Raw genomic sequence first — 57,671 nt, 5'->3', positions numbered from 1 at the left:
AATAAATTGCATCCCCATTACGAGAAGAGTGAAGCTGCTAGTTCAAACAGCTTGTTGGTATTATTTTCGATTTCTTAAAAAATATACAGAGAAAGCAGATAAGTGAAGAACCTACCTGCTTCTGCTGTAACAAAAGAAAGAAGTATTAGCCGTGGACACGGCGGCTTGAAAATAGTATGTATTTTTATTTGAAAAATATTCAAGGGGTGAAGAAACATGGAACGTTTGATAAATGATGTCTGTGAAATTAATCAGCTAATTAATAAAACAAAAGAGAAAAACAAAGAGCAAATATAACAATAAAAAGGTTGAGCTAGATGGTTGTATCTTTAATTCAGAAGCCGAGTCTAAATATTATGAGCTGTTAAAAGAAAAGCAAGGTGCAGGTGAAATACAGGCAATCGAATTGCAACCATCGTTTGTTCTACAACCTGGTTATAAAAAGAATGGCAAACGGTTTGATGCAATTACATATAAAGCAGAATTCATGATCTATTTGCCAAACGGTGATGTAAAAGGTGTAGTAACTGACATCTTTAGTATTAAAAAGAAAATGTTCGAATATTATTTCCCACATTTGTCGCTTGTTGCATCTTGATTATATAACGTTATCAGAACAAATAGTGCGAATGACAGCAATCTTAACAAGTGTTTTACGTTGGATTTATATATTTTAATTTTTTTATAAATGTCTGAATTAATGTATAGGAGGAGTTACGTTATGTTCTGCTTAGAAATCATTATAGGATCCGTATTAGGTTCGTTTGCTACTTGTGGCTTACTCTATTTTGGTTTTAGAGCAGAGGAAAATAAAATAGCGGTTATGCAAAAAATAATGATGGAAATAAAGTTTAATACAATTTGTTTATGATGTATATTAATTTTCAGATATCGGATTTGCTTAGTAACAAAAAAGTCTCTCCAATCAGATTTGAAGAGACTTTTCTTTCACATATCATAGCAATTTAGCTCGTGTTAAATTAGGATTTAAGTTCATTCTAAGATGTTTATGGCGTACCGATAGTTACTGCCAGCAATGCAGCAATTCCATCTAAAGCTTCCTGTACTGTAGTAGGAGGAAGAGGAGCCTAGTTTGCTGGATTATTAGGTGTATAAGCTAAATCGAAAGCATCATCAACTCTAATTAAAGATGTATTTGTTCCTATAAGATTTATTCGGGAACGAATAGGTAATGAATCAACTGTCGCTCTGACTCTTGTAATATCGTTATTAGCGCCGTTGACAAATGAATTTCCAGAATTAGGGCTGGGATTGAAGATGTTTTCTGTAATAGCAAAGCTGGTTAAATTTAAGGGGGCAATTGGAATATGAAATTTCTTTTTAAATTCACTCATTTTTACACCATCCTTATCATTCATTCACCCACTTACACACTACAACTTATGAATTGGTTAACACACAAGTATAAGAAAAAGGCCCTTGAAAATTAAAATAAATAAAAAAATAAGCCCTTATGTCACAAATATAAACCCATTCCATAATATATAAGGAACATGGGTTCACTCCAAAAAGCTTTTAATATATATAAGGGAGTCCGCTTCCTAAATCAATACCGTTGAACCTGTTGCTTCTGTCGGTAAAGTGAATGACGAAAAATAGATAGGAGTGTTGAATCGATTAAACTTGATTTAACCGCAGTTCCATGTAAAACAATATTTTCTTCATTCATACCTTCATCTCCTATGATTGCTCGTCATAGGAGGTGAAGGTAGCAAAAAGCAAATCATGAAGTTGGAAAGCAATTATATAAAAGGGCAAGGATTGTTAAGGGGAATTAAAGAATGTATCGTAGTGAATGGAAAATACAAGAAGAATTATACGATTATAATGGTTGGATAATATACGATTATAATGGTTGGATAATATACGATGGTGAATGGGGTGAAGTGGACAAGCGTTTTTATTTTATAAATTAAACAAAAATTTCATTTAATAAGTATTCAAAAATCAAAAAAGAGCACTCAATAAAGTGCTCTCGTGACGAGATTCATTTTGTAATGACTATTTCAAATTATAAAGAAAGGAACACAGAATATTATATGTGCGTGTAGTCAATTGAGTTCGTTTTTTACAAACAAAGAGCAGCTAGAAAAAGCTAACTGCTCAATACTAGGAGATACAGAGAAGACTACTTTAAATGAATCTTGGCATATAGCCTAAATACAGTATTGACCGAATATTTATTTTAAATCCAATTTATTTAAAGTAAACATCCCAATAGATATAATGACTGCGCCTGCTGCAGAACCTAGCAAGTCTCTCCAGCCTAATGTATTTAGAGGTGTATCTGTTAAATCCATAATTAAGAAGAGAGCAAACATTAATACACCAAATGCTAAGCATCCCAAAAATGTTTGCAAATATTTAATCATCTTCTTTCGGAACTTGCTCATATACATCACCCTTGTTAACGCTTTATATTCTTATAAATAAATTGCGGAAATTTATGATTATTACCTTTATGCTCAATGCACAGAAGCTGATTGAGAGTGGCGATAAAAACCCAGCAGAAGCGTTAAAAGAAACATTGAATCCACGGAATGAAGAAGCTGTTAAAATGGTTAGCTGTACTTGGATTTTAAAGACAAAAACTCCTATTGAATATAGGAGTTTTTTCTTTGTTTGAAAGTTCAAAAAGATATATAATAATTTTCTGACTATTAAATTTGGAGGGGTATAAATGAAAAATGAAACGTTGCATACTCAAGAAGATATTAATAAAATGCTCGATTCGTTATTAAGACCGGCAGAACCATTTTGGAATGAATTTTATGAGAATAGAGAAAAAGATGTTCCGTTTTTTGAAAATGTTCCAGATGAGAATCTAGTTTCGTATATCCAAAAAAAGCGGGTTTCAAAAGGAAAAGTACTAGAACTTGGATGTGGTCCGGGTAGAAACGCAATTTATCTAGCAAATAAAGGATTTGAAGTAACAGCAGTGGATTTATCTATAGAGGGCATTAATTGGGCGAAAGAGAGGGCGTTAGCAAAAGGAATAGAAATCGATTTTATTTGTGATTCGATTTTTAATTTAGAGTGTCAAAATGATTTTGATTTTGTGTACGATTCGGGCTGTTTACATCATATTCCACCGCATAGAAGAATAAATTATGTGAATTTAATTAAAAACTCCTTGAAATCGGGTGGTTATTTTGGATTAACATGTTTTTCGGCAGGTGATTTAGATGAGCGAAATGGATCAGAAATAACAGATTGGGATGTATATAGAGGATGGAGTCTACAAGGTGGCCTTGCATATTCAGAAGAAAAATTAAGAGATATATTTGACGAGTTTGAAGTGATCGAAATTAGAAAGATGAAGCAAATTGACCAACCAAATACTATGTTTGGAGAATCATTTCTTTGGACAGCATTATTTAAGAAGAAATAAGAAAGTAGATAATTGACAAACTCATCGTTTTTATAGACAATATATTTATAAGAATATACGTTCGGTTTTTGCTTGCCGGTGTATGTTTTGCATAAATACATAACAAGGGGTTGTCTCTATATGAGTAACACAAATCAAAAAATTACTACGTTTTTAATGTTTGAAGGTAAAGCTGAGGAGGCGATGAATTTTTACACGTCGCTATTCGATCAATCAGAAATTGTAAATATCTCTCGCTACGATGAAAATGGACCTGGTAAAGAGGGAACTGTAATTCATGCAACTTTTACGCTAAATGGACAAGAGTTCATGTGTATTGATAGTTATGTAAAGCATGGTTTTACATTTACACCATCTATGTCTCTTTATGTAACTTGTGAGACGGAAGAAGAAATTGAAACGGTCTTTCATAAACTAGCACAGGATGGATCTGTACTAATGCCTTTAGGTTCTTATCCATTTAGCAAAAAGTTTGGCTGGTTAAATGATAAATATGGTGTGTCTTGGCAGTTAACGCTTGCGGAATAAAAATTTAAAAAGAAAAAGCGTAGCCTATTTATAGTTACGCTTTTTCTTTTTAAGAATTTTGCTTGCCGAATCTTTCACCGAGTTTAGCTAACAATTCAGGCTGATCCTCTTGGCTCATTACAACTTCAACAAAGATAAGTCGATTCATATTAAAATTTATTTTAGTTAAGACTTCTGCTAACTCTATTTCATTTTTCACTTTAAATGTTTGGCATTTTTCTTCTGATCCGAATACGTTTGCTAGTTTCGTGTAATCCCATATTTGTATGTCATTATACGGTTGATTTTGGCCGTGAATTGCACGTTCAACAGTATATCCATTGTTATTGATTAAAAATATAATCGGTTTTAAATTTTGCCGAAGTATAGTCGATAACTCTTGAACAGTTAATTGGAAAGAACCATCACCAATAATTAAAATGTTACGCCGTGATAAATCAGCGAGCTGTGTACCGAGTAGAGCAGGTAATGTATAACCAATTGATCCCCATAATGGTTGTGCTACATATGTAGTGCTATTTGGTAAAGGGATAGCGGCACTACCGAAGAAAGGCGTTCCTTGCTCTGCAATTAAAACATCGTTTTCTTGTAAGAAATGGTATATTTGTTGCCAAAAACGTTTTTGTGTAACCATTTGTGCTTTTGGATTGAACTCTTCTGTCATAGATAGTGATTCTGAAATAAAGGGCTTCATTTCAAGTGTTTCCTCAATACGATGTTTGATTAAATCACTTAATTGTTCTAAAACATCTTTCATTACAACTGGTCCGTATTTTTTATCAATAATTTTCACAGTATAGGGATGGATTTCTATAACTTGCTCTTTCGTAAAACCTTGTGTAAAGCCGCCAGTAATAGTATCAGTTAATTTCACACCAATACTAATAATACAGTCAGATTCATCAATTCTTTTTCGTATGTATGGAGAACTAACATCCCCAGTATAAATTCCTATAAATTGAAGGTGTTTTTCAGGGAATATTCCTTTTCCCATACTTAACGTTGCGATAGGAAACCCAGTTTTTTCTACGAATTGATGCAAATATTCTTCCGCATGAAAACGAGCCACTTCAAAATCAGCTAAAATAACAGGTTTTTTGGCACTGTTTATTTTTGAAGTCGCATGTAGAAGCATTTTATCCAGCGCATCTTTATTACTTAAAACTGGTTTATGTAAAATTGGTTCCGTAGGTTTATTAATTGGCTTATTATATACATCAATCGGTAATTGAATATGAACAGGGCGTTTCTCACTCCAACATGCACGTAACACACGGTCAATTTCCTCAGCGGCATGCTCAGGTGTTAATTTTGATTGTGCTACCGTGATTTCTCTATACATATTGGAGAAATGATCGAACTTTCCATCACCTAACGTATGATGAACGAGTGCTCCATTTTCCATTACTGTTGTTGGTGGTGTCCCTGTGATTTTTATAATAGGTACGTTCTCTGCGTATGAGCCAGCAACGCCGTTAATGGCGCTTAACTCTCCAACACCGAAAGTGGTAATAAGAGCCGCGATTCCTTTTATACGAGCATATCCATCAGCAGCATATGCTGCATTTAGTTCATTACAATTGCCAACCCACTCTAACTTTTCATGTGCTACTACGTCATCTAAAAAAGCCAAATTATAGTCACCAGGGACACCAAAAATATGCTCGATTCCTAATTCGCTTAGTCGGTCTAGTAAATATGTACTTACTGTATATTGCGTTTTCAATTGAATCATCTCCTAATTGTGCAGTGAATATTTCAATAGACTAAAGAAGTTCCAATGCGTTCATTAAAATATTGATTACTGGATTGTGGTATAATTTACATACAGGGGGAAAGTAGATGACACAACATAAAGAAGAACAGATGAATGAAGCATTAGCATTATTTTACTTTGCATATAAAACATTTACTGAAAAGCCAGATGAAATTATAAAAGAGTATGGCATACAACGAGTACATCACCGAATTTTATTTTTTATCGCACGCTTTCCAGGTATAAGCGTAAATGAGTTATTATCACTGTTAGAAATTAGTAAACAAGCTCTTCACGGACCACTACGACAACTTGTGGAAAAGGGCTTAATTGAGAGTAATGAAGCTACACATGATCGCCGTGTGAAACAGTTATCTTTAACAGAAATAGGTGTAGATTTAGAGAAAAAATTGAGCGATGTTCAAAGACAACAAATGGGTGCTATTTTTTCAAAATTTGGTGAATCGTGTGAAGAAAATTGGCATCAAGTTATGAATGAAATGGCAAATAGCCGATCAGGTTTTGATGCTTGGATGTCGAAGCGAGAAGTTGTAATCGATCAAACATAATAAGAAATATATCTGTTTTATAGTTTGAAAAAGAACAAATTTTATCCATACATTTGGCAACTATGGATTGGTCATAGAGTGAATGGATAAAAAGATACATTACTAGATACTTTATACGTGTACGCAATGGAACAATACAATTCACATTTCCGAGAGGGGAATTATTATGATAAAACTTGTACTTATTCGTCACGGACAAAGTTTATGGAATCTTGAAAATCGCTTTACAGGATGGACAGATGTAGATTTATCAGAGAATGGATTAAGTGAAGCGAGAGAAGCAGGAGCAATATTAAAGAAAAACGGATATACTTTTGATGTAGCTTATACATCTGTATTAAAACGAGCAATCCGGACGTTATGGATTGTACTTCATGAGATGGATCTTGCTTGGGTGCCAGTACATAAATGTTGGAAGCTAAATGAAAGACATTACGGTGCATTGCAAGGGTTGAATAAAGATGAAACCGCGAAAAAATATGGTGAGGAGCAAGTTCATATTTGGAGAAGAAGTATTGATGTAAGACCACCTGCTCTTACTGAGGATGATCCTAGATATGAAATGAATGATCCAAAATATAAAGCACTTAAAAAAGGTGAGTTTCCATTGACTGAATGTTTAGTGGATACGGAGAAAAGAGTACTTGATTATTGGCATTCAGAAATTGCGCCATCATTAAAAAGTGGTGAAAAGGTAATTATTTCATCACACGGTAATACGATTCGTTCGCTAGTGAAACACTTAGATAACCTTTCAAGCGATGGTGTTGTTTCATTAAATATTCCAACGAGCATTCCACTCGTGTATGAATTAGACGATGATTTACGTCCGATTCGCCATTATTACTTAAGTATGGACGGAGAAGTACCAGAAGGGGAAATTCCGAAACATATTTCTTTTTAACATGAAAATTTGAAACGCATGCTTGTCTACATATACAATGTAGATTCATGATAAAGTGAAACTTTAATCAGTGGGGGGTTCATCCCCATTGATTATTAGTTGAACCAATCGGGCTTTTAAGGGCAGTTGATCCCCTACCTAACTTCTATGCTTTCGCTAAATTTTCAGGTGGAGGTCTTACTGCCCGTTAATGCGTGGTAAAAGACGTGGCACCTTCTAATGTATATGCGATATTGCTAAATTTAGAAGCTTGTCCACGTCTTTTGTCATAAAGAGAGCTACTTGTGCATGTAATGATATCGTGAGTAGTTTTTGAATGGAGGGTGATGTCATTGGTGATCTCTAACATTCGAATCGGCTTATTTATTTTAGCAATCGTTTTTCTAGTTCTTGTTTTCTTTTACTGGAGAAATGAAGAGCTCTACGAGGAGAAGAAGCAACGAATTAGAAAGACTTGGTATGGGTTGTTTATAATATTAGTCACCGTGTATTTCATGATAAAAGGAATTGATTTAACCCTCTGGAAAAATCTTTTAATGTTCACTGCAATGGTTATTTTCGTTGATATCGCATTTATTTTAACACCAAATATTTCAGAAATATGGGGAGCGAAATTTAGCGATATCGGTAAGACTGTTCAATCGATAAAACGGTCATTAATTGCTTCTAAAGCAAGAGGAGAAATATACACAACAATTATTCAAAATGTTAATCCAGCAGTATTCGGTACAATGGAATGGCATACGGAAGAGGAATATACAAAGAGCTTAAACGCATTTTTAGATTCGTATGGAGAAAAGATTGGTGCGAAAATTGTTGTATTTGAAGCGGCAAAAGAATTAAATACAAACTTTCGTGGTATCCGTTCTCAATTTAGTATTATCATTCCGTTAGAACACATTGAGCAATTGAATGAACAGAAAGCGGTGCAAGTAGAAAATGTCGGAATAATACCAGCAAAAATGGTGAGTGATGTTTTCATTGTTATTGATGGGAAGAAAAATAACCTGCAAGATCGAGATTTTGAAAATGTATATAATTTAACAATACATCATAGTTATTTTAGTAAATAAGGACAGGATTTTCTTCTGTCCTTTTCACTTATACATAAAGGGAAAGCAAATTTAGACAAACTTGTATAAAATCGGACAATCATTCCTACACTAGCACGTAGAGGTGATTGTAGTGATAAAAGATTATGACAATGATTTTTTTAAAGAAGAAAATGAAGATACAACTGATTTCTCGTTAATAAAAGGAGATACTTTGCAGCAAGTAGAAGAGTTAGAAGAAGAATTAAAAAGAAAATGATACGTGTACACGCTGTCTACATTTGCGATATAATATAAATAGAAGATTGTATCTTTTTGAAGAGGGGGAGAAGAGATGGCTGAAGTAAACGTACAAAAATCTTCATTTTTTAAAGAAAAAAAAGAAGAACCAAATACAGATTTCTCTCTTGTGAAAGGTGCATTGACTCAAAATATAGATCGATTAGAAAAATTTGTAGAGGCAATTCCATATAAGTATATAAAAAAGGGTAATTTAAAAGAGAATGCGTAAAAACATTCTCTTTTAAATTATCTCTTTATGATTTGTTTATGCGTTATTTCTTTTTTTGTTTAAAAATGATTTTATACATAAAATACCCAAGGGCTGCAAAAATGAATCCAATAGCAGCACCAACTATTTGTTTCATAAACAATAAGTATAACGAAGCAATAATTAGGGTAAATAAGATTAAAATTAATACATACTTTGAAATAAATTCTAACCCTTTGTACACTAGTAGAATGACACCTGAAAGAACAGTGATGATAGGTAATATCCTATTTTCGAAAAAGCCTTCCTTTTTTTTGCTAGAATGCTGTTGTTTATTCAATATAAATATACTCCCGTCTTAAAGGATTAATCTTTTATTAGTTTTGTTATTTCATTTACGAAAAGATTTTTGGTTAAATAGGTTATATCAAAGGAATCATTTATTATATTTCGAGTTAATAGCCATTGGGTGTTGGGTGATTCAATAACAAAGAATCCATTGTCAGAAATAACCTCATTCTTTTCGGTTGTATCTAGACGCATAATAGTGTAAATAGACTGTGTTGTTTTTAAATCTATTATCAAATTTTCAGCATATAAGGAATTAAATCCATTCTCTATTAACATTGTTTTCCCTTCTTGAATAGACAAAGGGAAAAACTTTTCAATATTTTGTACGATATGGTTTGGAAGAGTTCCTACAATGTCACTGCCTTTTTCTTCTTGCTGAAATACTAGCTGTAATAAATTTTTAGATTCTAAAAATAATCTATCGTCTGAAATTTCTTCGATTTTATGTGCAATACCATCTAAACTCTGATATGTAACGTTTGAAGTGTTATCAATATAAATGTTAGCAGTAATCGTTGTTTCGTTTATAAAATCGATTTTTTGAAGTAATAATGAAAGTTGCGGGTTACACATAGTGTTGAATAATTTCTCTATACTCGGTTGTAATTGCATTTCTTTAGTTTGTTGATTAAAGTTTAACAATCCTCTAGCATAAAGGGAATGCGCTGCAGTCAATAATATTTTTTCGACATCTGCTTTCTCTAGTTCATCATAAATAAGACTTAGTAATTCTTTTGCATAAGTTTGATTTTCTTTGGAATTCATTAGAAATGCTAATTCTTCTATAGAAACAATTTGTTTTTTATTCATAGCTCTGAAAAAGTCTAATTAGAGACTTTTTTTACCTCATTTCTTCAATTGATTTTTAATTTATTTTAAAAAATTAGTGAAGCTATCTGTAAAACTTGAAATACTCTCTTTAAACTTTTGACGAGGTACAAATTTATCTGCTAATTCATTGAATGCGGTTCCACCTACAGTAGAACCAATAATGCCACCTGCAATTGCACCAACAGCTGTACCAACTGGAGGGAAAATTAATGAGCCAGCTAATGCACCCGCTTCAGCACCCGCTACTCCACCTGCATAAGTTGAAGCTAAATTTCCAACTACCTTTCCTGTAGAATAAACTGTATCCATAGCAATATTAACACCAGCTTGAGAGCCATCATATTTTTTAAAATCACCTTGTATGGCGGATGTTAATGAACTTACTTCTCCTAATGCAGTAAGGGAAATGGAAGCTATACCAAAGGGTTTCATATTTTTTATAATATGCTTAGAAATATTAGATTCTTTAATACTATTTTTAGGAAGAGATTTATCTAATTTCCCTAATGATGCAGCGGTTTTTTCTAATGTTGAAAAGTCTTTTAAGGGAATTAATTTATTCCATATTTCTCCTGCCTTACCATTAACCCATTTACGAGTGACGATATCTACTAAATCATTTCTTTTTTTGTTAGGAATAACATTTAATACACCTGCCATTATACCTAATTTAACGGTGGGAGATAAGGAGGTCATCAATCCCTTTTTGAGAGATTCAAGCAAACTTCCCTCATTTGTAGATAACTCAGCTCCTGTTTCACTATCTACTTTTCTGAATTTTTCGGCCGATCTTTTTAGTTGAATTTCAATCTGTTGAAGGCAATGAATATATTTATTCATTACTTGGCTAGATTGTTGAAAATCATAATAAAACTTTTCTTTGGTAGAACCATACCAAATTGATTCAAGATATGAGATATCTTGTCGAAGGTTAGTGAATTGTACTTGTGCTTGCTCTTGAGCACTTTTAAACTTGTTAGCAGAAGCTTCTAATAATTCTGGAGTCACGATAATATTCAATATGGTTAACCTCCTTGTGTGAAAAATTATTTTAACCAAAAATATATTAGATTATAATTCCATTAAAATCTACTTTTTTATAATATCAAATATTATTATTAAATAGTAGATTAATATTGGTAATTTTATGATAATTAACAAAAATAAAAAAGAGAGAATGCCGGGTAGGAGTTAAAGATACAACTGATTTCTCGTTAATAAAAGGAGATACTTTGCAGCAAGTAGAAGAGTTAGAAGAAGAATTAAAAAGAAAATGATACGTGTACACGCTGTCTACATTTGCGATATAATATAAATAGAAGATTGTATCTTTTTGAAGAGGGGGGAAGAGATGGCTGAAGTAAACGTACAAAAGTCTTCATTTTTTAAAGAAAAAAAAGAAGAACCAAATACAGATTTCTCTCTTGTGAAAGGTGCATTAACGGAAAATATAAATCGTTTAGAGAAATTAATGAATAATGGTACTTCAAAATATATGAGAGCAAAAAAAACGAAAGAAAATGCATAGTGCATTTTCTTTCGTTTTTTTATACGATTAAATATTTAAAGGGTGGATTTTAAAGGATGAAATAGAAAGGGAAAGTAACGAATCATGGTATAATGATAGCAGACTTACATATTATTTTGTCATTTTGAGAGGAGCTTAAAAATGTATTCTACTTTAGAACAATTAACAAAGCACCCTGTATTTTATCATTTTGCAGAAATTTCAAAGATTCCTAGAGGATCTGGTAATGAAAAGGAAATTAGTGATTATTTAGTTGGTTTTGCAAAAGAGCGTAACTTAGAAGTGATTCAAGATGAAGAAATGAATGTCATTATTAAAAAAGACGCAACTACTGGCTATGAAAATGTACCAGCTATTATCATTCAAGGCCATATGGATATGGTATGTGAAAAAAATCAAGCAACCGTACATGATTTTGAAAAAGATCCAATTGAATTACGAATCATTGGGGACATGTTATATGCAAATCAAACGACTTTAGGTGCTGATAATGGTATTGCAGTTGCGTATGCAATGGCTTTATTAGATGCATCAGACATTTCGCATCCAGCACTTGAAGTAGTTATTACTACTGAAGAAGAAACAACAATGGGCGGGGCTTTCGCTGTTGATGCAAATCACTTTGAAGGAAAGATTTTTATAAATATTGATTCTGAAGAAGATCATAAATTACTTGTAAGTAGCGCAGGTGGTGCGAAAGCTGTAGAAACAATTCCAGTAATATGGGATGAAGTGCCAGCGAATACGGATGCATACCGTCTATATGTTGGTGGTTTAAAAGGCGGACATTCTGGTATGGAAATTGATAAACAACGCGGTAATGCGAACAAAGTATTAGGACGAGTATTACGAGATTTATCAGCAAATATCCAATTTGATATAAATGAAGTTCACGGCGGATTAAAAACAAATGCAATTCCGCGTGAAAGTGTAGCTACAATTGTATTAGCTACAGAAGATGTAGAGAAAGTAGAAGAAAAACTAGAATCATGGACAAGAGTATTACAAGAAGAAATGCGTGCTGTTGATCCAGATGTTCATGTAACTCTTACAAAATTGGATGAGAAAGTAGAAAAAGTATTTGCTAAAGAGACGCAAAAGCAACTTATTTCATCATTATTCTTAATTCCAAATGGCATTCAAAGTATGAGCATGGATATTAAAGGCCTAGTAGAAAGTTCAACAAATTTAGGCGTTATTGAAACGTTGCAAGATGAAATTAAATTACGTAACGAAGTGAGAAGTTCTGTCAGTAGTTTAAAACAACATGTTGCAAATGAAATTAAATGTATTGCCGAATTAGTTGGTGCAACATTTGAAATAGAGTCGGAGTATCCAGAATGGCCATACAATCCGAATTCGCAAATTCGTAATTTGTTTGAAAAAGTGCATCAAGAAAAATACAACAAAGATGCTGAAATCTTCGCTGTACATGCGGGTATTGAATGTAGTGCATTCGTTCAAAAGATGCCTGACTTAGATGCAATTTCATTCGGTCCAGATATATTCAATGTTCACACTCCAGATGAACATATTAGTATTTCTTCTGTTGTGAATAACTGGGGCTTCTTCGTTGATGTAATGAAGGGTACGAAAGAATTAGCTAAATAATATGAATGAAATGAAAAGTAGCCTATAAAACTTTATAGGCTACTTTTTTGTATATAGTTTTATTAGAAATTCATTTTTACGATATCATTTAATTTTTGCTTTTATTTCTAGGGGAGATTATACCAAAGACTGCTCCGGATATTGCACCGATTAAAGTCATAAAAATTGTACTCCATGCTGCAAATGACATTATTACACCTCCACATAATAAATTATTGTTTCTTAGCCTTTTGAATAGAAATGATAATTGCAACAACTATTAAGAAAATAAGAGGAGACCAAGAATAGAAAGACATGTAACATTCTCCTTTCAATACTAATTTTATACCTTTATATAAATGAATTATCGCATGTTTTAAAATTGAACATATAGAATATGCAATATTGCATATCGAATTGTAGGACATAAAGAAGTAAAAATGGTTCGTGAATAAAAATGCTAATTGATAAAGAAGGTAAGGATTTCTTCTAGCCTTAAAAAGGGGAAACGATCAAAAAAGCTCCCTATATATAAGGAGAGCTTTTAAAATGATTTTTGTCTAATAAAAATGTATCCAATATTTTTTTACTGATGAGATAAATGTAAATTATTTTGAGATTTTAAAGCTGCCCCCATAATAATAATTTTCTCCAAGTTTCATAACAGCTACATATGTTCCTGGATTATAAACATTAGTAATAGGTGTAACAAATCTACCATAATTATGTTTTAGACCTGAGTCATAAATGGTTTTATATCTATGCAAGTTTATTTCATCATTTTCATTTCCACCCAATTGATATATTTTTACAATACCAGTATCTTTACCACCAGTATATAGAGTAACATCAAATGTATCTCCATGTTTTAAGTCACCAACTGCTAACTCTTCTAAAAAATCTGCATTATGATGTAATAAAAAATAGCTTTGCCACCGCCAATTATCTGTAAATCGCGATTCTTTTTGTATAAGTTGCGATTCAGCAGACACAGGTGGGAGTGTACCAATTGTATTCGAAAATAAAAATCCTCCAACAGTCAATGCGCCAATAATTGTTGATTGCCTTAATAGTTTCATGTTCTAAACCTCCTATTTACTTAAGGATTCAGAAATCGTTTTTGTGAAAAACTAGCTGTGAAATCTAATGGATGATAATATCTTCTATAATCATATTAACATTTATTGATTTATCAGACAAATGAATAAATAATAAAACTATATCGAGGGAGTTAAGGCTAATATAAGAAAGAGGTTAGATGTATAGCTAAAAAATCTTTATTATATGTAATTGGGATTTGTTATTTGAAAACTCGATTGTTTTAATGCTGAAATTTCAATTCATACTTCAAGTTTCAGTACATAATTTTACAATTTGACTTATATAATTTATCACGATATGATTCCTTTATAATAAAAGAAAGGCTTGAAGACAATGATTCGTCGTTTGAGAAAGCTAAAAAATGTAGCAGTCGTAGTAAGCTTCTAAGTAAATAGCAAAATATATAATACTTAGAAGCGAGGAATAAAGTTATGAAGCATCCATTATTTAATCATTGGTCAGAAACAAAGTATTTAAAAGATATAGTAACAAATTCACTCATTGAGGTAGGAGAGTACTCCTATTATTCAGGTTATTATGGTCATCAAAATTTTGAAGATGGCTGTGTAAGGTATTTGTGGGGGGATGCTAAGTCCCGAGCGCTGTTCAATCCAATTGAACAGATGGGATGGCATCTTGATAAACTCATTATTGGGAACTATGTTTGTATTGCGAGTGGAGTAGTCATTTTAATGGGTGGTAATCATAATCATCACTCAGAATGGATTACAGTATATCCATTCGCTGAGCAAATTGAACATTCATATGAACCGAAGGGCGATACAGTCATTAAAAGTGATGCTTGGATTGGAATGAATGCTATTATTATGCCTGGCGTTATAATCGGTGAAGGTGCAATCGTTGCAGCTGGATCTGTCGTAAGTAAAGATGTTCCGCCGTATACAATAGTTGGTGGAAATCCTGCTAAGGAAATAAAGAAACGATTCACTGATACAGAAATGAAAATGCTAATGGAAATGCGTTGGTTTGATTGGGATAGAGAATTAGTTGAGAAGGCAATGCCGCTTTTATCTAGTTCATCTATTGAATTATTATATGATTTTTATAACAAGGAAGTAAAAAATAGATAGATCTGTGAGGGAAACTACATTCTATATAGGATGTAGTTTTTTTATTATAAAAAATTAATAATATAGACTAAGGAAAATTCATCTCTGGTATGAGTATAGTAAATAGCTGAATTAAATAATTAAAATCCTTGATAGCTAATAAAACCAGTGTGTCTCGATATTTAATCGGGATACACTGGTTTTATTTTTTGTAAATATGGAACAAACGTATTATTTAGATTGTCTATTCATTGTAATCCTAAAAAATATATTGGAGGTAACAGAAGTGAAAGGTATGTTTTGCAAGAGATTTATTGCAATAGTAACAGTGCTTACACTATTTTGTAGCATAATTGTTACATCTGGAAGAGCAACAGCGGAAACAGTCCCTGTTTTAGATGTAGAAGCAGGATCAGCAATTTTAGTAGAAGCGAATTCCGGAAAAATTTTATATGAAAAAAATGCGGATGAATCACTAGCAATTGCTAGTATGACAAAAATGATGAGTGAATATTTAGTTCATGAAGCGGTGGATAAAGGAAAACTTAAATGGGATCAAAAAGTTAAAATCTCTGAATATGCACATAAGATTTCACAAGATCGCTCATTATCAAACGTTCCATTAGAAAATGGTGGCTCTTATACAGTAAAAGAGTTATATGAGGCAATGGCAATTTACTCTGCAAATGGTGCAACAATTGCTTTAGTTGAAGAAATTGCTGGAAAAGAAGCCGATTTCGTGAAAATGATGAATGATAAGTCAAAAGAGTTTGGAATGAAAAATTATAAATTTGTAAATTCTACAGGCTTAACAAACTATGATTTAAAAGGATATCACCCAGAAGGGACAACTCCAGACGAGAAAAATAAAATGTCCGCAAGAGATTGTGCGATTTTAGCACAACGTCTTATTCAAGATTTTCCGAAAATGTTAGATACTGCAAAAATCCCTAAAAAAACATTCCAACAGGGTGGTAAGTATCCAATTGATATGACGAACTTTAACTGGATGTTAAAAGGTTTAATTAAGCAATACGAAGGTGTAGATGGGTTAAAAACAGGAACTACCCCAGAAGCTGGTGATTGTTTCACTGGTACAGTAGAAAGAAACGGTATGCGTCTAATATCTGTAGTGATAAAAGCAAACTCTCATGCAGCACGTTTTGATGAAACGAAGAAATTATATGATTACGGATTTGCAAATTTCGAAGTGAAGAAGGCCTATGGAAAAGACTCAGTAGCAAAAGGGCATGAAACAGTGCGAGTAGCAAATGCGAAAGACAAAGATGTTGTTGTTCAAACGAAGCAAGCTGTTTCACTTCCGATACCAAAGAACAACAAAGACGTATATAAAAAAGAATTTAAAGTATTGAATGAAGAACAAGAAGCACCTATTAAAAAAGGTGTAACAATAAGTAAAATGATTATCTCGCCTAAAGATAGTACAGATCCAGGGTTCTTATTAGGTAAATCATTACAAGTAGACCTTGTAACAAAATCTGATATAGAACAAGCAAATTGGTTTACACGTTTTATGCGTAACATCGGATCTTTTTTTAGCGGTATGTGGGATAGTGCGGTTGATATAGTAAAAAGCTAAATTTATAGGATAAAACTAAATATTAATCTGAAAAAAGAGTTTCGAAGTTTTATAAATTCTTATGTAGATAGTTTGGAATGGAAGATGGTATTAATTTTCAAATTGGATTCTTCGGAACTTTTCTTATTGTAATCAAGCTAAGCTAAATTTGTATCTATAAAAACAAAAAACGCTATTCTTTTTGTAGAAATATACAGAAAGGATGGCGTTTATTATGTATTTTTTGATTCAATGCATTCTAGTACAAAGTTAGTTTAATAAAGTTACATGAAGAAAAAACATCCATTTTTGCATCAAATGACAATAAAAAATGAATATCCGTTACTTATTTCTGTAAATAGATTTTATAAAAATTTAATAAAATCTTTTCTTTGTATTAAATATTTTGTTTTAAATTATTTATATAAGGAAACGGAGACCAGAAAACAGATGCATAGATTGACTTTGAACTGCTTATATCTGGGATCTAGATAGACATTATGTACAATTCTCCCACTACACTAGTATAGTGGCCTTTATGAACAGCAAAATCTACAATTTACAAGGAGAACATTTTATGAGTAAGAGAATAAAAGAATTAGATTCTATACGAGGGTTAGCGGCACTTACTGTGGTATTTGGACATTTTTGTTTAATGTTACCATCGTTGCCTAATTCTATTAAATTTTCCCCGCTTAGGTTTTTATGGGCGGGTGGGGAAGCTGTTATCGTTTTTTATGTACTAAGTGGTTTTGTGTTATCTATGGCACTTTATCATTCAAAAACAAATTATTGGGGATATTTAATTAAGAGATTTGTAAGAATCTATATTCCTTATTATTTTTGGATAATCATTACCTTTGTTTTATTTATTTTATTTTCGTCGTATGAAGTGGTAGGACTACGGGATTGGTTCTATGATAGGTGGCAAGGGTCTATAACAAAATTAGATATTCTAAACCACTTTGTGCTTCTTAATAACTTTTTTACGGAAAATTATAATCCAGTTATTTGGTCATTGGCTCAAGAAATGCGTATATCTATTGTGTTTCCTTTATTATTCCTTCTTTTTTATAAACTGAATTGGAAGAAAACGATACTATTTGCTTTGAGCTTTTCTTTCATTAGTGTTTTTCTTAATATGTTGCATATTGGGAAAGCTGAAGGATTTTATAATGGTTATGCTGATACACTGCATTTTACATCTATGTTTATGGTTGGAATGTTACTTTTTAAGTATAAGGAAAAACTTATTTACTCATATAGGAATATGAAAAAATTTAAAAAAGGATTTCTTATTGCATTAGGGATTATTTTATATTTATATTCCATTTTAATTTATGGTTTTTCCCGTAATGATACTACTTTCTTATTAAAAGATTGGGGTGTCGTAATGGGGGTTAGTATATTTATTATAATGGCTATGAGTAACCTAAAAGTAAAAGCATTTTTAAATAAGAATGTATTTGTATATTTAGGAGAAATTTCATACAGTATCTATTTGTGTCATTTTCCAATCATGATGGTACTATTTAAACTTTTGTATACAAAGATACCTATCTTTTTCCTTCTTACTTTGTGCATTGCAATGACACTACTTTTTTCTATAATTTCGTATCATTTAATCGAAAAGAAATGTATCAACTGGGCAAAACAAAGAACAACCAATTTTTTGAAAAAAGTATAATTCCTAGAGAGATTTTATTTCTTTAGTAAATATACGAATATGACCGATTCCTAAGTATACTTAGGAATCGGTCAATTTTGGATTCTAAATGTAAATATAATTGAAATCGAAAACTACTTAGAAATAACAATTACGGTGTGAGCTATTGTATAGTATAGATATGGTTAATAATAAAGGGGGACTACATATGTGGAAGCGATTTGTATCGATTGGTGATAGTTTTACAGAGGGCATAGGGGATGAAGTTGAGGGAATAGCATTAAAAAGCTGGGTAGATCATTTTGTTCAACTTTGTGTAAACGATATAGAATATGCTAATTTTGCAAAGCGTGGGTTAGTAACTAAAGAAATACGCTCACAGCAATTGGAAAAGGCATTAACGTTTAATCCAGATTTGGTTAGTCTAATTGCAGGTGCAAACGATGTTTTAAAAGGACGTTGGGATCATCAAGCATATAAGAACGATATGGAATTTATGATAGATACATTAAGTAAAACAGATGCTGATATTATTATAGCAAACCTTCCAGATTTTACAGTTCGGCTACCTATTTCTTCTGAAAAAAAACAAGTGTTAAAAGAACAATTATTAGAGGCAAATGAAATTATACTTTCACTGAGTAGAGAGTACAAGCTTCATCATGTTGACTTTTGGAATCATCATTTAGTTAATGATAATACGCTTTGGTCTACGGATTTGATTCATCCAAACTCAAAAGGATATGTAAAAGTTGCTGAATTGATTTTTAGTAGTTTGCCTGTACATGACTCTTCTAAATAAGCTTTAGAATGAACGCATCGAATCCCCTGTCGTATACAGCGCAGGGGTTTTGATGCGAAATAGAAGGATATAAAGCGCCTATAAATTATACTTTCAGTAATTCTTTTTATTGTTTATACTTAGTTATTTTCTATTGTAGGACCCTTAGTATAAGGGGTCTTTTTTGTTTCAAATATTTACAAAAAAGATAAGAGCGGAGAACTCAAACTAAAAGGTATTTTAAATAAAATTGTTAAAACAGCACTAATAATGACACCGATTGCTAAATAGATTCGCTTTTTTATTTGTAAGAATTTTAAAATCTTCCCCTTCGAATGCATCTGAACCATAAATTAATTTCTTTTGTAAATATGGAACAATCTCATTACTTACACTGTCTATTAAGCGTTACAACATTTTTTATTTAATATATCAAGAAAGGAATAAATATTTTTAACTAAGGGAGAAGATTGAATTGAAAAAATTATGGATGTTGGTTTTCTTTTGTTTTGCAGTTATGTTGGTAGGATGTAATAAAAACGAACCGCCAAAACAAGCATTTGAAGAATATATAAATTTATGGAATGATAAAAAATTCGCAAATATGTATGATCATTTATCAGAACATGCCCAAAAAACGATTTCTAAAAAGGAATTCACCGAGAAATATCAAAAAATCTATGAGGGTATTGGAGTTAAGGATTTAAAAATTAAAACGAAAGGAGAGAATGCTAAAGATAAAGAACTTTTTCTTTTTGAAGTTAATATGGATACGGATGGAGGAACAGCTTCATTTATCCATGAAGCAAAACTTGTAAAAGAAAAAGAATCTTGGAAAATAGATTGGACACCAGATTTCATTTTTCCAGGTATGAAAAAAGATTACAAAGTACGTATGCAAATAGAACAAGGAAAACGTGGAGAAATATATGATCGAAATGGGAAAGGTCTTGCAACGAATGGTAAAGCGACTGAGGTTGGAATTATTCCAGAGAAAATAGGAGAAATGGCGGCTCAAACAAAAGAAATAGTAGCACAATTACTTGATATGTCTATAGAAGAGGTCAATCAGAAGCTTACAGCGAAATGGATAAAACCAGACTCCTTTGTACCAATTGGTATTTTAAAAGAGGGAACTAGACAGAATGATTATATTGAATTAGAAGGAGTTTCATCTCGCCCAGTAAATATTCGGACGTATTCATTAGGAGAAGCGGCGGCACACTTAACTGGTTATATAGGAAAGGTGAATGCAGAGGAGTTAAAATCGCTTCAAAAAAAAGGTTATCAAGCTGATGATTTAATAGGTAAGACAGGTTTAGAGAAAGTATTAGAGAATAAATTGCGTGGCGAAAAAGGTGGACGCGTATTTATAGAAGATGAGAGTGGGAAAGAGATTAAAAACGTAGCAAAAAAAGAAGCGAAAGCAGGGGAAAATGTTACGTTAACAATTGATGCTGCAATTCAAGAAAAAATCTTTAATGAGATGAAAAATGAAGCAGGATCTAGTGCAGCGGTCAATCCTAAAACGGGTGAAACTATTGCACTTGTAAGTAGCCCTGCTTATAATCCAAATACAATAGTTAGAGGAGCATCAAAAGCCCAACGAGAAGCATGGAATAACGACTCGAAACTACCAATGATGAATCGTTTCACACAAGCATTTGTACCAGGTTCCGTATTTAAAACGATTACTGGTGCAATTGGTTTGGAAACAAACACTATAAACCCTAAGGAAGAATTTAAAATTCAAGGATTAAAGTGGACAAAAGATTCATCTTGGGGAAATTATTATGTAACACGTGTGAAGGAAGCTAGTCCAATTGATTTTGATAAGGCAATGAAATACTCTGATAATATTTATTTTGCTCAACAAGCTTTGAAAATGGGAAAAGATCAGTATGTAAATGAATTTAAGAAATACGGATTTCATGAAAAATTACCAATCGAATACGAATTTCCTATTTCAATCATTGCAAGAGATGGGATAAAAAATGAGATTCAACTAGCAGACACGGGATATGGACAAGGACAAGTATTAATGACACCACTTCATTTAGCATTAACATATGCACCGATTGTGAATGAAGGGAATATTCCGTCGCCTCATCTTTTAAAAGAAGCAAAAGTAGCGGGGAATTGGAAAGAAAATGTGGTTTCTAAAAAGAATCAAGAGATATTAAAGAGCGCATTAATAAAAGTCATTAATGACCCTGATGGCGCGGGGAGAATTGCTAAGGTCGATGGTATAACTCTTGCTGGTAAAACCGGTACAGCAGAACTGAAGGAGTCGAAAGAAGCAGACGGAAAAGAACTTGGATGGTTTGCAGCTTTTGATGCAAATGCGCCCGACATGATTGTTACCATAATGATCGAAGATGTAAAAGGAAGAGGGGGGAGTAACGTTCCAGGCGAAAAAGTAAAACATGTTTTTCAGAAAAAATAAGTAACTATAAGGTGAAATCTTTTACTACATTCATTGTTTGCTTAACACGAAGGTATAAATTGAGCAATACAAAGAACAATTAAGTTTCGAAAAAGCATTCTCCTTAATTGAGAATGCTTTTTTGTTGTGGCTGAATAAAGATGATAACACATCTTTGTTTTCATTTTTGAAAGGTTGGTATTGCTAATAGTAAATAGAAGAGTAAAACAAATTGAAAGGGACAAGTGAGGGGGAATTATAAATGTTAACAAAACAGTTATTTAGTAAAACATAAATAGAGCACACAAATAAGTATGCTCTAAGAAAAAAGGTGATACAAGTGGAGTGTTGCGTGAAATGTAAAAATAATAATCAGATTTTTTTTGAGTGTATTTTTAACATTGTATGCTTTACTTGTTTTTAAGAGCTTGTCATGTCAAAGAATGTATAGATGATTATTTTATGAAAGTAATTGCACACCTTTACATTTTTAGGAGGATTTTTTTATCAAAAAAAGATAAAGAACGGAACAAATGAAACTTGTATCTTGTCTATATATTGAAACCATAATAAAAGTGAGGGCAGTTTTATCTTTATTCAAATAAGTTCGAGGTGTGGAAATGGAAGAGACGTTTATTGAAAAGTGTATTCATGATGAGCTTGACTATGTTATAAAAGACTATTGGCAAGATGTATGGAATTATTCATTTATTATTACGAAAGATCCACACTTATCAGATGATATCACGCAAGATGTGTTTATAAAGGTATTTAAAAATTGGAATTCATTTCGAAAGGAGTCATCTATTAAAACGTGGATATTAAAAATTACAAGAAATACAGCAATAAACTATTTGAAATCCTCCTATTTTAAAAGGATATCATTAGTAGGTTTTTTTAGTGACGATAAGCAATCTCCATCGGCAGAACGAGAGTTTTTTAAGCAAGAGGAAATGAATGAAGTGTGGGATGTTGTTTTAAAGCTACCTAAAAAACACCGTGAAATAATTATTTTAGATGCAAAATATGAATTATCTTATGAAGAAATGGCCGAAACATTAGGTGTATCCATTGGAACTGTTAAATCTAGATTAAGCCGAGCGAGAAGTAAGGTTTCAAAACTAATAGGGGAGGGTAGTAGTGATGAACAATAAAAAAAATCCTAACTGGTATAGTAAATTGAAAAAAGGCCCAATGGAGCATCGGAAAGATGAAGAAGAATTTATTTATAAAATAAAGCAATCGGTATATCAAAATAGTGAAGTAGATTCTGCAACATATAAGAGACCATTTCGTAAAAAAGCATTGCCTGTTGTAGTTGTTTTGGTTTGTACAATGTTATTTTTTATTGTTCAACAACCTTGGCTTGATGATAATAAATCACCGGTACAAAGTAGCACTCAAATTAAGCCTAAAACAAAAGATGAATCTGCTCAAGATCCATCATTAAAACAATTTATGTATGATTTATATCAAAGCACAAATTCAAAAAATGAAAATGATTTGTATAGAGCATTAAATGATGAAGTTCTATTTAAAGGGAAGAGTTATAAGAAGGATGAATTGAAGTTTGATGAAGATATTTTTCATGAGTTGCAAGTCGCTCTTACAATGGGGGGAGAATTTGCAAATGATACAAAAAAAGTATACAAAGTACCAAGTGGATTGACAGAAAGTAACGAACCAAAGCAAGCGCATTTTATATATGCAACGGTTACTGGAAATAAAACAAAAATTTTAGCTGAACCAAAACGAGAATCACAAGTTTTATATGAAGTATCTAATGAAATGGTAAAAGCTTGGATTCCAGAAAAAGTGCAAAATGATGAATATATAAAAATATCGACAATTAACGGTAATACTGGATATGTACAAAAAGAGTATGTTTTAACTGATATTAAGTATTCATTTATGTTCGAAAAGAATGATAATGGTGATTGGAAAATAATAAATATAGATTCTATATGGTAAAAGAGGAAGGTTCACTTTAATGAACCTTCCTCTTTGCTATTATCTTTTTTTTGAAGTGTATGCCAAGACTCTAAAATTTCCGATGTAACGAGAGCAGCGATGTTTTTTTCTGAATTACTACCAGGAATAACGACAGAAATGGCGATTTGTGGATCTTCGGTAGGAGCATATGCAATGAAAAGAGAATGATTTATCATTTTTGCTTGCTCATTCGGAAAACCTGTAATACCCGTTTTACCTGCGACATGAAAGGGTAAGTTTTTAATCTCCTCTATATTTTGACTCATTCCGCCTTGCACGACACTCCAAAATTTCACCGGATAACGATTAGAACTTTCTAAAATTGGTTTAAACTTTTTTGTTTCCTTACCATTTTGATCAATAATAGCACTTACGATTTGAGGTTTATATTTATCACCTTTACTTGCTAAAGTTGCTGCATATTGAGCGAGTTGAAGAGGAGTGTGTACTTCATTTCCTCCCCAAGAGGCATTTAATAAAGCGGAGATACCATTTTCAAACTTGTTTGTTGGATGAAATTCATATTGTCCGTCTTCTTCAAAAGGTAAATCAACCCCGGTTTTAGAACGAAGGCCAAATTGCTTTAAATACTCTGTCCATATATGTGCAACTTTTTCTATATTCCCATTATTTTGGTTGAATAAGGGTAGAGCTACTTTTGCTGTCATAAATGTGTTAGATGAATTAATGATAGCCTGCCTCGGTGTAATCTCACCTGTTGGCGTTCCAGGTGCATTCGTAATGTTATTTTGATTATCATATTGAAAAGTACCTTTATCTAAATAAGTATCTTCAGGTTGAAAAAGCTTTTCGTTTAATCCAATTAAAATAGTAAGTGGCTTTATAGTTGAGGCCATATTTACATAAGATTCACCATACTTTAATTTTTGAATTGCTTTATTTTGCGAAAGTGATTTAATGTTTTCATTTTTAGATGATACATGTGTATTTAATGTATTTGGATCAAACACTGCCGAGTTGGCCATAGTTAAAATTGCGCCAGTTTTTACATCGGTTACTACAACATAACCAGCTTTAGCATCACGTATTTTCTTAATTTGAGATCTTAATGCTTCCTCTGTTTTTTGTTGCAATTTAGAGTCTAAAGCTAGCTGGACATCTTTTCCTTTTTGAACTTTTTGAATGTTCCATAAGGATTTTTTATTATTCATTTTAAAAATCAGTGTTTTTCCGGGTTTTCCTTTTAAATCATTTTCATATTGAAGCTCAATCCCACTTTTTCCAACAGGTCCATACTTAGAATTAAGGTCATTTTCTACATACCCAATTAGCTGTGAACCAACTTCGTGTTTAGGATAATATCGAATCCATTCATCTTTAATTATTACATTATTGGGTTTGTTCTTGTTTATGAATGTAAGTTCACTCTCATTTATGTCAGAGTATAACGGTAAATCATTCATAGTCTGCTTTTTACAAGATTGTTGTAATTGAGATTTTATGTCCACTGTAGAAATGTCATGTTGAAACTCGCTTGAAAATTGATTGAAAAAAGCCAATGTGTTTGCTGCATCTTGTTTCGATAGCTTCTCATCATTAAAAGTGCAATATAGAGACTTAACTTTCTTATTTGTAGCTAGTATTACACCATTTCGATCGGAAATTTTTCCTCTTTCAGCTGAAGAAGTTGCGATAGTAATTGAGATGAAGTTGATTTTTAATAAAATTAGTAAAATCAAACCTACAATAGAAAGAACCGCAAAAAATCTCCATCTTTTTATATGTAACATATAACCCTCCCTTATGTAGCCTATTTCATCTTATAGTTAATTATTTTTTTTGTAAATGTGGAACAATTTTATTATTTAGGTTGTCTATTAAGTATAACAGCATGAAGAAAGGAATAATTAGTATGAAAAGTTACTAGCAAGTCTATGTGTAAGCTTAATATGAGTCATTATACAGTTTAGCATTTCTAATGCAAGCAATAAAAAAATAGAGAGAAAAACAGGAAAGGGGATTTATCAATTACGCGGCTAAACGAAGAAGGCTTGATGCTTACAAGGATGTAGAAAAAAAGATAAGACACTATTTATAACTGAATGGTGATTTCTAATATATAGGGAACGTATTTATTTACTAAGTATTAGTGAGGAGTTCCGGAAGAATTATATGGAGGATTTATGAAAAAACAAAAAGAAAAAAAGCAACAGACATATATATCTATTCGATTAAATATAATGTTCCTTTGCATATTTCTACTATTCTCAGCCATTATTATGCAGCTAGGAAAAGTACAAATCGTTGAGGGAGAGGCTTATAAGAACCAAGTGGAGAGCAGTCAAAATGAAACAACTAGTATACCAGTTCCACGTGGACAAATACTAGATCGAGAAGGGAAAACAGTTGTTAATAATAAATCTCTTCGTACGATTACGTATACAAGGGTAAAGGGAATTACTAGTGAAGATATTTTAAAAACAGCAAAAGACTTAGCGAAAGTGCTTGAAATGCCTGAACAAGATATAAATAAATTAACAGACATCGATAAAAAAGATTTTTGGATGCAGTTGAATAGGCAACGTGCGGAGACAATGATTACTAAAAAAGATATAGAAAAGTTAAAAGATAAGGGAGTAGAGGGAAAAGAGTTAGATAAAAAAATAGAAGACTTAAGACGAAGTCGTGTTACAGAATTAGAATTGGCAGAATTAACAGCACAAGATTTAAAGGTGTTAGCTATTAAAAGTAAAATGAGTTCGGGTTATCAACTAACACCACAAATTATAAAAAAAGATGTAACAGATCAAGAGTATGCGCGAATAAGTGAAAACCTTGCTGAGTTTCCAGGAGTAGATGCAACAGTTGATTGGGAACGTAATTATGTAAATGGTAATTTATTCCGTTCTGTGTTGGGTAATATTACGAGTAGTGAAGAAGGGTTACCGAAAGAAAACTTAGATTCTTATTTGGTACGTGGATATAACCGTAATGATCGTGTAGGAAAAAGTTATATTGAACAACGATATGAAGATGTGTTACACGGTACAAAAGAAGAAGTGAAAAATATTACTGATAAATCAGGAAACATTATAAACACAGAGATAATCTCTAAAGGAAAAAGTGGTAATAGTTTAACATTAACGATTGATATGGAATTACAAAAGAAAGTGGAAGAAAGTATAGAGAAAAATTTGAGAGCGTTTAAGAGTTCAGAGCCACTGTTGGACCGAGCTTTTGTCGTCATGACGAATCCAAATAACGGACAGATTTTATCTATGGCAGGCAAAAAGATTGTAGAAAAAGAAGGGAAATTAGAGATTGAGGATTTGGCATTAGGTAACATGACAACTTCCTATGAGCTAGGGTCCGCTGTAAAAGGTGCAACTGTATTAACTGGATATGAGACAGGGGCAATACAGCCAGGAGATCAATTTTATGATGCACCTATGAAATTTAAAGGTACACAAGCTAAGAAATCGTGGAATGTATCCGGATTTGGTAATATTAATGATTTACGAGCGCTACAAGTATCTTCGAATGTATACATGTTCCAGACAGCTTTAAAAATTGCGGGAGTTAATTACGTACCAAATGGTTCATTGGATATAAAACAAGGAGCATTTGATACGATGCGCTATTATTTTAAACAATTTGGATTAGGAGTTCCAACAGGTATTGATTTACCGAATGAAATAGTAGGACAAACTAGAAAAGTAGATAGTCAGCCTGGGTTTTTACTAGATTTTTCTATTGGTCAGTATGATACGTATACACCGTTGCAATTAACGCAATATATTTCAACGATTGCTAATGGAGGCTATAGAATGCAACCTCAAATTGTACAAGAAATACGAGAGCAATCAATAAAAGAAGAAGAGGTTGGCAAAGTTATACGCTCTATAGAGCCTGTCGTATTAAATCGAATTGATATGAAGACAGAACATATTGATCGAATAAAAGAAGGGTTTAGATGGGTATTCCAAGAAGGTGATGGAACTGGCGTGAAATATTTCAAAAATGCTCCATATAAACCAGCAGGAAAGACAGGGACAGCTCAAACTGTATATGGTGGAGATGATCCAATTGGTAGAAATGCGAAAGGGGAACGTATGGAATGTTACAACTTAACATTAGTTGGATACGCCCCATATGATAATCCAGAAGTAGCATTCTCAGTAGTAGTCCCATGGCTTCATGATGATAAAAATGGTATTAATTCTATAATTGGAAAGGAAGTTTTAGATGTATACTTTGATTTGAAAAAGCAACGTATACAAGGTGAAACTGCTAGTACAGAGAGTTCGAATCAAAATCATTAATAATTGTGTACTTTTCTCAGGGGAAGAGATCCTGTTTATATAAAAGCCTTTATAAGTTAAAGAAAAAGTAAGATTTGAAATAAGAGTTAGTAGCTATCATAGTTGCTATCTCTTATTTTTGTTAATATCTTGGTTACTAGTTAAAAAAGGTTTTAAATTTATGGAACAAACTTGTTTCTTAGATGGTCTATTATGTGTACGTATAAAAACAGGTATTCAAATAGATACATTGTATTGAATTTACTACTTGTTTTCAGTATTGAAAATTTGAAAGGAATGATGATTTTGAAAAATAAGAGGATGCTAAAAATAGGAATATGCATTGGTATATTAGGTATAAGTCTTACAAGCCTAGAAACTTTTACAGGAGGGGCATTGCAAGTTGAAGCGAAGGAAAAGACAGGGCAAGTTAAACATAAAAAGCATGCGACATATAAAGAATTCTCTCAACTTGAGAAAAAATTTGATGCTCGATTAGGTGTGTATGCTATTGATACGGGTACACATCAAACAATAGCTTATCGACCTAACGAAAGATTTGCCTTTGCATCAACCTACAAGGCGTTAGCCGCAGGAGTATTGCTACAGCAAAACTCAACTAATAAATTAAATGAAGTTATCACTTATACGAAAGACGACTTAGTGGAATATTCACCTGTTACAGAGAAACATGTAGATACCGGAATGACACTAGGAGAAATTGCTGAGGCCGCCGTTCGTTCCAGTGATAATACTGCAGGGAACATTTTATTTAATAAAATAGGTGGACCTAAAGGATATGAAAAAGCGCTTAGACAGATGGGTGATCGGATTACTATGGCTGATCGCTTTGAGACAGAGTTAAACGAGGCTATTCCAGGAGATATTCGTGACACTAGTACAGCGAAAGCAATTGCTACGAATCTGAAAGCTTTAACGGTCGGAAATGCGCTTCCAGCTCATAAACGTAATATTCTTACAGAGTGGATGAAAGGAAATGCTACAGGAGACAAACTTATTCGTGCAGGCGTACCAACTGACTGGATAGTTGGAGATAAATCAGGAGCTGGAAGTTATGGGACACGAAATGATATTGCTATCGTTTGGCCTCCGAATAGAGCACCTATTATCATCGCAATTTTATCTAGTAAAGATGAGAAAGAGGCTACCTATGATAATCAACTAATTGCAGAGGCAGCTGAAGTTATAGTTAAAGCTCTTAGGTAATAATCTCTCAATTCTTTATTTAATGTAATTGAAAATATGAACTTGGAAAGCGATTCTTTTTAATGTGAAAAGAATCGCTTTTTTGTATTCCTATAATGAATAGTAAGTATATAAGCGAAAATTATTATTTCATGGACAATTTATCCCCTAAAGTGCATGAGGGAAATTTTCTCCTGTGGTGTTCGTAGCAATAATATTATTATGTATACGATAATAATATTTTGGACTAGTTAAGCTAGATACTCCTATATGGATATGTAATTTTACATATCCATATAAAAGACACATATGTGCTAATCCCTATTAAATTATATTAAAATCATTTTTAGGTAAGGGGATTCATATAGATTTAAGGGAATCAAAGAATTTTTATGTTTAATTATCATAGTATAATTATTTCACTTTATGAAATGAAATTTGTATATAACTTTTTTAAATATAATATTTTTAAATTCGAATAATAAATATCTGAAAAATCAAATTTAATCAATGTGATTTTCAGGTTTACTTATGAAAAACATAGTGTTTAAAATGAGGGGGAAGTAAGGTCCTTATATTCTATCAAAAATAAATAAAAAACGAGATACGATTACTCTATCGGAAAAATTTCTCTCCTCAAGTGTGTGTGATGAAATCCTAACGTTAGGTTGTACAACATTTACGATTAAAACTGTAAAAAACAATAGTGAAGAGGTGTACGGAATGAAGAATAAAATTATGACAGGATTTTTAATAACATCAATCGTTACTGGAGCGACTATTCCTATCAATACTCTCGCAATGCCAATCGTTCAGGCGGAAACGAAACAAGATAATATAGATATTTCCTCAGCATTACGAAAAATAGGTGCACACTCCAAATTAACACAAACCTTTATAGATGGAGCCTTAGCAAGTCCGAATGTGCAACTTGAAGAAGTTCCATCTTTAAATACAACTCAATTTCTAATTAAACAAGATATGAAAGAGTGGTCATCAGAACTATATCCAAAATTAATTCTATTAAATTCAAAAAGCAAAGGATTTGCAACCAAATTTAATAGCTATTATCCAACATTAAAAGGATTTGTAGATAATAAGGAAGATAAAGAAGGGTTTTTAGATAGACTGGAAGTTCTTCAAGATATGACTATAACAAACCAAGAAAACGTGCAACGTCAGATTAATGAGTTAACAGATCTTAAACTACAGGTAGATAAGAAACTGAAAAATGTTGATACAGATGTGGTAAAAGCACAGAGTGTACTTAGTTCAGAGGGAACAGGAAAAATAGACAAGTTAAAGAATGAAATGCTAAATACAAAAAAATCAATTCAAAATGATTTACAGCAAATAGCATTATTACCAGGAGCTTTAAATGAACAAGGGCTAAAGGTATTCCAAGAAATTTATAGTCTATCAAAAGATATCATTGAACCGGCTGCTCAAACAGCAGTAGTAGCGTATAACAAAGGAAAAGAAATAAACAATGCTATTGTAGAAGCAGAGAAGAAAGCAGAGCAAGAGGCAACAGAAAAGGGAAAATCAGCTATAGAAATTGAAGTTGCCAAAAAAGAGGCACGTGAAACGATAGAGAAAAGTAAAAAAGGTGAAATTGCTGCAGCTGCAGTTACGAAAACGAAAGAGTATGATCTTATGAAAGTAATTGATCCTGAAAAAATTAAAAAAACATATAGTACTTTTGCAGAAATTAATAAACTAACAGCAGAGCAACGAGCGCATTTAGATGATCTAGAGAAACAGAATCAAAAATTATATGACTTAACAACTAAATTAACAGTAGCAGATTTACAAAAATCAATGATTCTTTTCATGCAAAATGATTTGCATACATTTGCTAATCAAGTAGATGGAGAAATTGAGCTAATGAAACGTTATAAAGAGGATTTGAATCTAATAAATAATAGTATTACAAAATTATCGACTGAAGTTGATACTAATAACACTCAGTCTCAAAAAGATACATTAAGACGACTAAAAAATGTAACAAATCAACTCGAAGAACAAGTTAATAAATTTTAATATTAAGAAATAATATTTAACGAAAAAATTATAACGCAACTGAAAATAAGGAGGAGAATCAAAAAATGAAATTTCCATTTAAGGTCATAACTTTGGCCGCTTTAGCAACGGTTATAACTGCTACGAATGGTAGTACTATTCACGCACTTGCACAAGAACAGACAGCACAAGAACAGAAAATAGAAAATTATGCGTTAGGACCTGAAGGGTTAAAGAAAGTGTTGGCTGAAACAGGCTCTCATATTCTTGTAATGGATTTGTACGCAAAAACAATGATTAAGCAACCGAATGTAAATTTATCCAACATTGATTTAGGTTCAGGAGGTGGAGAATTAATCAAAAACATTCACCTGAATCAGGAACTGTCACGAATCAATGCAAATTACTGGCTAGATACAGCGAAGCCAAACATTCAAAAGACAGCACGTAATATTGTAAATTATGATGAACAATTTCAAAATTATTACGACACACTAGTAGATACTGTAAAAAAGAAAGATAAGGCGGGCCTCAAAGAAGGAATAGGGGATTTAATCGGTACAATTCATACAAATTCAAATGAAGTTACGGAAGTTATTAAGATGTTAGAAGCTTTTAAAACAAAGTTGTATACAAATACTGTAGATTTTAAAAATAATGTTGGAGGTCCAGATGGACAAGGGGGATTAACGGCTATATTAGCGGGAAAACAAGCACTAGTCCCACAACTTCAGGCCGAAATTGAGAATTTACGTTCTACGCAGAAAGCGCATTTTGATAATGTATTAGCCTGGTCAATTGGTGGTGGATTAGGAGCAGCTATTTTAGTTATTGGAACGATTGCAGGAGCGGTAGTAATTGTTGTGACCGGTGGCACAGCGACACCAGCTGTTGTTGGTGGTCTAACAGCTCTAGGGGCAGCTGGTATCGGTTTAGGAACAGCAGCTGGTGTTGCGGCATCTAACCATATGAGCTCCTATAACGAAATTTCTAATAGAATCGGAGAATTAAGTATGAAAGCCGATCTTGCTAACCAAGCAGTTATTTCACTTACTAATACAAAAGACACGTTGACATATTTGTATCAAACAGTGGATCAAGCAATCATGTCTCTAACGAATATTCAGCAACAATGGAATACGATGGGAGCGAATTATAAAGATCTATATGATAATATCGACCAAATGCAAGAACATAAACTTTCTTTAATACCTGATGATTTAAAGGCTGCAAAACAAAGTTGGAATGATATTCATAAGGATGCAGAATTCATTTCAAAAGACATTGCTTTTAAACAAGAAAAAACAAACTAAAAATCAATATATATGTATAGGAGGAATTAGGATGAATAAAAACTTTCCTTATAAACTACTTGCTGTATCGACGTTTTTGACTCTGACAACAACTACTGTAGTTTCTCCAGTGGCAGCCTTCGCAAATGAAAGTAAAATGGAACAAACTAGTACCGAAGATATATCTCTTTCTGTAAACAGCGAAAAGATGAAAAAAGCTTTGCAAGATGCTGGGGCATTTGCAAAGTCTATGAATGATTACTCTTATTTGTTAATTAAAAACCCAGATGTTAACTTTGAAGGAATTGACATTAAAGGATATACAAATCTACCTAGTCAAATTCTACAAGATCAAAAGAATGCAAGAGAGCATGCTACGAAATGGGATTCACACATAAAAAAACAACTTTTAGATACATTGACGGGGATTGTAGAGTATGATACTAAATTCGACAATTATTATGACACATTAGTAGAAGCGATTAATGAAGGGGATGCAGACACATTAAAAGAAGGCATTACAGATTTACAAGGTGAGATTAAACAAAATCAAGTATATACACAGAATTTAATACAAGAACTGGCTGAGTTAAGAGATAGTATTGGAGAAGATGTCCGGGCATTTGGAGGTCATAAAGATATTTTGCATTCGATTCTGAAAAACCAAGCATCTGGAATTGATGAAGATGAAAAGCGCCTAAATGAAGTTTTAGAGCAAGTAAGACATTTTAAACAAGTAGAATCAGATGGAATTATAACTGTATCAATTCCCTCAATTCCTACGTGGATTGCTGGTGGTGTAATGATAGGGGTAGCAAGAAATAATTTAGGTACGTTAGAGCCATTGTTAGCACAATTACGTCAGACTATAGATTATAAAGTAACATTAAATCGTGTAGTTGGTGTTGCGTATAATAATATTAATGAAATGCACAATGCGATTGGATCGGCTATTAATGCACTTACCTATATGTCTGCACAATGGCATGATTTAGATTCTCAATATTCGGGAGTGCTTAGTCATATTGATAAAGCATCCCAAAAAGCGGATCAAAATAAATTCAAATTCCTAAAACCTAATTTGAATGCAGCGAAAGATAGTTGGAAAACATTGAGAGCGGATGCGTTTACATTAAAAGAAGGGATAAAAACATTAAAAATGGATCCTGTTTCTTCAAAAAAATAGCGGAATACGGTATTTGTTGCAAGGGCATTTATACAGTTATAAAATGATTTTTTGTTCTTTATAAATTGAAAAGACGGAGGTATAATCAGGCCTCTGTCTTTTGTTTTATTGAAATATTTTTATAATTCCATCCTATATGTAGAATGTAGTTATACAAGTTTGAATTTTTAAGGTGAATGATTTTTATGAATTTTTCCGTAAAACCTAATCTATGATTAGTGAGCTTTATATTCTTATTTTCCTAATTGAATACTTTTATACAATTAGATGGAAGTTAAGAATACTAAATCAAAACATAATAGGTTGTTATTGATGAGTTTATTGTAAAGTTGTTATTTTATGTGTCATCAAATAACATTTATAAACAATTAGAAATAAAGAAAAGGAGACTATTATGAGAAAAAATAGAGTATTAGATACAACATAAATAGCGTAAATAGTTTTTGATGTAAAAACATGATAAATAAAATAATAGTCCTTACATGTACTAAGGGAAAATGAGGGAGATAATATGGGGAATAACTCAAAATATAAAACTAGAAAAATACTTGCAGCCACCGCTACAGTAACTATGCTTGCAACTGCAATGATTTCTACAACAGATATCATTGCAGAGGAAACAAAGCAGCAAAAAAAAATATCGACATTACTGCAAGAGGGAAAGTCAGTTAAATCAGAAAACAGAACATATACAGTCCCAGGAAAAGGGGATGTTGAGGTACTGAAACAACAGGAAAGAAAAAGTATGGCATTTAGTCCATATGAACCCACTGGTTTATATGCAAAGCCAAATGAACAAATAACGATTAATGTAGAAGGAAATCAAAATATTCAAGCATACATTGGAACGTATTCGTATGATGCTTCTTGGAGAGAAGATTCTAAAATAAAATCATTTACATTAAAACCTGGTATAAACACGATTCAATCTCCAAATGGGGGGATGATTTATTTTTATAATAAACAACAAGGTGGCACTATTCGAACAACAATCACAACGGGTGGAGCGACTACTCCTTTCTTTGAACTAGGCAAACATACGAAACAAGATTTAATAAACATGCTGGACCAATATCCAAATGCACATGCGGTGGAGTTAAAAGGAGAACGTGTATTAATTACGGCCAGCCCGGCACGTGTTAAGAAATATTTGTTAGGTTCTAATACAGATCCTGTACAACTCTTAAAAAAGATGGATGAAGCTACTCGAATTCAAGACAAAGTAGCTGGATTATCTGAAGAACAAGCAGATAAACATTATATTCATTACGTAGAAGAAAATCATTCTCCTGATTATTATATGTATGCAACTTCTTATCGAACCGCATATGTGGGAGACGCAATCCAATACGTGTTAGATATTAATAAATTTATAAAAGATGGTTGGGGTCCATGGCATGAGGCAGGGCATTTGAGACAGCAATCACCTTGGAAGTTTTATAATATGACAGAAGTACAAAATAATATTTACAGCCTTTCTGTAGAAAAAGCATTTACATCTAATCAACCTTTTAGATTGCAACAAGAGGGTGCTTATACTAAGGCATTTCAATACTTAGAACAATCTAATAAAAATTATGATGAAATTAGTGATGCTTTTGTTAAGCTTGTTATGCTTTGGCAACTACAATTAGCATATGGAGAAGACTTCTATCCTAAACTGCATCAATTGTATAGAGATATGCCTTCTGATGAACTTCCACAAACAGATGAAAATAAAAAACAATTATTTATGATCTCAGCATCAAAAGTAGCCAAACAAAATTTGATGCCTTTCTTTGAGAAGTGGGGATTACGTCCAAATAATGATACCATTCAAAAAGTGGCTGCATTAGGATATCCAATTTTAACAGCAGAGATTTGGAAGGGTACTGATTCTAATCCGATTAAACCAAATGTGCCTAATGCAAATAATATTTTAGAAGGAAGACAGTTTGCGTGGTCAATGAAAGGAATTAGTGATTTCGAGTTTGCTAAAATCAATTTCAATAAGTCGGCAGAAGAAATGCAAGTGGACTTAAAAGCAGGCGTACCGCATCACTATTTTAATGAAACATATGCGAGTATTAAAGTACAAAATGCATCAGGCAAAGTAGTATACAAGAAAGACATTTATGGAAACAAACAACAAAATGCTGAATCGCAAAAAGTTCCAGTTAAAGTAGGGGATTATATTGAGTTAACACATCTAGAAGGTGTGCATAGAGCTACTTTAACAAATATAGATAATAGTAAACAAGAAAGCTTTGGAAAAAAAGCAATGTACGAAGTTACAAAAGAAGGTCTGAAAAAAGTAGAAAAAATGCCAGAATCAACAATTTTAGATGGGAATCAATTTGCATGGTCACTAAAAGGAATAAGTGATTTTGAGTTTGCTAAAATCAATTTCAATAAGTCGACAGAAGAAATGCAAATGGACTTAAAAGCAGGCGTACCACATCACTATTTTAATGAAACATATGCGAGTATTAAAGTACAAAATGCATCAGGCAAAGTAGTATACAAGAAAGACATTTATGGAAACAAACAACAAAATGCTGAATCGCAAAAAGTTCCAGTTAAAGTAGGAGATTATATTGAGTTAACACATCTAGAAGGTGTGCATAGAGCTACTTTAACAAATGTAGATAACAGTAAACAAGAAAGCTTTGGAAAAAAAGCAATGTATGAAGTTACAAAAGAAGGCATGAAGAAAGTAGAAAAAATGCCAGAAACAACGGTTTTAGACGGAAATCAATTTGGTTGGTCTTTAAAGGGATATAGTGATAGGGAAATCGCAAAAGTAGATTATAATAGGGCAACAGAGAAAATGCAGGTGAATTTAGAAGCAGGTGTACCACATTCTTACTTTAATAATACGTATGCAAGTATTAAAGTACAGAATTCATCCGGTAGTGTTGTGTACAATAAGGAAATAGTGGGAAATAGACAACAAACTGCTGAAAGCCAAGCCGTGCCCGTAAAAGTGGGAGATTACATTGAGTTTACCCATATAGAAGGGGAAGCAGTAAAGGAAAAGACACGCGCTACACTTATTAACCTTGAGAATAATAAACAAGAATATATAGGAAAAAAAAGAACCTATCAAGTTACTTCTACGGGATTAAACAAAATAGATTAACATGAAGAATATTCAAATTATTAGTAAGATGCTAAATAGCAGTTCATTATGAACGGCTATTTGGCTTTTATTTATATAAAAGTGAAATGAAAATACTCTCTCTATTATATATACTCTTGTTTTCATCAACAGCTATATTTTTTAATGTAACTTGTAAAAAACTCACATTATTAACTGTTTCCCATTCATTCAAGCTATTGAGAGATAGTTAATGGTTTTTTGAATGTTTTATTTCAATTAACTATCGAGTGAATACAAATAGAATATCTTCTTAGAAAAAGCGAACTGACACGGGGTACTCTTTTTTATGGTCGTAATGTCCCACAAGAATAAGTACTAGTATCTACTGATATTGGAAAGTGAATAGCCTGAAAAATGTACGGGATTGATTTTTATTACAAATTTGTAAGGTTATGTAATGGAAATCGATAGAATTGGATGTTTGAATAAAATAATCTGTATAAAGAATAGAATATTATGAAAAAGTAAAAGAACATCTAGTTTTTTTAAAAATGCTGTATGCATATTTATATTCATTATGAGTGAATTGACTTCCACGAAAGTAGTAAGGGCACAATCGAAAATTTTAGCTGATAGGAGCATAGAAAACTTTAAGAAAAAGATGGATGAGCAAGTACCTAAATGGCAGCAGGATTATGATGTACCAGGGGTTGTGATAGGAGTTGTAAACAATGGGCGTATTGCTTATACACTAAATTATGGTTATGCAGATAAAAATAAGAGAAAAGAAGTGAATGATTATACTTTATTTCAGGCAGGTTCGGTGTCCAAAGGTCTTACTGCTTGGGGAGTTCTACATCTTGTAGACGAAGGGCTTCTATCATTAGATGAACCGGTGGGCAACTATCTAAGTAAATGGAAATTACAAAATTCGAAGTTTGATAATAATGAAGTCACGATAAGAAGGTTATTAAGCCATACGGCAGGATTGTCCACACATAAAGGGTATTTAGGAGTGGTACCTGGGGAACCGCTCAATGCTATTGAAGAATCACTGTCTGGGAAATGCAGGAATAGTGATTCTGTTGAGATAATTAAAAAGCCAGGTTCAGAAGCGATATACTCCGGGATTGGCTATACGATTTTGCAGCTTGTTATTGAAGAGGTGATAGGAATTCCCTTTGAACGTTACATGGGTAAACAAATTATGGAACCATTAGGAATGAAATCTAACTCATTCCGACAAACCCCGGATAATTCAAATCTTTCGAAAGCTTACGGATACTTTGGCCAAGAAATCCCGAATTATCAATATACCAAACAGGCTGCTGCAGGTCTCAGAACAAATGTTACGGATATGATGACTTTCATACTGGCAAGCATGGAAACTACTGATCATAAAGGTAAGGGGTATGGTGTCATCAAAAGTGAACGTGTGGAGGAAATGCAAAATCCGGTATTAGGTGAGAATGGTTTAGGTATATTTGAGAGTAAGTTATCTAATCAATGGAAAATGATGTACCATTCTGGTGATAATCGGGGGTGGCATTCCTTTTATGGCTACCAAAGGATGGATTAGTCATTTTCACGAATGGTGAGAATGGTAAAGATGTAAGACAGGACATTTACCATGAATGGATAAAACACGAGACTGGGGAAGTTCCTCGAAAGTTATTTTGCCTTCGAAGAGCAAAGAAAAATAAATGCTATTATATCCGTCGTTATTGGGGCAGTACTTGGTATATACTTGCTACTATTTGTAATTAGATTTAAACAGAGGAAAAGAGCTTTTATTTTGAAACACGAGAAAAAAACTTACATTAGAGTTGGAGTTAGAACACTTCTACTTTTTAGTATTGCTCTGTACTTGTTTTGTCGCACCTACATGTGGAGCACTTTAAGTTTAAGTGCAAGCAATAGAATAAATATAATGCTCATACTGGCATGGATGTTGGCGTTATTAATTGTAGGATTCTTTCCCCAAAAAAAACGAAGTAGCACAAATAAAACGCTAAAGTCTGAAGCTGTTGGTTATAAATCAAAAGGGAATTAAACGTTATGTAGCTGGAAGCTGGGAAAGATTTGTTATTGTACACTTCTAAATTTTGAAGTGTTATATATCTAATTGATAATGACATGTTTAGTTGGGGTTAATTCCTAAAAAATAAAGTGGTAAGTACTTAATATAAGTGTATATTAACGTGCAAACAGGGCTGCAAGTAATTGGTAGTCCTGTTTGTAATGTTAAATAAAGACTCGCTGAGGATCTAATGAGAAGAAAAAGAACCCTATAGGGTTCTTTTTCAAGGCATATTAACAGTAAGGAGAACCATGAAATGCTACTTCAAATCTTTATTAGGGGAAAGATTTTGAAAAGCTTAACATACATCTATTTTTACATAAATGTAATATATAGTGAATTGATAATGTTTATACTTACTATTACTAATATTCAATTAAGATAGTTAACGCTATGTGTATAGTGTTAATGAACGTTTAATGCAGTATACATTTAAAAATATGAGTAAATAATAAATTGTCTTACAAATATCTTGTTTTTTAATACTTATATCTATAACGTTTATCAAGATGAAAATTAACACATGGATGGCTTTAGGATTTACGTTGGTTGTAATAGAAAAAGGTATTAAGGCAGGATATGACTTTTACAAACATGATTACTATGGTGTCAGTTGGAGTTTAGCTATCATTGTCTATTGCATATATGAGATGAAAAATTATCATATTGAAACAAATAAATAGCCGCAAAAAAATAAGGTTTTAGTAGGCGAAATGCTTATTAAAATATACAATAAAGAATGGGGAAAAGTGTATTAGTTTTAGAAATTTGAGTTGAAAAGCGGCTAACAAAAGCTAAGAGTGATTAGAGCATTCATAGATGTAATAAAAAGAGGTTAACCCAAGTAGCTATTCAGCTATATTTGAGGCAACCTTCTTTTTATATTTATTTGTAAAATCCCTGTCACTCTTCTCGGTATTCTTCAGCTAAGTGAGAGGGATATGATGAAATAGGAGGACCAATCTTAAAGTGGGCTAAATTGGTCTTTGAAATTGCTATACAGTTCTTTAATAAATAAAGTTTTTGTAATATATCTTTATCTATTGGATGAAGCATGTGATTTGTCATAATGAAATAATTGTTATGATAAATAAATACTTTTCCTTCAGGGAGGATTGTTTGATTGGATAAATTCGGATGAATAGGTGGTCCATCTGAAAATTGATCTAAACTATTTTGTGAAACTTTAATAATTTCTTGAGCTGTAAATTTAAATTTGCGAAATGCTATCGTGTTAATGAAAAGACGTTTTTGATTATTTTCTATATAAAACAACTCTTTTTTTTCGTTTTGTACAACCCGTAAATTTGGAATTGATTCTGCAAGGGTTATGGGGGGACCTTCTGTATATTTGTAGATGAATGGATCGGGGATTAAGACAATTTCATTTTGATTATATTTGAAGTAGGAAATCATGTCTTTTGAAATGAGCCTACGTTTAAAATTATCAATCAAAAATACTTCACCTTGTGAATTACTAAACAAAATACCATTTAAATCTTTTGAAGGGAGGTTAGCATATAGGTTTTGGAAAGAAAATGGTGTCTTAAAAGTAATATCGAGCACTTTGCTAATAGGATAAAAAGGTTGGAATGTATTTAGGCGTTTCCAAAACATTGCATCTCCAACAAACCAATATATAGGGTTTGTATCCCAATATTCGCAATATTTTTCATAAACCTGTAATAATATTCTTCTAGTATGCATAACTGAACAGTGATCTACAACATTTGCAGCTGTATATAAAATTTTTGAAGCTTCTCTCACAAATTCATGTATAGGCTGTAGGTTGTAATCAACATATTTTACGTATTGAGAAGAGTACACTACATCTATTTCAGGATGTTTTTCTAAGAAAGATAACATTTCAGCTAATCTATTTGGAAGATACATAGTATCATCCGTTAAATAACAAATATAATCTCCATGGGTTAATGGAAGTGCCTCATTGATAAGAGTTGCATATCTTGTGGTTTTATATCTCTCATTATCTTGTATAATACTATTTTTATAATTAATTCGAGGATCATCTAAATAATTTTTTATAATATTTATAGTTTCCGGACAGGAGTTATCATCCATAATAAAAAGTTCCCATTCTTTATAAGTTTGCATTAGGACACTTTCAATAACTTGATTAATTAATGTTGGTTTATTATAGCTAGTAAGGATAATTGATATTAGGGGTTGCAAAGTCTTCACCTCTTTTGAGAATATTGAATGTGGTTTTTCTAGTGAAATCTAATAATTAAACCTGTATTGATACTTTCTTATTTATACTTGAATAGTTTATTACTTTGTAATAGATATGGTATGGATTATAGTGGAGTGGAAAAATACATGCTGCTATAAATTTTAATAGATATATAAATCTTTTTAAAAATTATCGGAACGGATTGTCCTTCTTGTTTATATAATAACGTAACTGTTTTTGTATTTGTTGATAAGGAGGAGAGGGAGATTTGCCTAAAATTTCAGTTATAATGACAAGTTACAATAAGCCTACGTTTGTTGAAAAATCAATATTAAGTGTATTAAACCAAACTTTTCAAGATTTTGAACTTTTTATTATGGATGATGATTCTAATGAAATGACCCAGAAGGTTATTCGACCATTCATAAATAAGGAAAATGTACATTTTTATAAAAGTAATGTGGCTCATATTTCTGAACGCACAAAAAAAGTCAGATATGCGGCTTTAATTAATGAGGCACTTAAGCAGGCGAAAGGGGAATATATAACTTATATTACAGATGATAATCAATATGAAAAAGAACGCCTTAAAAAGATGTCTAGTTATCTTGATGAGAATAAAGAGGTTCAAATTATTTATTCTGCATCAAAAACGATTCATGTAGATGAATCAGATTTACCTATTAAAACGGTTGAAAGACCTGCTAAAAAAATTACGAATAATGCCCCATGTTCAATTGATCATTGTTCTATTATGCATAGAGCCTCTGTTTTACCAATTCTTGAAAAAAGGTGGAATTCTTACTGGGATGAAGATCCTCAGTTTTATCGGATAGGAGATGCCCGCTTTTTTTGGAGATTAAATCACTATTGGGATTTTTATCCCTTAGATGAAATTTTAGATATTAATTATATTACTCCTCATTCAATACATGCGCAGTTATTTGCCGAAGAAAAAAATGAATTTGTACAATTATTACCACCACAAAGAACATGTAAAGAATTAAGAGAAGACCTAAGAAGAAAAAGAGGGTGAAAAATTGAGTGATATTTATTTGAAAAATTACTGGTTATTAAATCTAGAGTATATAAATGTTTTTTCAGAGTTAAAGCATTATAATATTCCTTTACCATTACTGAGTAATTTTTATCAATATTTAGATGCAGATGTAAAAAATAAAATGAAAGAAAATAATCTTAATAAGCAACTGTCAATCGAGCCCATAGAGGAAATGCAGTTACAGTTAGAGTTTGAAAAAATAATGTCTTCATTTCAATCAAAAATAAAAAGCAAGAATCGAAATGGAACAATTCTCCTAAATTCAGATTATCTCCGTTTTTCAGTAAGTAACTTTACTCACTTTAACCCAAATCAAACAAAGATATTAACAAGATCAAAAAAGACAGAACTTTATGGTCTTCCTACAATTTGTGCACCAGATTATATAAATAAAGCCTCTAATAATGCACATGTTTTTATAGAAAAAGCTAAAGAAATCTTTTTAAAGTTTAATAAGCACCCACTATTTTCAAACATGTTTTTTCAAAAAAAATTAATTAGTGATCTCCCTATCATGATTGAGAAACTTAATATGGCCTATTTCATTTTTAAAGAACAAGATATTTCTGGTGTGATTGTTGGTACTACGGAAGATATAGCAAGTCGAGCTCTTACTTTTCTTTCTAGAAGTGAGGGGATACCAAGTTATTGTCTGCAGCATGGTGCAATAATGGGAGAAGAGGCATACTTTCCGGTTTTTGCAACAAAGCAGGTCGTATATGGAAAATATGAACAAGATTGGTACCTTCAAAGAGGAGGCAGTGAATCTCAAATTGAGATTTTAGGGCACCCCAGATATGATGAAATCTTCAATAGGACATATATGGATAAGAAGGAGCTTTTTAAAACATTAAAAATAGATCCCACTACAAAAGTGATTTTTATTGCAACCCAGCCATTTAAAACTTCATTTTATACTGAACTGACAGAAAAATTAGTGAAAGACAAAAAAATTACGGTTATTATAAAGCCACATCCTTGGGAAAAAGGACGTAACCTAGTGGGAGAATACATTAAGTTAAGTAACTTATATCCTAATGTTAAATATATAACAAATGAAGTAAATATGTATGATGTTATTTTACATGCAAATCTTGTGGTTATCTCAAATTCAACAGTAGGGTTAGAAGCAATGTTATTAGATATACCTGTAGTTGTTTATAAATCGCTATTAGAAGATAGAGATTATAAATATTACGATACACTAGATGGGCTTGTAAATCACTCTATTGAGGATTTGCTTAGCACGGTTGAAAAGGTTTTAAATGATTCTTCACAATCAAGTCTAGCGAAAGAATTAAGAAGAAAATTTATTAATGAAAACTATCCGCAAGAAGCATGCACGAAAAGATTAATAAATTTAATTCAAAGTGAAAAAGATTGAGCCTATCATCACTTATTTTTTTGGAAGTAAGGGATTCCTAAAACAACATCATATCCTCAGATTTCAATAAACAATATGTAACATAAATTTGTAATAAAAATGTATGTTTCAATATGCAAAAAGCTAGTTTATCTCTCACTTAATTGTTTGCCAATAGAATTACACCAGAATTAAGGAGAGATTGTTCTTGGCTCAAAGTAACTTTATAAGAGGAGGTATACATTTCTATGTTTTTTAAAGGTAAAAACGTTTTAATTATTGGTGGAACAGGAACAATTGGAAAAAGCATTCTTTCTAAAGTTCTACAGGAAAAGCCAAAAGTGGTAAGGGTTTTTAGTAGAAGTGAATATAATCAATTTTTATTACAAGAAGAATTCAGGGATGAAAATCAAAATATTCGTTATTTAATTGGGGATATTCGCAATTATGATCGAGTGTTTAGTGCGATGGAAAATATTGATTATGTGTTTCATGTGGCCGCAATGAAGCATGTTTCTTTTTGTGAATATAATCCGTTTGAAGCAGTTTTGACCAATATTTTTGGAACACAAAATGTAATAAAAGCGGCAATTGCTCAGAAAGTAAAAAAGGTGATTTTTACAAGTTCTGATAAAGCAATTTCACCAACAAATAATTACGGTGCAACAAAATTGACTGCTGAGAGATTGATTACGTCAGCGGAATATTCAAAAGGTTCAAGTGAAACGATATTTGCCAGTGTTCGTTTCGGAAATGTTATGGGGTCAAGAGGCTCTGTCATTCCTTTATTTGAAAATCAAATTAAACAAAACCAAAAAATAACCGTAACGGACCTTAGTATGAGTAGATTTATGATGACACTGAACCAAGCTACTATGTTAACAATTGAAGCGATGAAAATAGCAAAGGGTGGTGAAACTTTTATATTAAAAATGCCAGTTATTTTATTAAACCATTTAAGTGAAGTGATGATAGAAGAAGTCACAAAGTTATATGGGTTGCCCAAGGAGAATATTAAAATTGAAGAAATTGGGTTAAAACCTGGTGAAAAAATGTATGAAGAACTTATGACACATGATGAATCTTTACAGGCTTTTGAATTACCAGATATGTTTATCATTCCTAGCCCATTAAAAAAGGGTACCCAATATGAAAATGCAAAAAGGGCGAAGGCAGGATTTTACCGTTCTGATCATCAAAATGCAATTACAAAAGAAGAGCTTAGAAATTTAATATTAAACCAGCAACTACTAACAGGAGGGGATAAACTATGAAAATATTAGTAACTGGTGGTGCGGGTTTTATTGGTAGGTGGGTTGTAAAGAGATTATTGCAGGATAAGCATGAAGTATGGATAATAGACAACTTAGCAAATTCAACTACTGTAAATATTACCGAGTTTGCACACGATCTAAATTTAAAGCAATGCATTCAAGGAGATATTAAAGATAAAAAGTTAATTGCTCAATTATTTGAAAATAATTCATTTGACCTTTGTTATCATTTAGCAGCGAGTATTAATGTTCAAGATAGTATAGATGATGCTAGAACAACTTTTGAAAATGATACAATAGGTACTTTTAATTTGTTAGAACAATGCCTTAAGTATCATGTCAAAATGGTCTTTATGAGTACTTGTATGGTTTATGATAAAGCTACTAATATACAAGGGATATCAGAATTAGATCCGATTAAACCAGCTTCTCCATATGCTGGATCAAAAATTGCTGCTGAAAACATGGTTTTATCTTACTATTATGCTTATAAGCTACCTGTAGTGGTTATTCGCCCATTTAATACGTATGGCCCATTTCAGAAAACAGGTGGTGAAGGTGGGGTCGTTGCTATTTTTATAAATAATAAATTAGATAATGTACCACTAAATATTTATGGGGATGGAAAACAAACGAGAGACCTTTTATACGTTGAAGATTGTGCGGATTTTGTTGTGGCAGCAGGATACTCTGCAAAAGCAAATGGTCATATTATCAACGCTGGAACAGGACAAGATATATCCATTAATAAATTAGCAGAATTGATTTCGGGAAATCAAGTAAGTATTCATCATATAACTCATATCCATCCACAAAGTGAAATTCAAAAATTATTATGTAACTATGAAAAGGCAAAAACAATATTAAACTGGGAGCCGAAAGTTTCTTTAGAAGATGGAGTTATTAAAACAGAAGAGTGGATCAAATCTTTAAAAATTGCCCCTAAGGAGAAAAAGTGATGGTAAAGAAAATTCTTGCTATACACGGAGGAAAGCCTGTTAGAGAAACATATTTACCATATGGTCAGCAACAAATTGATGAACATGACATTCAGGCGGTTGTAGATATATTAAAAGGGGATTTTTTAACGACAGGCCCAACGATTCAACAGTTTGAGAAGTCTATTGCGAAATATGTGGGAGCAAAATATGCTGTTTCTTTTTCAAATGGTACAGCTGCATTGCATGCTGCCTGCTATGCAGCTGGCATAACTGAGGGAGATGAGGTAATTACAACTCCAATGACATTTGTAGCAAGTGCAAATTGTATTTTATACCAGGGTGGAAAGCCGGTCTTCGCCGATATTGACAATGAAACATATAACATTAGTCCTAAATCAATAGAGGAAAAGATTACAAACAAAACAAAAGCCATCATTCCCGTACACTTTACTGGGCAGCCTGTAGAGTTAGATGCAATACAAAAAATAGCAAAAAAAAATAATTTGATTATCATTGAAGATGCAGCCCACGCATTAGGAGCCACATATAAAAATAAAAAGATTGGTTCTATTGGTGATATGACAATGTTTAGTTTCCATCCGGTGAAACATATTACTACCGGAGAGGGTGGAGTAATTACCACAAATAATCCTCTGTTTTATGAAAAACTTGTTCAATTCCGTACGCATGGAATTGAAAGGAATCCTCAAAAACTCCTTGAAAATCATGGGCCTTGGTATTATGAAATGCAATTCTTAGGTTACAACTACAGATTAACGGATATACAAGCTGCTCTTGGTTTATCACAGTTAAGTAAATTAGACTCTTTTATTAAGATTCGAAAGAAATATGTAGACATCTATAATAAAGGATTTAGTTGTTTATCTGAAATCACAGTACCAAAGCAATTGCCTCAAACCGATTCAAGTTGGCACCTTTATATTTTTCGTTTAAATACTAAATTATTAAAATGTAATCGAAAAGAAATTTACGAGGCATTACAAAGAGAAAATATCGGTGTGAATGTGCACTATATACCCGTACATTTACAACCGTTTTATCAAAAGTTAGGATATGGAAAAGGTATTTGTCCACAAGCAGAAAACGTATATGAGGAAATTATTACGCTACCTCTATTTCCTAAAATGACGGAAGCTGATGTGTGGGATGTAATAAAGGCAGTAAGAAAAGTTCTTTCGTTTTATAGAGTTGCTAAAAATTAAATGAAAGGGGTGTTATTAAAATTGCAAAACCAAAAATTATTAAGAGCAGTTACAAAAGTTGATATTAGAAAAGGAGAGATTATTACAACTAATAAAGTAACTATGGAATTAGATGTTGTAGAAAATGCGCTGAACGAGCTTGAAGCAGAGGGATTATTACCTCAGGTAGCTCTATATAATTTGTCTGCAGGTACCCCATTAACAAAAGAGGTTATTGAGCCTCCAAAGGTAGTAATAATTGTACTTTGCCGGTTAAAATCTACTAGGTTACCTTTAAAGGCGATATTGCCAATACACGGAGTTCCTTCCATTGAACGATGTCTTATAAATACATTAGCTATTCAAGGAAAACACCAGATCATACTTGCTACTTCAGATATTACGCAAGATGACCCTTTGGAAAAATTTAATTTAGACGGGAAAGTTAAGATTTTCAGAGGTGATCCAGAAAATACTGCTGATCGCATGTTCCAAGCTGCAAAACAAGAAAATGCAAACATAGTCATACGGATTACAGGGGATTGCCCAGCTGTGTCACCAGAAATTAATACTTTTTTACTAGATGAACATTTAAAAAGCGGTGCAGATTATACACAGGCAGAGTTAAGTACGTTACCTGTCGGAACAGCAGGCGATATTTTTACATTAGAGGCAATCGAACGACTACTACAAACCCCAAAACCTTTAACCTATGCAGAATACCTTCCGTTTTATTTTATAAATAATCCACACTTATTCCGCGTCAATATAGTAAAACTCCCTCCATCATTTTGCTATCCTTCTTGGAGGTTAACATTAGATGAACAACCAGATTTAGATTTGTTCAATGAACTTTATAAAGGTCTGAATGTAAAATCTAAACCATTATTTTTTCATCAAATAAAAGATTACATCTTTCGAAATCCTGAACTTATTGAAATTAATAGTCATGTGAAATTGAAATGGGCAAATCAACAATCTTTAGTAGATGAGCTAAATAGAGAAACGATATTATAAATTATTAAATTGTAGTGCTTTTAGTGAGGAGGGAGTATTTTGCTTGAGAAAAAAATTGCCTTTCGCGCCGACGCATCTATTGAAATAGGTACCGGTCATATTATGCGTTGTTTAACATTGGCCCATGAGTTACGGAATAAAGGTGCTCAAGTATATTTCATTTGTCGTAAGCTGCAAGGTGATTTACATCAATATATTTTAAATAAGGGATTTCATGTGTTTGTATTAGATGGAGATGGTGAGAATACGAATTTCTTAAGGACAGAACACGGGAGTTATTTAAATTGGCTAAAATATCATTGGTTTGTTGATGCACAGCAGACCAACGATATTTTATCGCAACTTCCCAACTTTGATTGGTTAATTGTTGATCATTATGGATTAGATAATAAGTGGGAGTCTGCTTTAAGAAAAAATGTAAGAAAAATAATGGTAATCGATGATCTTGCAAATCGAATGCACGACTGTGATTTGTTACTAGACCAAAATTTATACAATAACCTTAATGACCGCTATAAAGATTTAATACCAGAGCATTCATTAGTAAAACTGGGACCTAAATATGCTATATTACGGCCAGAATTTCATGCCGCTAATAAATTTTCACGAAAAAGGACAGGAGAAATTGAAAGGATCTTTATTTTTTTTGGTGGACATGATGTAACAAATGAGACATTAAAAACGTTAAGAGCCTTACAAAATATAGATAAAGATAACTTAAAAATAGACGTTGTGGTAGGAAGCCAAAATCCGCATAAAGAGGAGATTCAAACTTATTGTAAGAGTGTTTCTAACGCTTCGTTTTATTGTCAAATAGAGAACATGGAAGAGTTTCTCATACGAGCGGATTTAGGGATAGGAGCTGGGGGCACAACCACATGGGAACGATGCTTTCTTGGATTACCTTCTATAACAATTACAACTGCCCAAAATCAAATTGAAGTAACCAAGACTGTAGCGAAGGTTGGAGCTACATGGAATATTGGTACAGCTGAAAGTGTTTCGGATAAAGCAATTACGAAATGTCTAAACAAACTTTTATCAGATTATCAAATAGTGAAAGAAATGTCTAATAAAGCTCTTTCTATACAGTGTGCGAGTAATTCAAATGAAATAGCAAAACTTATTTTAGGAGGATAGTATGTTAAATATTAGGGATTTTCAATTGGAAAGGTTAGAAAAGAAAGATTTAGAACTTATTTTACAGTGGCGGAATACAAAAGAAATTCGCTCGGTTATGTATGAAGATCATCAAATAACAATAGACGAACATTTAAAGTGGTATGAAAAACTAGTAGTGGATGATACAAAAGTTGCAAGATTATTAACATATAAAGAAAAACCAATTGGATTTGTTAATTTTACAAAAATAGATAAATTGGATCGGACTTGTTATTGGGGATTTTATATAGGTGAAAAACAAAGCGTAAAACGTGCTGGAACGGTATTAGGTTTATTAGCATTAGACTATATTTTTGAAAAAAAAGACATACACAAAGTGTGTGCAGAAATAATAGAATCAAACCGTATTAGTTTAAATTTCCATCAGAGATTTGGGTTCCAAGAAGATGGAAGATATGAAAACTATATTTACAGGGATAATGATTATATTGATGTTATTACAATGGCCCTGTCTCATGAACAATGGGCGGAAAGGAAAGAAGCAATAAAAAAAGAACTTGAAGGTGAAAAAGATGAGTAATGTATATATCAGAGGTAGAGAGATTGGCAATAGCTTGCCACCATTTATTATTGCAGAAATGTCAGGGAATCATAATCAATCATTAGATAGGGCGTTGCAAATTGTAGAGGCAGCTGCGGAGGCTGGGGCACAAGGATTTAAAATTCAAACATATACACCAGATACAATGACTTTAAATATAGAAAATGGTGATTTTTTAATTCATGATACAAAAAGCTTATGGAAAGGTAAATCACTTTATCATTTATATAAAGAAGCTTATACACCATGGGAGTGGCATAAACCCATTTTTGATCGCTGTATAGAGTTAGGGATGGTACCATTTAGTACGCCGTTTGATGAAACAGCTGTAGACTTTCTAGAGTCATTAAATGTTTCTTGTTATAAAATCGCATCTTTTGAAAATACTGATATTCCCCTCATACGTAAAGTAGCAGCAACAGGAAAACCAATAATCATTTCGACAGGTATGGCTTCGATTGCTGAACTAGATGAAGCAGTAAGAGCTGCGAGAGAAGAGGGATGTAAAGAATTAATTCTATTAAAATGTACAAGTACGTATCCTGCATCTCCAAAATCTACAAACATAGTTACCATACCTCATATGAAGGAGTTATTTAAGTGTGAGGTAGGTTTATCTGATCATACACTTGGAGTAGGGGTATCAGTAGCGAGTGTTGCCTTTGGGGCAACAGTAATTGAGAAACATTTAACGCTCTCGAGATCGGATGGAGGAGTTGACGCTGATTTTTCAATGGAACCAGCTGAATTTAAATTATTAGTAAGCGAAACTGAAAAAGCATGGGAATCTTTGGGGAATGTATATTATGGCCCTACTGATATAGAAAAAGATTCGTTAAAATTTAGAAGATCATTATATGTAGTAGAAAACATAAAAGCGGGAGAAGTCTTTACAAATGAGAATATTAAAGCTATTAGACCAGGGAATGGTTTATTGCCAAAACACTTATCCAAAATTATCGGAAAAAAAGCGAGTAAGGATATTAAAAAAGGTACACCTATTTCGTGGGATTTAATTGGATACTGAGGAAATTAGAGCATTTATAGAGGGATTTATAACAAAAATGCTATTTTAGTAGAGAATAAATTTTAAAGGGACATTTAATAACTGAAGGTACCTTTATATTACTATTATTGGAATATGGATACCATATGTTGGGTGTTGAGAAATAAAAAATTCATTCGGCACAACAAAGCAGTCAGCGAAGTTAGCTAACCACCTGTTGAACAAAAGGAAATTAGGCCCTGCAAGTAATAGATGTGTAACCTAAAGTTACATTTATAGTGTAAACAAGATTGCATATGGTATACGAAATTGTATGTAATAAAAATTTCATTTTGTAGAAATAAAAAAGGCAATCGTCGCCGAATCGCCTTTTGATAAAACAGAGCACTTTCAAACATAATGTATTCGAAGTCTTACGATATGTGTAAATAAAGGAGCAGCTAGTAAAAGCTAACTGCTCAATACAGAAAAGAGAAGAACTACAGGGACGGTTAAATTCGCCTATCTTTATTATTGACGGAATGTTTAGTTTTATTCTGATAAACCTAAAAAGAGCACATTTAAAAAGTGCTCTTTAAGGAAAAAGTGAGATATCTCGAAGTAAATTAGGGTTTTTTACTTGGAAATAATATATGATTAATTCATCATAATGTTACTTCTTATTTATCTATGAACATTATCTGTAGAACGAATAGATTAATTTGAAAAAATCCCCTTGTGCACCTATATGCAGAAGGGGATTTTTATTTTAATGAAGGTGTGATTGTAAAATAGTCGTTATAAAATGGATTCTCTCATGAAAAGTATGCTGGGTAATAATTTTTGTATGAATTTTTCCGACCATTAATTCTTTTAAAATCGTATCATTCAAATGAAGAGATACTTTATTTAAACAGTCTTCAAAGCTGTTATAGGATATAATTTCATCTTTATTGAAGAAAGATGAAAGGTCAGGTTTTTCTTCAATAATTTGAAATCCTTGGCAAGCTGCAATATCAAAGGTACGATTATTAATAGTATTATTTTTCACTCTATTTTTATTTTTATTCTGTGGAAATAGATGACTACGATGAGGATTTAATATAAGACTAGCGTTATTATAATAGAGAGCAACTTCTTGAGGTGGAATCCATTCTTCTATAATCTTAATTCTTCGGTGATTCTTCCATTTTTTTAATAACTTATTTCTCCAGTGCTTACCAATAATGGTATAGTGATAAGGGGTTTTTTCCAAAAGAAACTGTATCAATTTCACACGGATTGGATAAGGATATCCAATGAACAAAACTTCACTTTTATATTTTGGATTTTTTAGACTAGGTTTAAATACATCTATATTAGTTGCTAATGGTAAGTGATATACATTGATATATCCTAAAGCTGTGTAATATTTAAGTGCTTCGCTATCAATAGTAAATATAAAATCAAAGTTATTTAATAGAAGAAGCGAAGTATCTATATAAAATGGATCCTCAGTTAACCAGACAGCTAATTTAATGTTCCTTTTTTTAAAATAATGAATTGCTTTTTGTGGTAGATGATTCCCTAATAAGGTGAATACAATATCAGGATGAAATGTTGCCGTAATGAAATCCAATTGTTCGAGTAATTCACACGGCTGTACTGCTAACCATTCAAAATTTTGATCGATAAATGCTCTCTGTATGCTTTGATCTAAATATTGATAGATTTTTGAGTAACCAGAAGTAATGTATAAGAGTTTCATATTTCAATCCCTGCTTTAGGTTTAAAATATATTATGAGATAAACGTAACACTTTCTATTTCTTTACAACTGATCTTAGTAATACTTGTAGTAGGAGGAGTAACTGAATTTTCCTCTTCTAATGTGACGATACAAGTATTAGGATTGAAATTTGTAAAAATAGCAGGTCCGATAATATTTCCAGATTTACCAGTAACAGTAACGACTTCGCCTGGTTGTAAATTTTTAAAAATACTACATACTCCACCTGAACAACCAAATAAATTGCATAAGAACAAATTTATCCCTCCTTTAAACAATATACTATATCATATGAAAGTTTGTAGAACGATGTGTAGACAAGTAACCTTTAGAAGAGAAAAAATTGAAATTAAAGCAATTTATTGAAACAATATAATGGTATATTTTGGGGTAAGTTGATTAGATTTTTCATGAAAAAAGACATTCATTAGAATGTCTTAAATATGGATTAAGCTCGAACCATCTGAATCATCTTAAGGAGTGGCTAAAGTAACACTTTCAATATCTTCACAACTTATAAATATAGTATTGGTAGAAGAGGGGGTAATCACATCTTCTTCAACTAAAACCACCGCACAAGTATTCGGAATGAATTGCGAAAAAGTAGCAGGCCCAATAATTTGACCCGATCTAGTAGTAACTGTAACAACTGTTCCCACTGGCCATACAGAGAATATAACACAAGCTAAACCTTCACATGCTGCCATATTAAACCCTCCTAACTCTAAGTATTAATAATGTATTAAATTCCAAACATTTTATAGTGTATGTGATAGTAATGTGAAGTGTTTGGACTAATAGAAGTCACCTCTGGGCTTTATCCCTTCATAATCAATTTGATAACTATTAAACCAATCCAAAGGCTTAAAAATACAATATGGTTAGAAGGTTTATATGTAACTATTTTTAAAAGGGCTTGTTAAGGGGAAATAAATGTTTTAAAAATGTGGCAAAAAATTGAACAAAAGCGTTATCTAAAAAAGAACACAAATCAGTGCTCTTAGAAAGTAGACTATATGGTTTTTGGATTAGTATATAATATCATATGCTAGTTTCTTTTAAGTGTGTAAATAAAATTAAATAAAAAGAACCAAAATACATATGTGCTCCATAAAAAGGTGACAGCTCACAAGGACTAATTTGCAAGCTGAATATAGATGCCAATCCAACTAATATATGCATTTTCCCATGCAGAGTTAAAAGATTCTATTATTTTCTCCGATAGAAGTACCCTTTCTCAAAAATTGAGTTTAATAGTGAAAGTGAAGCTCTAAAGAGCTTGAAATAATAAGCAGAAGGAGAATGGTTTTCAACCAATTATTTATCGTAACAAATAGGGGTTAGATGAGTTATTGCCAATTTTCACCCCAAAGCTTAAGCAGAGTTTTTAATAGAGGGAGTTCTTAATTGTTTTGTAATATAATGGGCTCCTATCCGAGGAGCTTTTTTTTATTACAATTTAACAATTTCATGTACCGTAATTATTAATAATAAAATCAAATATCTACAACAAAGGGATTCAGTTAAAGCTAGGTCAAACTAGGCTACAGTACTACATTAATATATAATGCATAAAAAGCTTATATTCATCTTTTTTCTTACCGTAGGTAAATAATGTAATTTTATAATAAGTGTTTACACAGCAGCTCAATTATTATATATACCGACTGCTCACATTATTGAGGGACTGGAAAAACAACAAAGACGTTCTCAAATGCATGTATAGATATTTATAATAAAGATTCAAAAAAGAATAGGTAATATAGCTATTGGAATAAGATTGTTTTTGTCTATCTCCTGAAAAGGAGGATGGACAAACCATACCAAAGAAACTTGCATTTCATTATCTATAGAAGTGTAATGTCATTAAAGTGAGATAGAATACAGGCTAATATTGAGAAATGTAAAGTTTGTAGAGTTTGAAACAAATTAAAGAAGTAACATAAGGGATTTAAGCATATAGTAATGTCGACGGATAACGTTAACAGAATATTCTTTTTAATAAGACAAAATAATAGTATTTTTATCTTATAATATTGTTACTACGATGAAATAAGGCTAATAATTAGTTAACTTAAAAATTAAATTCAGATAGGAAGAGGATAATGAAGACCAGAGATAATTATAAAATTATTGTGATTGGCGCTGGGACTGCAGGACTATCTTCTACTGCACATTTGTTACGAAATGTACCCCTATTGAAAGAAAGTATAGCTATTATTGATTCATCTAAAAAACATTACTTCCAACCATTATGGAGTTTAGTTGGGGGAGGAATTGTTTCAAAGGAATGTACGATGCGTGATCAAGAATCACTTATTCCAAAAGGAGCAACGTGGATTCCTAAAAGTGTTATTAAGTTGTTTCCAGATCAAAATAAGATACTTTTAGATGATGGAATGCTACTTGAATATGAGATTCTTATTGTAGCAGCCGGTATACAAATAAATTGGGGTGGTATTAAAGGCTTAAAGGAGTCTATTGGGACTAATGGGGTTTGTAGCAATTATTCTTATAAATATGTTGATTCTACTTGGAAAGAAATCGAAAAATTCAAAGGAGGAAATGCGATTTTTACCCACCCCAATACTCCTATTAAATGTGGTGGCGCCCCACAAAAAATTATGTATTTAGCAGAAGAGTATTTTTGTAATAGCGGTTTGAAAAATAGAAGTAAAGTAATGTTTTATTCTGCGAACGCTAACATATTTCAGGTACCGCGTTATGCTGAAACATTAGAAAAAGTACTAGAAAGAAAGCGAATTATAACGAACTATAATAAAAACTTAGTAGAAATTATCGCTGAAAAGAGAGAAGCAATTTTTGAAGATACGCAAACACTGAAACGAGAAACAGTACCATATAGTATGATACATGTTGTTCCACCAATGGGGCCACTTAATTTTATTAAAGAGAGTGAGATAAGTGATCATCAAGGCTGGGTTAATATAAGTCCTTATACATTGCAGCATGTACAATATAAGAATATTTTTGGACTTGGAGATTGTACCAATTTACCTACATCTAAAACTGGAGCGGCAATTCGAAAACAAATACCTGTTTTAAAACAAAATATTTTGGACGTACTTAATGGAAGAGACTTGCAGGCTAATTATGATGGGTATACATCCTGTCCGATTGTTACAGGATATAAAAGTCTTATACTCGCTGAATTTAACTATGAACATGAGCCTCAAGAAACGTTTCCATTTAATCAAGCGAAAGAACGGTATAGTATGTTTTTACTTAAAAGGTATATGTTGCCCTATATGTATTGGAATTTAATGTTGAAAGGGATTCTATAAGGAAGAGTTGTTGTAACAACCGAGAAGTAATTTGAAATAAGCATTTGGAGGGAATAGCTATGCTTTTAAAATATTTTTATGATGAAAAATTAGCTCATGCTTCCTATTTAGTCGGTTGTCAGAAGGAAGGCGAAGCAATTGTTATTGATCCCAGCCGCTATATAGAACAATATGTAGAATTTGCTAAGAAAGAGGGATTGGAAGTAATTGCTGCGGCTGAGACTCATATTCATGCAGATTTTCTATCTGGGTCTAGAGAACTTTCCCTTCTTTTTAATGCAAATTTATATGTATCAGATGAAGGAGATGGTGATTGGAAATATCAAAATCTTAACGAGGGCCGATACAATTTGGTTAGAGAGGGAACAGAGTTTAAGGTTGGTCATATAAAATTCAATGTCATTCATACCCCAGGGCATACGCCTGAAAGTATTTCCTTTTTAGTAACCGATACAACTCAAAATAATTATACGAATGATAAACCGATAGGAATATTCACAGGTGATTTTATATTTGTAGGAGATATAGGTAGACCTGATTTATTAGAAATTGCTGTTGGTATTAAAGATACCGCAAAAATAGGAGCGAAACAATTATTTGATTCTATACAAAAAATAAAAATACTCCCCGATTATTTGCAAATATGGCCATCACATGGTGCAGGAAGTGCATGTGGAAAAGCATTAGGAGCAATTCCAACTTCCACATTAGGTTATGAAAAGATGTTTAATTGGGCGTTTCAGAGTAATGATGAAGATAATTTTATATCGAATGTATTAACGGGACAGCCAGAGCCTCCAAAGTATTTTCCATTAATGAAGTATTTAAATAAGTATGGTCCACCAACTCGTAAGAAGAGAGAGATTACTGCTATTTATATAATAGAAGAACTTCAAGAAGTGATGAGGGGTGTTCAGCAAATAGTTGATATAAGGGATGTAGAGTGTTTTGCTGCTGGCCACATCGAGAAGTCAATTAACATACCGTATAACAATTCTTTCACAACTTGGTGTGGGGGGATATTAGATTATAAAAAAGAAACTTTAATAATTTTAGATGCGGAAAATGTTAAAGTGGAGGAAGTTATTAGAGACTTTGAGTCCATTGGCTTAGATAATATTATTGCTTTTGCACCTTCAAAGGTAATTCAAAGATTCCATAGTTTAGAGATTTATAAGGAAAAAACATCAAATGAATTATATCCGTTAATAAAAGATGGAAGTGTAAAAGTTATCGATGTGCGCAGTAAAAAAGAGTGGGATGAAGGACATCTTCATGATGCAATACATATTACTTTAGGTAATCTACTTGAACGGCTAGATGATGTACCGAAAAATTGTCCAATAGTTTTACAATGTCGAACGGGGTTACGTTCCGCTATAGCAGCTAGCATTTTACAAAAAGCTGATATAAAGAAAGTAGTTAATTTAAAGGGGGGATTTCTTGCGTGGAAAAAAGAAGGGCTCCCCTATACAACATGTAATCAAGAGATTTGAAATATATCAAAAGAGTCAAGGGGATAAATAATAAAATTCAATTGCTATCAGTATGGGATATATAAACTAAAAATGATTTATTAAAGCCGCATTAAACGATAAAATTAAGCACAAATATGCTAATGTGTATCTATTCTATCAAAGTAAATAAATAAGGTATTCGAACGAACTCAAAAAGCCGAAACCCCTTAACTTAGGAATTTCGGCTTTGATGTTAAATCATGGAGTTGCTATAGAAATGGTATCTGGCATGTTTACTGCAATAGAGTTATAAGTTCTTAAATCCCTTAAATTAGAAACTTGTTCTTGATTACCGTAGTTAAATTGTTGCCCTTTTAAAAGAACTGGTTAGATAAAAAAGAAAAATCTATTGGTTAGCATTTAACCGAAAGATTTTTCTTTGAATTAGCGTCTTTTTCATAATAATTATTGAGGAAGGGAAATTCGACTGAGAAATGCTGTCAAATAAAAGAATCGGCTAATCTAATTTCTAATGGTCCCAGTATCTTTTATTTTGACGTGTGTTTTTACAGTTATTTTAGCCTCTGCTAACGCTTGCAACCAATCACCTTTTAGTTTTTTCCACTCG

General features: G+C 32.2%; 48 protein-coding genes and 4 pseudogenes. 39 read left to right on the top strand and 13 right to left on the bottom strand.

Annotated elements, in window-relative coordinates:
• Positions 1-262 precede the first annotated feature (262 nt).
• Together ILT06_RS17380 and ILT06_RS17375 are read left to right on the top strand one after the other, a co-directional pair.
• Positions 263-598: a DUF1064 domain-containing protein gene (locus ILT06_RS17380; RefSeq protein WP_081257102.1), complete on the top strand. Its 336-nt coding sequence runs from the start codon at positions 263-265 to the stop codon at positions 596-598.
• 123 nt (positions 599-721) lie between these two features.
• Positions 722-871: a hypothetical protein gene (locus ILT06_RS17375; RefSeq protein ID WP_176546182.1), complete on the top strand. Its 150-nt coding sequence runs from the start codon at positions 722-724 to the stop codon at positions 869-871.
• Between the two features lie 136 nt (positions 872-1,007).
• Here the strand turns inward: ILT06_RS17375 and ILT06_RS17370 are convergent.
• Positions 1,008-1,331: pseudogene (locus tag ILT06_RS17370) on the bottom strand (exosporium leader peptide); the annotation flags it as partial.
• A 471-nt stretch (positions 1,332-1,802) separates the two neighbouring features.
• On the opposite strand from ILT06_RS17370, the gene ILT06_RS32560 reads away from it, so the two are divergent.
• A complete protein-coding gene (locus ILT06_RS32560) occupies positions 1,803-1,937 on the top strand; it encodes a hypothetical protein (protein ID WP_255449673.1) in 135 nt (44 codons plus the stop codon).
• 264 nt (positions 1,938-2,201) lie between these two features.
• Here ILT06_RS32560 and ILT06_RS17365 read toward each other — a convergent pair whose 3' ends face one another.
• Positions 2,202-2,414: a hypothetical protein gene (locus ILT06_RS17365; protein ID WP_154132031.1), complete on the bottom strand. Its 213-nt coding sequence runs from the start codon at positions 2,412-2,414 to the stop codon at positions 2,202-2,204.
• A 68-nt stretch (positions 2,415-2,482) separates the two neighbouring features.
• Here ILT06_RS17365 and ILT06_RS17360 point away from each other — a divergent pair, with 68 nt between their 5' ends.
• The 3 genes from ILT06_RS17360 to ILT06_RS17350 all read left to right on the top strand — a co-directional run bounded on the left by ILT06_RS17360 (position 2,483) and on the right by ILT06_RS17350 (position 3,940).
• Positions 2,483-2,647, top strand: coding sequence for a hypothetical protein (locus tag ILT06_RS17360; protein ID WP_206354168.1), 165 nt, complete (start codon positions 2,483-2,485; stop codon positions 2,645-2,647).
• Between the two features lie 54 nt (positions 2,648-2,701).
• Positions 2,702-3,412 carry a class I SAM-dependent methyltransferase gene (locus tag ILT06_RS17355; RefSeq protein WP_000787500.1) on the top strand — a complete coding sequence of 237 codons (711 nt, stop codon included), beginning with the start codon at positions 2,702-2,704 and terminating at the stop codon, positions 3,410-3,412.
• A 120-nt stretch (positions 3,413-3,532) separates the two neighbouring features.
• Entirely contained in the window at positions 3,533-3,940 is a 408-nt protein-coding gene (locus tag ILT06_RS17350) for a VOC family protein (protein ID WP_064474156.1), read from the top strand.
• Between the two features lie 49 nt (positions 3,941-3,989).
• Here ILT06_RS17350 and ILT06_RS17345 read toward each other — a convergent pair whose 3' ends face one another.
• The gene (locus tag ILT06_RS17345; protein WP_081257103.1) at positions 3,990-5,675 is read right to left on the bottom strand and encodes an alpha-keto acid decarboxylase family protein; all 1,686 of its coding nucleotides are present in this window, start codon (positions 5,673-5,675) and stop codon (positions 3,990-3,992) included.
• Positions 5,676-5,782: 107 nt separating this feature from the next.
• Here ILT06_RS17345 and ILT06_RS17340 point away from each other — a divergent pair, with 107 nt between their 5' ends.
• From ILT06_RS17340 to spoIISB (ILT06_RS17320), 5 genes are all read left to right on the top strand, one after another.
• A complete protein-coding gene (locus ILT06_RS17340; RefSeq protein ID WP_064474158.1) occupies positions 5,783-6,265 on the top strand; it encodes a MarR family winged helix-turn-helix transcriptional regulator in 483 nt (160 codons plus the stop codon).
• A gap of 166 nt (positions 6,266-6,431) precedes the next feature.
• On the top strand, positions 6,432-7,169 hold the full coding sequence (gpmA, locus tag ILT06_RS17335; protein ID WP_064474159.1) for a 2,3-diphosphoglycerate-dependent phosphoglycerate mutase: 738 nt from the start codon (positions 6,432-6,434) through the stop codon (positions 7,167-7,169).
• A gap of 332 nt (positions 7,170-7,501) precedes the next feature.
• A complete protein-coding gene (locus tag ILT06_RS17330) occupies positions 7,502-8,242 on the top strand; it encodes a type II toxin-antitoxin system SpoIISA family toxin (protein ID WP_064474160.1) in 741 nt (246 codons plus the stop codon).
• A 112-nt stretch (positions 8,243-8,354) separates the two neighbouring features.
• Complete coding sequence (locus ILT06_RS17325; RefSeq protein ID WP_064474161.1) at positions 8,355-8,480, top strand: hypothetical protein; 126 nt, start codon at positions 8,355-8,357, stop codon at positions 8,478-8,480.
• A gap of 75 nt (positions 8,481-8,555) precedes the next feature.
• A complete protein-coding gene (gene spoIISB / locus ILT06_RS17320) occupies positions 8,556-8,732 on the top strand; it encodes a stage II sporulation protein SB (protein WP_064475198.1) in 177 nt (58 codons plus the stop codon).
• 43 nt (positions 8,733-8,775) lie between these two features.
• Here the strand turns inward: spoIISB (ILT06_RS17320) and ILT06_RS17315 are convergent, their stop codons facing one another.
• The 3 genes from ILT06_RS17315 to ILT06_RS17305 are packed head-to-tail and all read right to left on the bottom strand — an operon-like array spanning position 8,776 to position 10,913.
• On the bottom strand, positions 8,776-9,051 hold the full coding sequence (locus ILT06_RS17315; RefSeq protein WP_064475199.1) for a hypothetical protein: 276 nt from the start codon (positions 9,049-9,051) through the stop codon (positions 8,776-8,778).
• Positions 9,052-9,077: 26 nt separating this feature from the next.
• Positions 9,078-9,872 (bottom strand): hypothetical protein, encoded by a 795-nt coding sequence (locus ILT06_RS17310; RefSeq protein ID WP_176713062.1) that lies wholly within the window; start codon positions 9,870-9,872, stop codon positions 9,078-9,080.
• Positions 9,873-9,932: 60 nt separating this feature from the next.
• Positions 9,933-10,913, bottom strand: coding sequence for a WXG100 family type VII secretion target (locus ILT06_RS17305; RefSeq protein ID WP_064475200.1), 981 nt, complete (start codon positions 10,911-10,913; stop codon positions 9,933-9,935).
• 331 nt (positions 10,914-11,244) lie between these two features.
• Here ILT06_RS17305 and spoIISB (ILT06_RS17300) point away from each other — a divergent pair, with 331 nt between their 5' ends.
• Together spoIISB (ILT06_RS17300) and pepD are read left to right on the top strand one after the other, a co-directional pair.
• Entirely contained in the window at positions 11,245-11,421 is a 177-nt protein-coding gene (gene spoIISB / locus ILT06_RS17300; protein WP_000852619.1) for a stage II sporulation protein SB, read from the top strand.
• Positions 11,422-11,562: 141 nt separating this feature from the next.
• On the top strand, positions 11,563-13,032 hold the full coding sequence (pepD, locus tag ILT06_RS17295) for a beta-Ala-His dipeptidase (RefSeq protein ID WP_064475201.1): 1,470 nt from the start codon (positions 11,563-11,565) through the stop codon (positions 13,030-13,032).
• Between the two features lie 587 nt (positions 13,033-13,619).
• Here the strand turns inward: pepD and ILT06_RS17290 are convergent.
• Complete coding sequence (locus ILT06_RS17290) at positions 13,620-14,090, bottom strand: DUF5065 family protein (RefSeq protein ID WP_064475202.1); 471 nt, start codon at positions 14,088-14,090, stop codon at positions 13,620-13,622.
• Between the two features lie 453 nt (positions 14,091-14,543).
• Here ILT06_RS17290 and ILT06_RS17285 point away from each other — a divergent pair, with 453 nt between their 5' ends.
• The 7 genes from ILT06_RS17285 (at position 14,544) to ILT06_RS17255 (ending at position 23,604) form a co-directional block, all read left to right on the top strand.
• The gene (locus tag ILT06_RS17285) at positions 14,544-15,203 is read left to right on the top strand and encodes a CatB-related O-acetyltransferase (protein ID WP_000682543.1); all 660 of its coding nucleotides are present in this window, start codon (positions 14,544-14,546) and stop codon (positions 15,201-15,203) included.
• A 265-nt stretch (positions 15,204-15,468) separates the two neighbouring features.
• Complete coding sequence (locus ILT06_RS17280; RefSeq protein ID WP_064475203.1) at positions 15,469-16,782, top strand: D-alanyl-D-alanine carboxypeptidase family protein; 1,314 nt, start codon at positions 15,469-15,471, stop codon at positions 16,780-16,782.
• Positions 16,783-17,299: 517 nt separating this feature from the next.
• Positions 17,300-18,448, top strand: coding sequence for an acyltransferase family protein (locus ILT06_RS17275; RefSeq protein ID WP_081257232.1), 1,149 nt, complete (start codon positions 17,300-17,302; stop codon positions 18,446-18,448).
• 187 nt (positions 18,449-18,635) lie between these two features.
• Positions 18,636-19,229, top strand: coding sequence for an SGNH/GDSL hydrolase family protein (locus ILT06_RS17270; RefSeq protein ID WP_064475205.1), 594 nt, complete (start codon positions 18,636-18,638; stop codon positions 19,227-19,229).
• A 454-nt stretch (positions 19,230-19,683) separates the two neighbouring features.
• Positions 19,684-21,654, top strand: a complete 1,971-nt coding sequence (locus ILT06_RS17265; RefSeq protein ID WP_149173319.1) for a penicillin-binding transpeptidase domain-containing protein — start codon at positions 19,684-19,686, stop codon at positions 21,652-21,654.
• 599 nt (positions 21,655-22,253) lie between these two features.
• Positions 22,254-22,787: an RNA polymerase sigma factor gene (locus ILT06_RS17260; protein WP_060488847.1), complete on the top strand. Its 534-nt coding sequence runs from the start codon at positions 22,254-22,256 to the stop codon at positions 22,785-22,787.
• Positions 22,777-23,604: a hypothetical protein gene (locus ILT06_RS17255; RefSeq protein WP_064475207.1), complete on the top strand. Its 828-nt coding sequence runs from the start codon at positions 22,777-22,779 to the stop codon at positions 23,602-23,604. Before ILT06_RS17260 ends, ILT06_RS17255 begins: the two co-directional genes overlap by 11 nt.
• Before the next feature lie 11 nt (positions 23,605-23,615).
• Here the strand turns inward: ILT06_RS17255 and ILT06_RS17250 are convergent, their stop codons facing one another.
• Entirely contained in the window at positions 23,616-25,376 is a 1,761-nt protein-coding gene (locus ILT06_RS17250) for a peptidoglycan D,D-transpeptidase FtsI family protein (RefSeq protein WP_064475208.1), read from the bottom strand.
• A gap of 393 nt (positions 25,377-25,769) precedes the next feature.
• Here ILT06_RS17250 and ILT06_RS17245 point away from each other — a divergent pair, with 393 nt between their 5' ends.
• A complete protein-coding gene (locus ILT06_RS17245) occupies positions 25,770-27,908 on the top strand; it encodes a peptidoglycan D,D-transpeptidase FtsI family protein (protein ID WP_064475209.1) in 2,139 nt (712 codons plus the stop codon).
• A gap of 279 nt (positions 27,909-28,187) precedes the next feature.
• Positions 28,188-29,114 (top strand): class A beta-lactamase Bla1, encoded by a 927-nt coding sequence (bla, locus tag ILT06_RS17240; protein WP_370458083.1) that lies wholly within the window; start codon positions 28,188-28,190, stop codon positions 29,112-29,114.
• A 19-nt stretch (positions 29,115-29,133) separates the two neighbouring features.
• Here bla and ILT06_RS33090 read toward each other — a convergent pair.
• Positions 29,134-29,208 (bottom strand): annotated as a pseudogene (locus ILT06_RS33090) (undecaprenyl-diphosphatase); the annotation flags it as partial.
• Between the two features lie 608 nt (positions 29,209-29,816).
• Between ILT06_RS33090 and hblC the strand changes: the two are divergent.
• From hblC to ILT06_RS32550, 6 genes and pseudogenes are all read left to right on the top strand, one after another.
• Positions 29,817-31,136, top strand: coding sequence for a hemolysin BL lytic component L2 (gene hblC / locus ILT06_RS17235; protein ID WP_222655329.1), 1,320 nt, complete (start codon positions 29,817-29,819; stop codon positions 31,134-31,136).
• 65 nt (positions 31,137-31,201) lie between these two features.
• Entirely contained in the window at positions 31,202-32,428 is a 1,227-nt protein-coding gene (gene hblD / locus ILT06_RS17230; protein WP_064475211.1) for a hemolysin BL lytic component L1, read from the top strand.
• 31 nt (positions 32,429-32,459) lie between these two features.
• Entirely contained in the window at positions 32,460-33,593 is a 1,134-nt protein-coding gene (gene hblA, locus ILT06_RS17225) for a hemolysin BL binding component B (RefSeq protein WP_222655328.1), read from the top strand.
• A gap of 511 nt (positions 33,594-34,104) precedes the next feature.
• Entirely contained in the window at positions 34,105-36,714 is a 2,610-nt protein-coding gene (locus ILT06_RS17220; RefSeq protein WP_222655327.1) for a putative mucin/carbohydrate-binding domain-containing protein, read from the top strand.
• Between the two features lie 538 nt (positions 36,715-37,252).
• Positions 37,253-38,728, top strand: a pseudogene (locus ILT06_RS17215) (serine hydrolase).
• Between the two features lie 475 nt (positions 38,729-39,203).
• A pseudogene (locus tag ILT06_RS32550) lies at positions 39,204-39,438 on the top strand (hypothetical protein); the annotation flags it as partial.
• Between the two features lie 220 nt (positions 39,439-39,658).
• On the opposite strand, the gene ILT06_RS17210 reads toward ILT06_RS32550, so the two are convergent.
• Entirely contained in the window at positions 39,659-40,948 is a 1,290-nt protein-coding gene (locus ILT06_RS17210) for a glycosyltransferase family 2 protein (protein WP_064475259.1), read from the bottom strand.
• Between the two features lie 269 nt (positions 40,949-41,217).
• On the opposite strand from ILT06_RS17210, the gene ILT06_RS17205 reads away from it, so the two are divergent.
• The 9 genes from ILT06_RS17205 (at position 41,218) to pseI (ending at position 50,556) form a co-directional block, all read left to right on the top strand.
• Complete coding sequence (locus ILT06_RS17205) at positions 41,218-41,985, top strand: glycosyltransferase family 2 protein (protein ID WP_001124411.1); 768 nt, start codon at positions 41,218-41,220, stop codon at positions 41,983-41,985.
• Between the two features lie 4 nt (positions 41,986-41,989).
• Entirely contained in the window at positions 41,990-43,393 is a 1,404-nt protein-coding gene (locus ILT06_RS17200; protein WP_098101938.1) for a CDP-glycerol glycerophosphotransferase family protein, read from the top strand.
• 227 nt (positions 43,394-43,620) lie between these two features.
• Positions 43,621-44,646: an SDR family NAD(P)-dependent oxidoreductase gene (locus tag ILT06_RS17195; protein ID WP_064475262.1), complete on the top strand. Its 1,026-nt coding sequence runs from the start codon at positions 43,621-43,623 to the stop codon at positions 44,644-44,646.
• Positions 44,643-45,605 carry an NAD-dependent epimerase/dehydratase family protein gene (locus ILT06_RS17190; protein WP_064475263.1) on the top strand — a complete coding sequence of 321 codons (963 nt, stop codon included), beginning with the start codon at positions 44,643-44,645 and terminating at the stop codon, positions 45,603-45,605. Before ILT06_RS17195 ends, ILT06_RS17190 begins: the two co-directional genes overlap by 4 nt.
• Positions 45,605-46,810: a UDP-4-amino-4,6-dideoxy-N-acetyl-beta-L-altrosamine transaminase gene (pseC, locus tag ILT06_RS17185; protein WP_064475264.1), complete on the top strand. Its 1,206-nt coding sequence runs from the start codon at positions 45,605-45,607 to the stop codon at positions 46,808-46,810. The genes ILT06_RS17190 and pseC overlap by 1 nt, the downstream gene beginning before the upstream one ends.
• Positions 46,811-47,806 (top strand): cytidylyltransferase domain-containing protein, encoded by a 996-nt coding sequence (locus ILT06_RS17180; RefSeq protein WP_064475265.1) that lies wholly within the window; start codon positions 46,811-46,813, stop codon positions 47,804-47,806.
• A 39-nt stretch (positions 47,807-47,845) separates the two neighbouring features.
• Complete coding sequence (pseG, locus tag ILT06_RS17175) at positions 47,846-48,946, top strand: UDP-2,4-diacetamido-2,4,6-trideoxy-beta-L-altropyranose hydrolase (protein WP_222655326.1); 1,101 nt, start codon at positions 47,846-47,848, stop codon at positions 48,944-48,946.
• A 1-nt stretch (position 48,947) separates the two neighbouring features.
• The gene (gene pseH / locus ILT06_RS17170; protein WP_064475267.1) at positions 48,948-49,508 is read left to right on the top strand and encodes a UDP-4-amino-4,6-dideoxy-N-acetyl-beta-L-altrosamine N-acetyltransferase; all 561 of its coding nucleotides are present in this window, start codon (positions 48,948-48,950) and stop codon (positions 49,506-49,508) included.
• Positions 49,501-50,556 (top strand): pseudaminic acid synthase, encoded by a 1,056-nt coding sequence (gene pseI / locus ILT06_RS17165; RefSeq protein ID WP_064475268.1) that lies wholly within the window; start codon positions 49,501-49,503, stop codon positions 50,554-50,556. Before pseH ends, pseI begins: the two co-directional genes overlap by 8 nt.
• Before the next feature lie 727 nt (positions 50,557-51,283).
• Here the strand turns inward: pseI and ILT06_RS17160 are convergent.
• The 3 genes from ILT06_RS17160 to ILT06_RS17150 all read right to left on the bottom strand — a co-directional run bounded on the left by ILT06_RS17160 (position 51,284) and on the right by ILT06_RS17150 (position 52,988).
• Positions 51,284-52,261 carry a CgeB family protein gene (locus tag ILT06_RS17160; protein WP_064475269.1) on the bottom strand — a complete coding sequence of 326 codons (978 nt, stop codon included), beginning with the start codon at positions 52,259-52,261 and terminating at the stop codon, positions 51,284-51,286.
• 31 nt (positions 52,262-52,292) lie between these two features.
• Positions 52,293-52,538, bottom strand: coding sequence for a hypothetical protein (locus tag ILT06_RS17155; RefSeq protein WP_000477970.1), 246 nt, complete (start codon positions 52,536-52,538; stop codon positions 52,293-52,295).
• A gap of 216 nt (positions 52,539-52,754) precedes the next feature.
• Positions 52,755-52,988, bottom strand: a complete 234-nt coding sequence (locus tag ILT06_RS17150; protein WP_064475270.1) for a hypothetical protein — start codon at positions 52,986-52,988, stop codon at positions 52,755-52,757.
• Positions 52,989-54,386: 1,398 nt separating this feature from the next.
• Here ILT06_RS17150 and ILT06_RS17145 point away from each other — a divergent pair.
• Together ILT06_RS17145 and ILT06_RS17140 are read left to right on the top strand one after the other, a co-directional pair.
• The gene (locus ILT06_RS17145) at positions 54,387-55,586 is read left to right on the top strand and encodes an NAD(P)/FAD-dependent oxidoreductase (protein ID WP_222655325.1); all 1,200 of its coding nucleotides are present in this window, start codon (positions 54,387-54,389) and stop codon (positions 55,584-55,586) included.
• Positions 55,587-55,645: 59 nt separating this feature from the next.
• Positions 55,646-57,082, top strand: a complete 1,437-nt coding sequence (locus tag ILT06_RS17140; RefSeq protein WP_222655324.1) for an MBL fold metallo-hydrolase — start codon at positions 55,646-55,648, stop codon at positions 57,080-57,082.
• The last annotated feature ends 589 nt before the right edge of the window (positions 57,083-57,671 follow it).

The sequence above is a fragment of the Bacillus sp. 17RED48 genome (assembly GCF_019837545.1).
Classification (GTDB): Bacteria; Bacillota; Bacilli; order Bacillales; family Bacillaceae_G; genus Bacillus_A; species Bacillus_A wiedmannii.
The sequence above is the reverse complement of the archived record's forward strand: the minus strand, read 5'-3'. Positions and strand labels throughout refer to the sequence as shown.

Excerpts from the sequence above, each read along its gene's own strand:
- ILT06_RS17375 (WP_176546182.1), top strand. The coding sequence starts at position 722 with ATGTTCTGCTTAGAAATCATTATAGGATCCGTATTAGGTTCGTTTGCT.
- ILT06_RS32560 (WP_255449673.1), top strand. The coding sequence starts at position 1,803 with ATGTATCGTAGTGAATGGAAAATACAAGAAGAATTATACGATTATAAT.
- ILT06_RS17365 (WP_154132031.1), bottom strand. The coding sequence starts at position 2,414 with ATGAGCAAGTTCCGAAAGAAGATGATTAAATATTTGCAAACATTTTTG.
- ILT06_RS17360 (WP_206354168.1), top strand. The coding sequence starts at position 2,483 with ATGCTCAATGCACAGAAGCTGATTGAGAGTGGCGATAAAAACCCAGCA.
- ILT06_RS17355 (WP_000787500.1), top strand. The coding sequence starts at position 2,702 with ATGAAAAATGAAACGTTGCATACTCAAGAAGATATTAATAAAATGCTC.
- ILT06_RS17350 (WP_064474156.1), top strand. The coding sequence starts at position 3,533 with ATGAGTAACACAAATCAAAAAATTACTACGTTTTTAATGTTTGAAGGT.
- ILT06_RS17345 (WP_081257103.1), bottom strand. The coding sequence starts at position 5,675 with ATGATTCAATTGAAAACGCAATATACAGTAAGTACATATTTACTAGAC.
- ILT06_RS17340 (WP_064474158.1), top strand. The coding sequence starts at position 5,783 with ATGACACAACATAAAGAAGAACAGATGAATGAAGCATTAGCATTATTT.
- gpmA (WP_064474159.1), top strand. The coding sequence starts at position 6,432 with ATGATAAAACTTGTACTTATTCGTCACGGACAAAGTTTATGGAATCTT.
- spoIISB (WP_064475198.1), top strand. The coding sequence starts at position 8,556 with ATGGCTGAAGTAAACGTACAAAAATCTTCATTTTTTAAAGAAAAAAAA.
- ILT06_RS17310 (WP_176713062.1), bottom strand. The coding sequence starts at position 9,872 with ATGAATAAAAAACAAATTGTTTCTATAGAAGAATTAGCATTTCTAATG.
- spoIISB (WP_000852619.1), top strand. The coding sequence starts at position 11,245 with ATGGCTGAAGTAAACGTACAAAAGTCTTCATTTTTTAAAGAAAAAAAA.
- pepD (WP_064475201.1), top strand. The coding sequence starts at position 11,563 with ATGTATTCTACTTTAGAACAATTAACAAAGCACCCTGTATTTTATCAT.
- ILT06_RS17290 (WP_064475202.1), bottom strand. The coding sequence starts at position 14,090 with ATGAAACTATTAAGGCAATCAACAATTATTGGCGCATTGACTGTTGGA.
- ILT06_RS17285 (WP_000682543.1), top strand. The coding sequence starts at position 14,544 with ATGAAGCATCCATTATTTAATCATTGGTCAGAAACAAAGTATTTAAAA.
- ILT06_RS17275 (WP_081257232.1), top strand. The coding sequence starts at position 17,300 with ATGAACAGCAAAATCTACAATTTACAAGGAGAACATTTTATGAGTAAG.
- ILT06_RS17270 (WP_064475205.1), top strand. The coding sequence starts at position 18,636 with ATGTGGAAGCGATTTGTATCGATTGGTGATAGTTTTACAGAGGGCATA.
- ILT06_RS17260 (WP_060488847.1), top strand. The coding sequence starts at position 22,254 with ATGGAAGAGACGTTTATTGAAAAGTGTATTCATGATGAGCTTGACTAT.
- ILT06_RS17255 (WP_064475207.1), top strand. The coding sequence starts at position 22,777 with ATGAACAATAAAAAAAATCCTAACTGGTATAGTAAATTGAAAAAAGGC.
- ILT06_RS17250 (WP_064475208.1), bottom strand. The coding sequence starts at position 25,376 with ATGTTACATATAAAAAGATGGAGATTTTTTGCGGTTCTTTCTATTGTA.
- ILT06_RS17245 (WP_064475209.1), top strand. The coding sequence starts at position 25,770 with ATGAAAAAACAAAAAGAAAAAAAGCAACAGACATATATATCTATTCGA.
- bla (WP_370458083.1), top strand. The coding sequence starts at position 28,188 with ATGATTTTGAAAAATAAGAGGATGCTAAAAATAGGAATATGCATTGGT.
- hblC (WP_222655329.1), top strand. The coding sequence starts at position 29,817 with ATGAAGAATAAAATTATGACAGGATTTTTAATAACATCAATCGTTACT.
- hblD (WP_064475211.1), top strand. The coding sequence starts at position 31,202 with ATGAAATTTCCATTTAAGGTCATAACTTTGGCCGCTTTAGCAACGGTT.
- hblA (WP_222655328.1), top strand. The coding sequence starts at position 32,460 with ATGAATAAAAACTTTCCTTATAAACTACTTGCTGTATCGACGTTTTTG.
- ILT06_RS17220 (WP_222655327.1), top strand. The coding sequence starts at position 34,105 with ATGGGGAATAACTCAAAATATAAAACTAGAAAAATACTTGCAGCCACC.
- ILT06_RS17195 (WP_064475262.1), top strand. The coding sequence starts at position 43,621 with ATGTTTTTTAAAGGTAAAAACGTTTTAATTATTGGTGGAACAGGAACA.
- ILT06_RS17190 (WP_064475263.1), top strand. The coding sequence starts at position 44,643 with ATGAAAATATTAGTAACTGGTGGTGCGGGTTTTATTGGTAGGTGGGTT.
- pseC (WP_064475264.1), top strand. The coding sequence starts at position 45,605 with ATGGTAAAGAAAATTCTTGCTATACACGGAGGAAAGCCTGTTAGAGAA.
- ILT06_RS17180 (WP_064475265.1), top strand. The coding sequence starts at position 46,811 with ATGAAAGGGGTGTTATTAAAATTGCAAAACCAAAAATTATTAAGAGCA.
- pseH (WP_064475267.1), top strand. The coding sequence starts at position 48,948 with ATGTTAAATATTAGGGATTTTCAATTGGAAAGGTTAGAAAAGAAAGAT.
- pseI (WP_064475268.1), top strand. The coding sequence starts at position 49,501 with ATGAGTAATGTATATATCAGAGGTAGAGAGATTGGCAATAGCTTGCCA.
- ILT06_RS17160 (WP_064475269.1), bottom strand. The coding sequence starts at position 52,261 with ATGAAACTCTTATACATTACTTCTGGTTACTCAAAAATCTATCAATAT.
- ILT06_RS17150 (WP_064475270.1), bottom strand. The coding sequence starts at position 52,988 with ATGGCAGCATGTGAAGGTTTAGCTTGTGTTATATTCTCTGTATGGCCA.
- ILT06_RS17145 (WP_222655325.1), top strand. The coding sequence starts at position 54,387 with ATGAAGACCAGAGATAATTATAAAATTATTGTGATTGGCGCTGGGACT.
- ILT06_RS17140 (WP_222655324.1), top strand. The coding sequence starts at position 55,646 with ATGCTTTTAAAATATTTTTATGATGAAAAATTAGCTCATGCTTCCTAT.